Raw genomic sequence first — 56,474 nt, 5'->3', positions numbered from 1 at the left:
GCTTGACGGATCAGTCTTCCAAATGTTTGTTCCACGGTTTTTCGCCTCCTGACAAGCATTCTAGCCTGTTTTGATGAAAAGTTCAACAAAATACTTGACGGGAAAATCAACCCACGCTACCATGAGGTTAGTTGACGGTTTAATCAACCAGTTAACCCGGACTGGTAGGGTTAAGGGTGCAAATTAGCCTAGCTAACACGCTACATATAGCGTCGTCAACTTCAGAGGAGTGAGAAGCGCTGGGCGTCAAAACGCTTGTACGCAGCAAATAAGGAGGAGCAGATCGCAAATGCTGAGAACCTGGACAGACACGCATTACAAGCTCGAAGACGATGACTGGCTATACATCGCCACCCACGAAGAACAAAGCTCAGCCTCACTGGTTTGTCCCGGCTACGCGCGGGATGGCGAAGGCTTCAGCATCCACTTCACCCCAGCGCACTTAGAAACGTTAGAGCATTTGCTCGCCGCGCTGCGGATTATTAAAGCTCAACAAGAGGCGATGCTTGAGTATACCTATCCCGAACCAAAAGCAACAACACATCTGATTAGGTAATGGAAGGAAGAAGGAAGAAGGAAGAAGGAAGAGGGAAGAAAAATAATTCGATTGTTGTGAGTTCCCAATTCCCAATTACCGATTCCTAATTGTCAGAACATAAATCAATAACTAAGGAAAAACGAACAATGACTACTAAAACACAAGAAAGACCTACATTTTCAGTATTTGGTGCCAAACCGAGCAATGCTTTGCTAGTACCGGAAATCCCGATCGCAGTCCGTAACAATTGCCAAAGTGGCCAATGGGCGATCGGCGATACAGACTACGGTTCCAAGTGTTCCATGACAATCCTCAAATTCTCCAAATTCTTCGGTTCCCTCGGTCAAACTTCGCACACATTGTGGGGTCAACTGTGGTTTGTCGCAGAAAGTGGCGAATTGCCGCAAGGAGTTGTCATGGTGACATACATCAAAAACCGCAGCTTGAACGATTTTAACCGCTTAGTAGCATCAGTTCAATCTCGCGGTGTAGAACCTGCAACCGGAATTTTTGTCCCCGAATTTGTCAAGCATTCCGGCCAGAAACCAGACGAAAGCGGAGTAGTAAAACCGATTAACTACTACAGCTTGAAATGGTCTTGGAACGAGCGGAAAGATTGGGCGGTTATCGACCAAGCCGCAGCAGTTTTGTCAGATTCTAGCAATCAATCGCGGATGATTGACTTAGAAGGAACAAAAGCTATGGTGTGTTTAGATAACCTGCCGGCGCAGCAAGTAGCCTGCTTGATGGCTGCTCACGCTGGCGGTGAAAGCGATGCTATGGCTTTGAATTCCAACGGCAGTATGTCGCTACCGCCAGCCGAAGAGCAATTAACTGCTGACTTGTTCTAATTTTGTTGTAAAGGCGCGATTTAATCGCGCCTTTACCATAACTGTTACAACAAAGTGAAATGAAGAAATTAACTAAGCTGAAAACCAAACCAAACCTGCAAGAAAGTCGTTTGAAAGAGAATCTTGAGCTGCTCGACCAAATTCGGACAAATGCAGTTAACGACATCGAAAGTCTCACAGAAGATTTCCAGCACATGACTTTAGTTGCCGAATCAGTGCAGCGGAATTACCGAGCTTTGTTAGCCGAAAATCAATTGCTAAAAGGCGCACTTTTGAGTATAATTGATGAGTGCGGCTGCTGGGAAGGAAATCGGTGCGATCGCTGCTGGAAACTTCTCAACACTCTAGCCAGCGCCAATCCCGAAGAAAAACCCGACGCAGCCAGAAAATACCAAGCCATTCTCAGCCAACTCCGCAACTTAGAATAACTGAAAACCTTTCAGTCACAAGTGTCTAAAAATTATAATCAGGAGAAGCAAACATTATGACAATAGCAACTGCCAAGGATAGCAAAGCCAAAATTTTGCAAAACTTTCAGCAGATTTTAGCCGCTCACAACAAGATCGAATCCAAAGTAGAAACAAAAGAACAGTCAGCCGAAAAAGCTAAAAACAAACAAGTCCTCGAACTCGCCTCCACCTACACAATTGACAGCATCGTCAAAGGCTTGGCAGACTTGCAATTAGATTTCGGCAGCATCACCAGCGGACTTTCCGAAAAACTGAAGGCGGAATCTTCAAAATTAGACGAATTAAAACGCGCGATCGAAATTGAAGCCCAACAATTGCAAGAGTTGCAGCAAATCAGAGTTGTAGCAGACGCCCTCCACATTTTAACTCAAGAGCACCGAGAAAAATTGACTCTGCTCGAACAAAACAGCGCCAACCAGCGCGAAATTATCGAAAAAGACACGACCCAAAAACGCAAAGTTTGGGAAAAAGAACAGCAAGCTTTTGACATAGCAATTCAAGAACAGATTGCACTAACAACAAAAGAACGCCAGCGGGAAACAGCAGATTATCACTACGAATTAGAACGCACCCGCAAAGTCGAAACTGACGAATACGAAGAAACAAAACGCAAACTAGAACGGGAATTGCAACAATCTACTCGCGAAAAAGAGAAAAACTGGGTGGAACGGGAAAAAGTCCTCAGCGACAATCAAGCGGAGTTTGAAGAGAATCACAGAAAAGCCGCCGGATTTGAAGAAGAACTCAAACAGGCTTATGTCAAAGCCAAAGAAGAAGCAATTCAAGAAGTTTCCCGCGAAGCTAAAGTCAAGGCAGATTTAGTGGATAAAGAATGGGAAGGAAGCAAGCAAGGATATGAATTGAAAGCGCAATCTTTGCAGCAGACTATTGAGCGACAAACCGAACAAATTGCCGAAATTTCCGCGCAACTGCAAGCCACCATGAAGCAAGCGCAAGATTTGGCCATGAAAGCTTTTGCCAGCAAAGCTTAAAACCCAGTAAGGTGTGCAGTGCCCACCTTACGAAAAAATGACAGAAATTTTCCCAACTATTAAGAAATGAAAAGTCATGAACAAAAAAGTTAGCGACAAAAGCACCAAGGCTGAAATCTTAGAAGCGTACAAGGAAGCAGCGCAAGAAAAAGCGCAGTTGGAATCGCAAATCCAACAGCTAAACGCTTCCCAAAAGCAAAAAACAGCCCCAGAAAAACCTATTGTGGATGCACAAAAACCAATGGCTTTAACTCAAAATCCACAAAAAATGCAGTCCACAATTGATAATTTGATTTTGCTGCAATTTGGCTTTGGCGGTGCTGTCAGTGAGTTGTCGGAGAAATTAACTTCGGAAGCTGCTAAACTCGAAGAATTGCGGCGCACTGTGGGTGAGGAAATTCAACAACTGCAAGAGTTGCACAGTTTAGAAGATGTTGCAGAAGATACGCTGGACAATTTAATTCAACAGTACGAAGAAAGCGCGAAAACTTTTGCTGGCGAACTCAGCGAACAGCGCGAAGCTGTTGAACAGGAATTGTTGGAACGCCGGCAAGCTTGGGAAAAAGAGCAGGAACTGCAAAAGTTGGCAGTTAGAGAACGCAATGAGCATCATCAAAAAGCTCGCGATCGGGATGAAGAGTTGTATGATTATGATTTGAATCTTCAGCGAAATCTGGACATAGAAGAATACCAACAGCGCCAGAAAAGGCTGTATCAAGAAATCGAAGAGTTTCAGCAAGAACAGGAGAAACAGTGGGCGGAACGCGAAAAATCTATTTCGGAACGGGAAAAACTTTATGCTGAGGTTAAAGCTAAGGTAGAAGCTTTCCCGAAAGAACTGGAAGCTAATATCAAGAACGGGAAAGATAACGGCCGCAATATTGGCAATTATCAAGCTAAAGTTAAGGCGGATTTGTCTGCTAAAGATATCGAAGGGCAAAAGCAAAATTATGAACTGCAAATTCAAGGGATGTTGCAGACAATTCAAAATCAAGATGCGCGCATTGCTAGTTTGTCGAAACAACTGGATTCTGCTTTGAAACAGGTTCAAGATTTGGCGGTGAAGGCGATTGAGGGAGCATCGAATTTGAGTTCTTTGCAAGCAGTCAGGGAAATTGCGATCGAACAAGCGAAGACTCAGCAGAAAAATAAGTAATCCGTAGCAGTTTTACGTTTAATTAGGTTGACCTAATTAAACGTAAAACGCGATCGCTGTTAGAGCCGCGACTTCTTTAATAAGTCGCGGCTCTGCGTATTCTGTTTTTTAGGTGGGTTTGCTTAATTAGCTGCGATTAAGGATTAAGACTTTTCGCTTGCAGTAGATTTAGGAAACTTGCACTTTACCTCAACTTCTAAGTTGCTTTCTGCTGAACCTTCAGTAATGTAGGGGATGCCGGCTTTTCCACCCATTTTGATAGCAAATTTAAGTGTTACCTCTTCAACCTCAGCCGCACCGAAATCTTTAAAAGCCGTCACAGCATACATAGCATAATTGCGAATTAGCAGGCGAGCTTGCTGCATCCGATTAAGTGCATCGCTTCGCACGTCTCTCTCCTCATCATAAGGACTATCCTCCTGTGAGGTTGCAGCTTGGTCAATTACGACTTCGTACACTTCACCCTTTTCTTCAAAAGCGAAACGCTCTAATTCGGACATAATGTTACCTTTTGTTAAGTTTATGTAGATTTTGCTTAAAGATGGAGCTTGCTTCCGGAAAGTTTAGTTATTATAGCGTCTAAAGGAAAACAGCGGTTCAGGGTGCGTGTCAACTAAGCCAGTATTTTTAAATCCAGGTTGAACTAAATGGCTCGTTACGCGCTTGTTATCGGCATTACTCAATATCAAAGCTCCCACCTCAAACCCCTCCCGAAAGCGGCTACAGATGCTGAAAATGTCGCGCGGGTATTAGAGCAATATGGCAACTATACTGTTACTAGACTGCCAGATCGCTGGAACGCTGAGACCCAGCGTTTTGAAGTAGCACAGCAAAAAAGTGTTTCTGCTGATGACGTATGTAAAGCTCTGAAAACTTTGCTCTTGGAACGAGGTACGAAAAGTGATGTACTCATTTATTTTGCCGGTCACGGTCTGACTTTGTGTGATGCCTTGGGAGACCTAAAAGGAGCATTGGCTACTTCCGACTGTCAGGTGGAAATAGTGGGAAAAGAGGTGGTCGATTATAAACGTGGAATTGCTTTGTCAAGCCTCAATCAGCTAATTAAGAAGTCGGATCTGAGCAGTTTGGTAATGTTGTTGGACTGCTGTCATAGTGGGTATTTTCTGGAAAGTCAGCTAGTACAGCAAACTTTAACGGCTTTTAGTACGCAAAGGGATTATTATTTAATTGCAGCTTGCCGGAGTTTTGAGACTGTAAAAGCTTTGGCTGGGGAAGCGCACGCCATTTTTACAGGAGCTTTGCTGAAGGGTTTGGCATCGGAAAATGCTAGTAGAAATGGGCAGGTCAGTGGCGATCGCCTATTTGATTATATCAGCAATGAACTTAAGGGCACTCAGTGGGGTCAAGAACCGATTCGCATGGGCTGGGGTCGCTGCATTACTCTGGTAACGTATCCGCAACTAGAGACTTCGGCTACTGAAATTACTTTCGATCGCCAAAATCCGTATCTGGGACTTTCAGCTTTTGGAGCTGAACAAGAGAAGTATTTTTGTGGGCGGGATGAAGCAGTTCGGACGCTGATTACTCACCTGACAAATAGCCGTTTTCTATCTGTTATCGGCTACTCTGGTTCGGGCAAATCTTCTTTAATAAAAGCGGGATTGCTGCCAGACTTAAGTCGGGATAGAATTCCTGGTAGCAGTCAGTGGCCGGTTGAATCTTTTACTCCTGGTAAGCACCCCCTCGGAAAACTGGTGGATATTCTAGCTCGACATCGAGAGCAGAATCAGCTTTTTGTAATTTTTATAGATCAGTTTGAGGAGGTATTTACTCTCTGTGAAGATGAAGCCGAGCGACAGGGTTTTATCCGCCTGATCGCACAGGAGATGAAGGATACTGAGCGAAAGAGTCGGATGATTATTGCACTTCGTGGAGATTTTTTAATTCGCTGCGCTAATTATCCAGACGTTTTAAATTTGATTAATCACATTCCGACTACAACTTATATTGTCAAGTCGCTAGGGATTGAAGAGTTGCCAGAGGCGATCGAGACACCGGCAGAACTGCACGGGGTCAAATTTGAGCGAGGGTTAGTATCCCAAATTGCCCAAGATGTGGCCGGTCAACCGGGAGCATTACCGTTATTACAATACGCTTTGAAAGAGTTGTGGCGAGTCTGCATAGAAAAACCAGAATCACCAGAGCCCTTACTGACAAAAAAAGGCTATGAAGAAATTGGCGGTGTTCAAGGGGCTTTGGAAAATCGAGCTAATGTGATCTACCAAAGTCTTAGTGATGGCGATCGCATTTTTGTACGCAAGCTGTTTATGGAATTGGTGCAGTTGGGTGAGGATACGGAGGTAACGCGCCGACGGGTTGATTGGGATAGGCTGAGGGCGATCGCGGATTCTCCTGAGCAGTTAGAGCGGGTAATTGGGCTGTTGGCTGGGTCGCAGCAGCGTTTAATTATTGTGGATGAAAACACGGTGGAAGTGGCTCACGAAGCTCTGTTGTGTCGCTGGAAGTTACTGAGTGATTGGATTGAAGAGAATCAGGAGAATATTCGGATTAGTCGGCGCTTAGAGGTAAATTGTCGGGAGTGGGAAGAAACTTATCGCAAGTCAGATGATGCGCTGTTGACGGGTGCGCGATTGGCGGAGGTTGAGGAGTGGGAGAAGAGGGTACAGCGGAATTTGACTGAGGATGAGAGGGAGTTTTTGCGGAAGAGTGTGGGTAGGCGCGATCGGGCAATTCAAGCTGAATTAGAGCAACAGCGGCAACTGCGAGAACTTGCTGAAGCAAAAGCTTTAGCTGAAGCAGAAAAAGCTGAAGAGGAAAGAGCTAAAACTATAGCTCAGATGGAGAGGGCTATAGCAGCAGAAGATCAAGCTAAGGCAGAAGCGGCAAGGGTTGGAGAGGCGGAAGCTAGAGTTAAAGCTGAAAAACGAGGAAAGTGGATGGCGATCGCATCTGGTATCCTTCTAACTTTTACGCTTGGTTTGGGATTACTAACCAATGTACTTGCAAGTCAGAAGAGAGAACAGGAAGTAAGCAAGGTGAGCATTTTAATTGGCAAAGCTCAAGAGCTTTTAGAAAGAAATCTTCAGCTTGACGCATTGAAAGCAAGTGTGGAAGCGCTAAAGGAAATGAAAAAGCAAGGGAGAGAAAACCCAGAGCAATTACAAAAAATTCAGTCAGTTATATTCAATGTACAGGAGCGCAATCAATTAAAAGCGCATCCGCGAGGAGTATATGGCGTTAGTTTTAGTCCTGACGGGACAATGATTGCTTCTGGTGGAGTAGATAAAAGAATCATTATATGGAACCAAGCCGGAAAAAGGCTTTTTTCTCCAACTGAAGAACACAATAAACCAATTTGGAGTGTAAGATTTAGTCCTGATAGTCAATTTATCGCATCAGCAAGTGTAGACCATACAATAAAAATTTGGAGTAAGAAAGGAAAACTTATACAGACCCTAAAAGGTCATAAAGGTAATGTTTATGATGTAAGCTTTAGTAAAAACAGTGAGAAAATTTACTCTTCCAGTCAAGATGGAAGTATAATAATATGGGATGTCAAGACTGGTAGGTCTATGGAAAATTTCACTACTCCAAATTCTTTAAATAAGAGTGAATACAAGATTATGGGTTTGGATTTAGAACCATTAAAAAATTCTGTGCTTGTCTATACAGGCAATAAAGATTATGAACTCAGCCTATGGAATATGAAAACCAAAAGCAAGGAAGGCATCAAAAATATAGGAAATACTCAATCACTGGTGAGGTCAGTCAGATTTAATGAAAAGGGAAACATGATTGTATCTTGTGAAAACAATAACGACAACGGAACAATAAAAATATGGGATCTAACAGGAAAGTTAATAGGTCTTATCAATAGCCCTAAAGATACAATCCTGTATGCAGAATTTAGTTATGATAGTAAATACATTGCTTCGGCTAGTAGTGTTGATAACACTATCAAAATTTGGAAGGTAGACGAGGTATTAAATAAATGGAAAAATAGTAAAATAGGACTCGCGCGACCATCAACTATTTTGGCGGGACATACTGAAACAGTCAACCGAGTAAGCTTTAATCCCCGAAATTCTCAATCAATTGCTTCTGCCAGTGATGACGGAACAGTTATAATCTGGGAAATATTCGGAAATAAAATAGAACTTAACAAGAAGTATAAGCTAGATGAATTGCTAACAAAAAGTTGCAACTTTTTGTCTGAATACTCAAATATTTGTTACAATTTAAAGTAATCGAAAACGATAATTAAGTATGACAAGCCCCAGTTGTGAAGAAAACCCCGATCAACCAAAGTGCGTTAGAGAAAGGATGCTAAAAAAATTAACAAAAATTAATGGCTCGCTCAGTCAATCAATTATTGAAATAGAGACGGACACTCGACTTTGGGAAAACCCTCAACCTCTTAGAGGCAATCGTTTTTCAAGGGTAGAAGCATCAGGAAATATGCGATTGCCAGAAAATGGTGATACAGGAAATGAAAGTTTTTCTGACTTCGATACAGTAATCAAAGAGAAGAGTGCAAATCTTAGCGAGGTTATTGTGGATTTAATCATAACTAATCAGGTTGGCGATAACCCAGAGAGAATTCGCGGGATTAGATTGAAAATTGCAAGATTCGTGAAAGATTTAAAAGCTATGGAGATAGCCGATATCAAGCCAGAAATTAAAAAAGAGATAAGTGATCGGATGAAAGCTAGCATGAGTGCAATTTTAGAGGAAATATTAACACATTAGCAAACTTCATTTTTTCTTTTAAAGGCGATCGCCTTTCTCATTTCCATCCCAAAAAAGCGAGCGCCCCCTCACCTCTCTCACCCCAGCCGCTACACTAAAATCAGTACCCCCAACCCTCAAACAGCATGGTACAACAACTCACCCCTGAAACCAAACCAGAAATCATCTACCCAGACAGCGACGGAGAACCAATGGCAGACAATACCCAACTATTCCGCTGGATTGTCACTATTAAAGAAAATCTAGAAATCTTGTTTGCCAGCATCCTACTCAAGCTCAACAGGAACGGCAGCGTGCAGAAGAAGCGATCGCCCAACTTGAACAAGAACGACATCGTTATCAAACTTTGCTACAACAAATACAGCAGCAAACCATCGACCCCGACCCTAGTAATTAACAATACGAATCCAACTAAATCAATCTCCTTTAGTCCAGTTTTCAAACTGTCCACTCCCACAAAGTCTTCCTTGAGCCTTAAACCCTATCTACAGCGTTCTAATTTTTAGTAAAAAGCCCGATCGCACTGTTCACTTATCGAAACTGTCCCCTGCTCTCCTGACCGCTTCAGTCGCACTCTCTATGCTTTAAGTTAATCAACCAAAAGATATATTTGACTTAGAGGCACTATGCAGAAACAAATCATACGCCAAAAAGATACTAATGCTTGGATACTTCAGTGCTGGGTTTCTTTTATTGTTGCCCTGTCCGCAACTACTGTAGGTATCATTTATTTACAAGTAGACCCCTGGCAAAAAGCTTTTATGGGTATGGGTTTAACTTTTTCTGTTGGCTCGTCTTTTACTTTAGCAAAAACCATTCGCGATAACAACGAGGCAACAACATTAACTGCCAGAATAGACGAAGCTAGAGTTGAGAAAATTCTCGCTGAGCACCATCCTCTCAAATAAATTTGACTATACAATGTATACAAGAAACAGCCCGCGCGGGCTGTTATTGTTGTTTGAGCCACAGGTTTCAAGCTGTGGATGTGAATTGGGGATTTCAATGGCTACCTTTGAACTTACGATCGCCCAACTTATTCTTTTGTCGCTGGCGAATACCGGCCTTAACTGTCGCCATATCCACCGGAAAACCAACGACAGGAATCACCTGATCCTTGCGTTCTTCTTCCAGATTCTTGAGTTCGGTGTAATCAACCCAGTGAATGCAATTCACCGGACAAGTGTCGATCGCCTCAGCAATCAACTCTTCAGAATCCCCGTCTTGTCGAACTACGCGCGATCGACCGTAATCCGGTTCAATATAAAAAGTATTGCGAGCAACGTGAGCACAGTGCTTACAGCCAATGCAGGTAATCTCATCAACATAGACACCTTTTTGGCGTAACACGCCGCCCAACTCCGGTTCCAAACCAGAGCGATCGGGCGCATCCCGCAAAAATCCCCCCAACTCCGGCTCTAAACCAGAGCGATCGATTGCTGTATCTATTCCGAGTCCAGAAAGCTCAGACATTTAGACCCCCACAATAGTAAATAAGTCCGCGGAGGCGGACTTTGATGAGACAAGATTGCAAAAATCTCTAAAAATTATTAAGCGCACCAGCGTTGCACCACCAAGCGGAGCGAACCGTCTTGATTTTGCTTTTGCTCAGAAATTTGGAAACCCTGCTTAGCGCTTTCATTCACCACAGTATGGTAAGCGTAGCGCTGAGTCACCTTATTCAGAAAACGGTCTACAGACCAAGCTTGCTGCCAAAATTGCAAGTCAGCCACCAATTCATACTCAGTCCCGTTCCAGCTAAAACCTACGTCGTAGCCGTTTTTTTGCTCAATCACGACCTCAGCGGTGCTGGTTAAGCCGCGATAGCCACGCACCTCAGTTGGGCCCGATTTCCAGTCAATACCCAAGTCAGTTAAAGCAGCTTCCAAAGAATTCAAATTGCGGATCTGGGTCTTAATTTGGCTAAAGTGTGACATGGTGATTCCAAAAAAATTTAAGTGAACTCAACAAAAAAAATTACCAATCGCTAAAAGCCACTTGGGCCGTCGCTTCGGCTGACTGATGCAGCGCTTGCGTGAAATATTCCGATGTTGACTCTTGGTGAAGCACCACGCCGAGCTGAGCTTCAATTGCAGCCGTTACCTCAGCACAGGAAGCACCGACAATGCCGGTGACGGTTTCCTGTACGCGGCCATCTGGATAGATCACAAACTCTAGTGTTTCCATAATGCGGGCTGACTGAATAGGAATATTGAGAACAGACACCGACACCAGCAAGCCAGGGACGATGCCTCCTGAAGTAGCTTCTTGAGAGTTGGCTGACTGACAAAGCGCTATATCAATTTTGACTAATTGATAGGTTTTGAGTCACAACTTAACATAAGTTATTAATAGGTAGAAGCAATACATCAGTTGTATGTAAAGTTTCGCGTAGATCGTGACAGCAGTCAAGTCACTATATATTTAGATTTTAGATTTTAGAGTGAGGAAGAAGGAAGAGGGGATGAACCGCAGAGGGCGCAGAGGGCGCAGAGGGAAGAAAGCAGAAGGTAAAAGGCCAAAGTATAAATTCCCCACTCCCCCTCTAGTTCCCTCTGGGGTCTAAAACGTCTCGCAGGCCATCCCCCAAAAGGTTGAAACCCAGAACAGTCAAGGTAATCAGTAAACCGGGAAACAAAATAGTCCAAGGAGAAGAAAGAGCGTATCCGCCCTTAAAAGCATCAGAAAGCATCGTCCCCAACTCAGGAACCGGCGGCTGTGCGCCCAAACCCAAAAAACCCAAACCTGCAGCTTCTAGTGTCGCCGTACCAGTCGAAAGAGTTGCTTGTACAACTAGAGGCGCGAGACTTCCCGGCAAAATGTGGCGAAAAATAATCCGTAAGTCGCTGGCGCCCAAGGCCTTGACAGCCAAAACAAATTCTTGTTCCCGCAGAGACAGCACCATACTGCGAGTTAAGCGGATGTAAATCGGAATTTGCACGAGGCTGACAGCGATAATTACGCTTTGCAGGCTCGGCCCGGTGACGGTAACAACGCCGATCGCCAGTAAAATCGAAGGAAAAGCTAACAAAATATCCGCCAAAGTGCCGATCGCAATTTCCAGCAACCCCCGAAAATACCCCGCCACCAGCCCCAAAAGCGCTCCCACAATTAAACCCGCACCTACAGAAACCAGGCTAACAAGTAAAGATATCCCCAATCCGTGCCACACCCGCACCAACAAATCTCGCCCCAAACCGTCGGTACCAAACCAATGTTGAGCGCTAGGAGCCACTAAGCGCGACAAATAATCTCGATCGATCGCCGGATCGTAAGGAGCAAGTAGGGGGGCCAACAGTGCCGAGATCATCAGCGCTACAGTCAAAATTAAGCCGATTTTCCCCGAAGTCGATCGCCAAAATCGTTGAAAAGCTGCTTGTGGAAATACTAAGTCGTTATTCAATCTTCGATTTTCCATCTTTTGCTGTCACCAAAAAAACTGAGGATTTGGGCAACTATTAGGATAAATTAACAATCGCGATCGCAGAAATACGTTAATAAGACTTCTTCCGGGAGACCAAAAACTCGGTGCGTGCATTACCGTCCATATCAATGGCATTTTCGCGCCAAATGCCGAATGACTGAGCCCTTCGTTAAAGACCATTTAAGATATAGAGAACAAGATAAATTTAAAAGCCAAATGACATCAACCTTACTCAAAACCTCAGCCCGATCGCCCCTCAACGCCCCAACAATCCGCCATTTCCCCAATGGCCTCACCGTTATAGCCGAACACTTGCCAGTCGATGCTGTTAACCTCAGCGTGTGGCTCAATTTAGGCTCAGCCGTCGAACCAGACGACATTAACGGCATGGCTCACTTTTTAGAACACATGATTTTTAAGGGAACTCCCAGCATTCCCAGTGGCGAATTTGAGCGCGCGATCGAGCAGCGCGGCGCTGTCACCAATGCTGCCACTAGCCAAGATTACACTAACTATTACATCACCACAGCTCCTAAAGATTTTGCCGAACTAGCTCCTCTGCAAGTCGATGTGTTGCTCAACGCCAGCATTCCCGACGACGCCTTCGATCGCGAAAGGCTGGTAGTGTTAGAAGAAATTAGACGATCGGAAGACAATCCCCGCCGCCGCACCTATCAGCGATCGATGGAATTAGCCTTTGAAGTCCTGCCCTACAAGCGACCGGTACTCGGCCCGACTGCGGTAATCGAACAGTTGACAGCGCAACAAATGCGGGATTTCCACAGCAGCAGATATCACCCAGGAGCCATGACAGCCGTAGCTGTCGGCAATTTGCCAGTCGAGCAACTAATAGAAATTGTCGCAGACAGTTTTGCAGCAAAAAGTACAGCACAAACCAACAACATAAATGTGCCTGCTGTCGGCAACTTTCATCCAGAGCCCCAAATCCTGAACTACGGCCAAGAATCACCGTTTACAGAAACAGTCCGTCGCGAATTTGTAGACTCTTCCCTTCAGCAAGCCCGACTGATCGTGATGTGGCGAGTGCCCGGTTTCATGGAAATGTCCGAAACTTATGCCCTGGACGTTTTGGCGACAATTTTGGGACACGGCCGCACAACTCGCTTGGTTCAGGATTTGCGCGAAGAAAAAGGGCTAGTCTCGTCAATTTCGGTCAGCAACATGACTCAGCGACTCGGCGGCGTATTCTCGATTTCTGCTCAACTAGCAACAGAAAACTTGGCAGCAGTGGAAGCTGCGATCGTCCAACACATCCGCACTCTCCAAACCGAATTTGTGACAGATGCCGAAATTTCCCGCATTCGCACTCAAGTAGCAAATCGGTTTATCTTTGGTAACGAAACTCCGAGCGATCGAGCAAGTTTGTACGGTTACTATCAGTCGATGGTAGGAGATATCGCTCCGGCCCTCAACTATGCCGCCTGCATCCAAGCTCAGACTGCCGAGGATCTCCGAGAAGCCGCCGTCAAATATCTGTCTCCCGACGCGATGGGTGTTGTGGTAATTCGCCCCGACGAAGCATAAATCTGACTTCGCCTCAACAGGGGAATTCTGCCATCCTTCTGCTTTTGAGGCATCCAACAGCATTCGGGATTCGGCAGAAACAATGTCAACGCGCACGAGGGATTTTTAGTCAATAGTGCGTGAAATTCGATCGGCTCTCGCCTTGAAGGTTTTGTATCCAATAATTAGTATGAAGCCTTTAAGGTACGGGCGATCGGCAAAATTACGGTAATTTTATGAGACGATAAACTGGGAATTATTGATGAGCCAGCAATTTATTCTAGGAAAACCGGGTTGATCGGCATCGTAATTCTAAAATCTAAAATCTAAAATCTAAAATCGATTGCTCGGCAAAATTACCGTAATTTTATGAGACGATAAACGGGGAATTATTGACGACTCAGCAATGTAGTCTCGGAAAACCGGATTGATCGGCATCGTAATTCTAAAATCTAAAATCTAAAATCTAAAATCGATTGACAGGGGCACGCAAGCATGAAATTACAAAACTTTCTTGACTCAAAAATTAGGTACGATGCCAAAGCAATTGCTGCAGACGACGAACTCAGTGGCCAAATTCAAAGCCGCCTCATTGACCTGGGTTTACTGAAGCCTCCCGTAGACGGAATTTTTGGCCCTCTCTCTACCGCCACCCTCCACCGATTTCAAACTCTGATGAAGTGTGGCGAAGCGGGTTTTTTGGGAGCAGTCACAGCCAAAAAGCTGATTGAAACCAAACCAGAGGAGATTCCCACAAATCCCCTGATCCTGAAAACGCTCAGAGACACCATTTTTAAATCGAAACCGCTGGCGTCTTCTCAACTTCAGGACTCGGAAAAACAAGTAATACCAGCCGGAAAAGAGTTTGAGATTCTGGCTTTTGCTCCGGCTCGCGGTCACATCAGAGTTGCTCTCCGCAACGAGTCTTTCAAAGGTTCAGGAATTTGGTATGTTTTTGGAGCCCACGCTCAAATTACTCAAGAGACCGTTCTGTTTTTTCCCAAACCGAATCCCCCAACTGTCAGGCTCGGCATTCCTTATAAATCGCAACTGGATAACTTGAATAATCCTACAGGTTCTTGCAATGTAACTTCATTAGCGATGTGTATGGACTTTTTGAAGGTGCCACGGCGCAAACAAACCGGGCAATATGAAGACGAACTCTACGAATATGCGATCGCCAAAGGTTACAGTCGTTGGGACCCCTACGATTTAGCAAAGATTGTTAGAGATTACGGCGCTCAAGATTTCTTTACCGAGAATGCAACTATTGATGACGTTCAAGATTGGCTAGCCAGCGGAAATCCCGCTGTCATCCACGGATACTTCACCTCTTTCGGTCACATTATAGTTGCATCAGGCTACGACAGCGAGGGATTCTTCGTTCACGATCCCTATGGTGAGTGGTTCCGAAGTGGCTACGATACAAGTGTCAGCGGTGCTTACTTGCACTATACGTACCGCTTAATCCGCAGCCTCTGTATGCCTGACGGGAATTTTTGGGTTCATTTTATCTCGAAGTAATTGGGAATTGGGAATTGGGAATTGGAAATTAACCTTGTTACTACTGACTAATGATACGAAGTCCGGGTTCATTAACTTCTTTATCACTAACGGGTTGAAACCGCTACCAACACGATCGCACCAACGAAGTCCCTCTCTAAGAAACTAAGAGATAAAGAAAGTATTTAACCCGGATTTGATATAACAACAGTCAACAGTCAACAGTCAACAGTCAACTAACTATTAATTTTCATACTCAAATCCAGCCAAGTCGAGCGCGTAATCGGAGCACTCGTAGAAATATAGTCAACTCCGGTTTCGGCTACACTTCTAATTGTTTCTAAAGTAACATTGCCGGAAGCTTCAATTTTTACCCGATCGCTCTTTTGGCGAATTAGTGCCACAGCCTGCCGCATCAAATCAAAGGACATATTATCTAACATGATAATATCGGCTTTGTGCTGCAAAGCTGTTTCTACTTCAGCCAGAGTTTCGGTTTCGACTTCGATCGTCAGCGGATAGGGGATAGAATTGCGAATTAGGGCGATCGCCTCTGCAATCCCCCCAGCCGCCGCAATGTGATTGTCTTTAATCATCACCGCGTCATCTAATCCCATCCGGTGATTACAAGCACCGCCGATTTGAGTTGCGTATTTTTCCAACAATCTCAATCCGGGCGTTGTCTTGCGGGTATCTACCAATTGCACGGGCAAATCGGCAATTTTGTCAACATATTTTTGAGTTAAAGTAGCGATGCCGCTTAAACGCATTGCCAAGTTTAATGCTACTCTTTCTCCGGTTAGCAGCGCGTCGAAATTGCCGGAAATTTCGGCGATTACTTCTCCTTTTTCGCACAGTTTCCCTTCTGGTACTTGGGGGATGAAACTGAGGCGGCTGTCTAAAAGTTTAAATGTGCGATCGGCAATTGGCAATCCGGCAATGACTCCAGCTTCTTTGACAATCCATTTAGCTGTACCCTGGATGCTGTTTGCGGGAAATAAGGCCGATGTTGTGCGATCGCCCCTACCGATATCTTCTACTAGCCAGTTGTGCAATAGGGAGTCTAAAACTATCCAAGGCGGTAATATTGCTGTCATGTTTTTGTCAGTTGTTATATCAAGATCATATCTACTAGGAAGAATAGTCGATCGGGTGATTTTAGGCAAGTTCCAAGATAGTGATGGTGTTAGTGCGATCGCAATTTGGTAGGCGGGGGAGATGGGGGGGAGGCGGGGGGGATCGCACTACATTAGGACTTACGCATGGGGGTTCAGAAACCGGGTTTTTTAGCGAATCTGTGGGCGGGAACGATCTTTTCGTAAAAAAACCCGGTTTCTTTGGTCGGAGTGCGTCCAGGAATCTAAATAATGGGGTATTCTGTTGCTGACTTTGGGTGTTAGTGCTTTAATGGAGTAGATGGGTATCGATCGCGAGAAGAAATCATGATACAGCCAGTCATTTTAGAAAAATTAGCAGAACTCCCTGAGTCTCTTCAGACAGAAGTGCTTCATTACATTGAGTTTTTGATTGAAAAGCAGGCTAAAAACTCAACCCAAGAAAAGCCGACCAAGCGAGGCGGACTTGGAATTTGGAAAGGTAAAATCTGGATGTCTGATGATTTTGATGAACCTCTTGAAGATTTAAAGGATTATATGTAAACATGAATATTCTACTGGATACCCATACTTTTCTCTGGTACTTGGAAGACAGTAAACAATTAAGTTCTCAAGCAGCAGAAATTATTGAAGATCGAAGTAATACTCTCTGCTTGAGTATCGCCAGCTTATGGGAAATTTCCATTAAGCTTGGTTTAGGAAAACTAAGCTTGCAAAACTCATTCTCTGAATTAGAGGAAGTGTTGCAACAACTAAAAATAGAGGTTTTGCCCATCACATTCTCTGATACAGAGTGCTATCTTAACTTGCCGCTGCATCATCGAGATCCTTTCGATCGCATTCTGGTGGCACAGGCGATTAATCATTCCCTTGTTTTGGTTAGTCGCGATGTGGCTTTTGATGCCTATGACCTTCAGCGGTTATGGTCATAGCTGCGGCGGGTATCATGTTGACAAAGTTGGGTGTCGCTGATTTAATAAAGTGAGTTTGCTTTGTCGCAAGGAAAATTTGCGCCAAAGAAACAAGCTCATCTTATTTATGAGCAAGCACAGGCTTTGGGGTGGGCCACTAGGGCTAAGGGTAAGTTTGCTAGTAAATTTGGAAGTAACGAACTTGATAAATTAGAGTTCGGATTTGATTATTTCGCCTAAAAACTACATTCAAGCTACAAATACTCAGTTATGACTCACCTAAATATTTCTCCTCTCAACCGTCGCTCTTTTCTTAGTTATGTTGCTTTAGGTACTTTGGGTTTATTGACAAAAGACTTGCTTGATCCAGCTAGCGCTATGGCTTATAGCGAGGGATTAGGCAAAAATTTCTCTACCTTGGAGAACTATCATATTTTTGTTCCTTATACCACAGCCCGCAACGGAGGAAAAGAAACATTTACTTTGCGATCTGGAGAACCTTGTCAGGTAGCAATTCCCTCCAAAACCCAAGATAGCCAAGAGATTACCATCAAAGGGCGGGGTCAAGACGGTAAAGATATTACTGTAGTTTTGCATACCTTATACGATAGACAACTTAGAATAGCGGATCAAGTTTATCAAGAAATTGACAAAAATACGCAATTTATAGAAGAAGCAAGCAAAGCTAAATGCAAATTTGTTTATGAGCAAATCGAGGATGGTGAGTATATTGACGATGTGATTGCCTTGGATTTTCTTGATTATGTGATATCCTCCTCAAAGCTAGACAACAAAATTAAAGAGCGTTACCAAATCGCCAGTAACAATTCGCGCTTACTCGGAACTGAACAAGCCATTGAAATGGCATTAAGTCAATCTAAACTAACTGAGGCAGAAAAGAAACTAATTAGAGGGACTTTTGCCTCCGTCCGTGCCAGCGAACCGGTTCCTGACTTTAAGGCGCTCACAGATATTGACTCAATTGTTGCCGCGTCGGCACTTCCTTTAGAAATCAAGCAGAAACACTTTTTAGCCAGTACCAATTCAACAGCCTTAACAGTGGACATCATTCTTGTCAAACTGATCGAGGAAAACGAAAAATTAACTCCCGATCAATCGAAAAAGTACCGGTCAACTTATGAGCAGGTACGTGCTGGAAAAAGAGTAGAAGATGCAGCAGCTTTAACATCCCTAGACTCATTCATCAGTAATGCTGAAATTCCAGAAAATGCTAAAGTTATTTACTCAATAGCAAGGAAACAAAATTTTGATAATCAAGTGGCTTTTGGTAAAATGATTTATGATTTTGTCCAAAATTTTGTAGCATTCAAACAACTAAAGGATGATGCTAAAGAGGTTAAAGAAGCAGGAGCAGCAATTGTTCCAATAGCTACGAAAATACTAAGTCTACTTGGAGTACAAACAGCAACAGGTGTCACTATTAGTAGTTTATCAGGAGGGGCTGCAACCAACGCGACTTTAGCTGCTTTAGGTTTGGGTTCCGTCGCATCTGGTGGTTTAGGAATGCTGGGTGGTTTAGCCTTCGTAACAGGAGGAGCTGCGCTAATAGGAGCAGCAGGAATAGTGTCTATTGCGTTAGTCTCAGAAATGGATAGCAAAGACCAAAAAAATCTGGGAATTGCAATTGGTACAGGAACAATCGCCGGTGCTGCAACTGTTTTAGGTGCTTGGACTGCTGCGACTGCTTTGGGAGTAGCCGGTACATTGTCCGGTGCTGCTGCTATTACTACCACTATTTCGGCTCTTGGTGGACTCGGTTTAATCACGGGCGGTTCTGCTCTTGTTGCATGGGGTACTGCATATATGATTTGGTTATTGCTCAAATCTGAAAAGACTCGCGATTCATCTGAAAAGACTCGCGATTCATCCGTGCTGCACCAGTTAGAAACTCGAACCTACACCTATACTGAAGATATAATTCCCGGTTATTGGGGAGAAATTTTTCAAAAGAATGTAATTCCAAAATATGGCATTAAAGAGGGATTTTCTGCTCCTAATATCCCCTTAGATAAACTGTCAAACGCGCTGTCTTCATGGCTATCTATTGACTCTGAAGAAAAAGTAATCGCGTTGATAAACAATAGTGTTTTTAATGATGCCAAAGAGGGGGTTGTATTTACAAACGAAAAAATGGCTTGGAAAGTATTTCTAGTTTCAGAACCTGATTCAATTAACTATGAAAACTTAGCAACATTTGTAAATAAGGGAAGCAAATTAACTTCACTGCTCTCTGACGCGAAGCAGAAACAGGAATTGTCTAAGTTGAAAAAAGTAGTAGATATTTTGTCAGACGAGAAATACTCTACCAATTTATCTAAGTTGCAAGAGTTAGTAGCTCTAGTGGGGAGTGACAAAAACTTATCGGATCTGGTTTCTAATGAGAAGTATAAAAACAAGTTGCCACAATTAAAAAATGCTGTAGCTATTTTATCTGACGAGAAGTACAGTCAGAACCTGTCTAAGTTGAAAGATGTTGTAGATGTCTTATCTAATGAACCTGATTTAGTAAAATTTTTATCGTCGCAATTAGTGTCACAGCTATCTGACAAGAACTATACCAATGACTTGTCTAGGTTAAAAAAGGTAGTAGATACGTTTCTAAACGAATCTGACAAGGACAATTTCACTAAGTTGCTTCGACAAATTGCTCAAAAATATAGCACAGTTTAAGCCGCAACTTTTGCCCGCGATTCTGGCTATGAGGAAGGCGGAAGGCGATCGCCCACTATTGACTTCTAAAATTAAGGGCGATCGCTTCTTATGATTGTATTAAATAAAAACGACTGGAATGGGCAATTATTATGACTATTCCTGATATTACGATCGCCCTTATTGCAGCAACTTCCAGAATCATTCTTGACAGAAGTCAGCGACTTCCTCGACTTTGTGATGCACAAGCACAAAAATAGAATAGCTGAACCCGAACTCCCAGACGATATTGCCAAAGCTTGGGCAAAATGGTGCGAGAAGGTCGATCGCTTGCAAGTAATGACTAATGAGCCGGATAGCGAATTTAAGCTACAGTAAAAGCTATACCAGTTCATCTAACTCAAGACTAGCCGGAGACTTTACGGTCGGCAAGTAGCGCTGAGGGGAATTTTGCACGAAATTCGATCGGGTGGAATTCTGATAGTTGTGCTAATTTAGAATGCAAAAAAGATATTCGGCGTTTGGGGGTAACTTTGGAAGTGGCGCGGTGGCCAGCTACTTCGGGGTTCTGTACGATTTAGGTAGAGCCTTTAGAAAAGTGTGAATTCAAGACGTAAATCATGTAAGGGAAAACCTATCCTAAACATAGGAGTTTTCCGTTTTCAAGCTTAAAGGCTTAAAATGAGCAAATAGGGGCACTCGGTCAAGCAAATCTCCTGTAGGGCTAGAGAAGGTTATATGGTGCGCCAGAGTTTAGGAAAACGGTTATCCAGTCTCAGAGTTGGGCAAAAGATCGGTTTAGGATACACCCTTGCTCTCAGCATTGCTGTGTGTGGAACAATTGCTGGTTTTGGAGTTGGCGATCGTTATCAACAACAGACTCAAGAGCGAGAAAAACACGCGCGTAACGAAGTGGAAGTTCTGCATCGTCTGCAATCTCGTGTTCTCCAAGCCCGAACCCACCAACAACAACTCATTCCTTTAGCGCAATACCCAGAAAAATTTCAGCATGAATATGCTCACCTGCTGAAGCATGAAACTGAAATTCAAGCAATTTGGGCTGAAATTAAGGCATTTGTGGCAAAGTCTCCGACCCTACAAGCGGATGTGCATCACGCAAGGATTCCAGCCTTCTTGCAAACCTATGACCGCGTGCCACAACTCTACTCACAGGAATTAGAACTCCGAGTTGAACGAATTCGCAACCTGAATCTCGCATTACCCGCTGATGTTGAGCAAGCTCAAAAGCTCATGTTGGAATTTACCAATAGCGATTTGGCGCTTGCATTCGATGGCATCTCGGATGATTTGGTGGGTTTAATTGACCAAGCTTACCAAGAACTTGAAGTAGCGACAAGGTTAGATCGACAGGCTAGTGAAGTTGCTGAGAAAGTGGTGGTTGCAAGTATCGGATTGTCTGTTGCGATCGCCATTCTTTTGGCACTTTTGACCAGCCGAGCAATTGCCCAACCCATTCAATCTCTGACCAGCGTTGCCAGAAGATCCACTGAAGAATCTAATTTTGAGTTACAAGCGACTGTTGAGCAAGATGATGAAATTGGAACGCTTGCCAATGCCTTTAACCAATTAATTCGCGCTGTTCAACAACTGTTACAGCAACAGAAAACAGCCAACGAACAACTGGAAAACTACAGCCAAACCCTTGAATCTCAAGTCGAGGTAAGAACCCAAGAACTCAGCGACAAAAATACGCAGTTGCAACAACTCTTAGAGGAACTGCAACACACTCAGGTTCAAATGGTGCAAAGCGAAAAAATGTCTGCTTTGGGGCAAATGGTGGCAGGGGTGGCACACGAAATCAACAATCCAGTCAACTTCATTCACGGCAACTTGACTCATGTGCAGGAATACGCCCACAATTTATTAGGTTTGGTGCAACTCTACCAGAATTACTATCCCGACCCAGCAGCCGAAATCAAAGCTGAGGCGGAAGATATTGATATGGAGTTTATCCAAGCCGATCTACCTAAAATCCTCGACTCCATGAAACTTGGCACCGATCGCATTCGTCAGATTGTGTTGTCACTCCGCAACTTTTCACGAATGGATGAAGCTGACTTCAAAGCCGTTGATATTCATGAGGGCATTGATAGTACATTGTTGATTTTGCAGCATCGCTTGAAAGATAAATCAGAGCGTCCAGCGATTCAAGTAATTCGTGATTATAGTAATCTACCGCTAATAGAATGCTATCCTGGTCAAATCAATCAGGCGTTTATGAACCTCCTGGCAAATGCCATTGATGCGCTGGAAGAAGCCAACGTCAAACGAACCTATCAGGAACTCAAGGAAAATCCCAACCAGATTATCATTCGGACTGCCATGATTGATTCAAAGTGGGTAAAAATTGCAATTTCTGATAACGGAATGGGAATGCCTGAATCTGTTCAGAAACGACTCTTCGATCCATTCTTCACTACAAAGTCTGTCGGTAAGGGAACGGGCATGGGGCTGCCGATTAGCTATCAGATTGTCACTGAGAAACATCGCGGCAAGTTAGATTGCTTCTCAATACCTGGTAAGGGAACGGAGTTTGTCATTCAAATCCTTGCCCACCAGCAAATCCGCGATGCGGCATAACAAAATGCGCCCCATCGCCGCAAGGTTTTCTGTTAGGCTTTTGAGGTTATCTGCGATGAGGTTTTTGATGAATTTCTTTCCCCTTCGTATTGCTCAAACGAATTTTACCCCTGATTACCTATTTTCCTATGCTTAGAGTGACATAAGAGCGCTAATCGGGCTATCTTGTATATTCCTAAAAATTGCGGTTTTGAAAGGTTTAGACTCAGTTTCTCCCTCGAAAGCGTACTGGCATTCGATCTGACGGATAAATTAACAGGTTTTGCTGTAATTGTTCCAAAGAAGAACGACCGTTGACTAACTCCCAATCGAAGTGGCGCACCAATAATGCTAACATCATCGTTCCTTCCAGCATTGATAGATGCTCTCCTAAACAACGATGCGAGCCTGAGCCAAAGTCTATCATTGGCAGTGAACTTGTTTCCTTATTCTTGTCTAACCAACGTTCCGGCAGGAATTCCTCTGGATGAGCATAAACTTCTGGATCTCTTCCGGCTGCAAGCATTGACCAGGATACTCTCGTCCCACGCGGAATCACTGTACCGTCAATTAGAGTATCCCGTTGAGTTTCCAATGTAGTTGAGCCGGAGGCAACTGAATAAAGGCGCAGTGTTTCTTTGATAATGGCACGAATATAAGCTAATTCTTTGAGGTTTTCTAGGTTAATCCCACCTGGTTTTTGACAAGCTTGGTCAACGATATCCCGTGCTTGTTGAAACACTCTTTGATTTAAGCTCAACTCTCCAAGTGCAAAGGATAAAGTATGGGCTGTGGTGTCAGTCCCAGCTATTAATAATTCAATGGATTCTGATATTAAGGTTTCGCGGTCATATTTTGGCTCTTTAGCCGCGATTTTGACTAACATAGATTCCCTAAACAAACTACTGACTTGTGGGAAATCAGTTTGATTTTGTTCTCTCATCTGTAAAGCTAAGTCTACGCGGGGAGTAAGAAATTCCGTTAAATATCGCCTTGCTGCCCAATAATCCCGTGAATTCTGAGTTGGCAAATATTTCATCCATATTTTCTCCCCTGTAGCTTGTCGCAGGAATCGATAACCTACAACAGACATCGCTTCGTACACATTGCTAACTTCCAGGGGGGGTCCTTCCTGACTGGTACTATTTCTATCTACAGGAATACCTAGTACAAGAGAGGATATCACCCTCATTGTTAGTTCCACAAACAGAGGATCTACCTCCATTTCTTTTGGGGGTGCAACTTGTTTGAGCGTCTCAATGACTTGTTCGCAAGCTTGGCTAATTATTTCCACATATTTGGAAAGATTGCTCGAACTAAATTCCGGATTCCAAGCTTTGCGTCGCCACTGCCACTCGGTTCCAGTTTCTCCGAGCATAATAGAACCGCTGATATCGTTCCATGCTTCGCGTAATTGCTTGGGTCTAATTAAGCTACCATCTCTCATTCCATTGATAATGGTATCTTCAATTACTTTTGGTTTACTTAAAATCACAACTGGAGTCCTGCCATTCCAGATGACGTACATCGGGCCTAGCTGCTGACTCCAATCAAAGGATTGCTGAAATAGTTTCTTCTGTTTTACTGCAGCTAATATTTGTGGCAGATTTCCTAATACCCAGTATTGGGGAGGCGAAGGAAGTGATTTTAGCGATTTATAAGCCTCCTTTTCTTTCCACCATCGCCAACTCAGTATAGATGCTATGCTAGTAACGCATAATACTATTACTAAATATGAAAAGAAGGAAGAAGAACCATTTATTTGAGAATTAATGCTTTGAAACATAAATCTACCCAAGTCCATAGTTTTTTATTACCCATATACTACCTTGGAAATGGAGATTAAGTAAGTCAACCTAATTAAATATAAAACGTTCGACTTGGTAATTGCCTGATGTGGCTCTAGCATTCACTCGTTTAATGATGGCCTGGGATAATTCATACTCGTCTTCAAATACGCAACAAGCTCTGGACTTACGCACTTGTCATATTATAAACACCTGTAAATCCCCAAAAAACTAAAGCCCTTTTCCGTTGTTGCGGGAAAAGAGCTTTAATTTATTATTAACCTGGCACTGAGCTATTTTACCGGGCAGTGACCCGCCGAGTATCTTCGCCATAGCAACGTTTAACAACCGAGTTCGGGATGGATCGGAGTGGTTCCATTACATCATAAGCACCAGGAAAGCTTTGAAAACTTTTAATCCTGTGTCTGCGTTTAGTTTGATGCGCTGCATCTCTTTCGCTCGACTTAATTACTTTATCAAGTTTTCCCCTGTCTGTCAACCCCAAAGTCAAAACTTTTTTTCGATCGCCCGAAACTGCTGGAATTATCGGGGTTTGAGGCGTGGTTTGGGGGGGCGACCGATCGACCTTTAACTCACAAGTCCAAAAACGCCGCCTCAATTCCCTGTTCTCTGCGAATCTTCCCGTCCTTCACAAACCACGCCACGACCTGCTTAACTGTTAATTGTTCGATCGGGCTTTCAGATTCTGTCGCAATTTGCCTCAAAGGCCGCAAAGACGCAACCACCAAATTTGTAAAAAAGTTTTCAAAACTAGCATCAAGTTCGATCGACCCTTTAATACTCTCATCATTTTTAATCCAATCCATCACCTGCCCATTAGTCACCTCAGCCACCGGCTTCCCAGTCTCTCCAGCAATTTGCTTGAGCACCCTCAAAGCATAAATTGCCACCCGCGCCGAAAACTTTTCCTTCGACGACAGCAGCGCCATATCAACTTCGGCGCACTCTTCCGGCTTTAAAAAATCTGCTAGCGGTTCCATATATTAAAAATTGGTAATTGGTAATTAGTAATTGGTAATTAGTAATTGGAATTTAGGATTGGTAATTGGGAATTTGAAATTCTCATCCTTCATCCTTCTTCCTTGCTATCAAATAACCGCAGCGGTGTTCCCCATTAATCATCGAGTGAGTCCGCTCCACAATACAATCCGGCAAAACCGCTGCAAACATTTCCAACTCATTGCCACACACACTCGGAAAAGTTTCAGCAACATTAGAAATCGCGCAGTTGTGTTCCATCAACACAAATCGATCGCCCAAACCAGGGCGATCGCACATCCCAACCTCTACAGATTCTACAGGATAACACTCAGCCATATAACCTTCAGCCCTGCGGAGTTCCATTAACTTAGTCACCCTCTCCTGCAGCGAACCCGCACCCATCAGCCGCCGATACTCCGTCGCCTTGCGCTGCCACTGTTTTCGCAAGATAGTAATCACTTGCTCGCGGCCGACGGTTTCCGCCAACGTATCCAGGAAAGAGACTGCAAAATCGCCGTAACGATTCGGGAAGCGATCGCGCCCCTGACTGGTAAGCTCATAAATGTGCTGCGGCCGCCCCATCCCAGCCTGAACCGACTGATACTGAATCAGCCCCTCCGCTTCCAAATCCTTCAAGTGACGGCGAATCGCCTGCGGACTGATATCCAAAGACTCCGCCAACTCAAGAGCCGTCCCCTGCCCCCCCTTGAGCAAATATTGCAGGATGTCTTGTTTCGTGGAAGTCTGCTGAGTAGTCTCCATCATCTTCACAAAAAATTATTAATTTGACTTTGACAATATCACTGTTGTTAATGTAGCTTAAAATATACTAAAGCAACAAATCTGTTGTTTAACTTCCCAGAGCAGCCCCCAGAACTCGCCGGGCCCCCGACAGTTCTACGTCTGCCATCTTTGAGAGACATATCCAGAACACTCGAAAGCGCAAAATTAATGAGCTCTACAGTCACAACCCTAGTCAACCAGCCCTATAAATACGGTTTCGTCACCGACATCGAGTCAGACACCATCCCCCGCGGCTTAAGCGAAGATGTAGTCCGCCTGATTTCCGCCAAGAAAAACGAACCGGAATTCATGCTGCAATTCCGCCTCAAAGCATACCGGAAGTGGTTGACAATGACCGAGCCCACCTGGCCCCACGTCAACTATCCCGCGATCGACTACCAACAAATTATCTACTATTCCGCGCCCAAACAAAAGCCCAAAAAGCTCAACAGTTTGGACGAAGTAGACCCGACACTGCTCGAAACCTTCGAGAAACTCGGCATTCCCCTATCCGAACAAAAGCGGCTGGGAAATGTCGCCGTCGATGCCGTTTTCGACAGCGTTTCAATTGCCACAACATTTAGAGAAAAGTTAGCCAAAGATGGTGTTATTTTCTGTTCCATCTCAGAAGCCGTCAAAGATTATCCCGAATTAATAGAAAAATATCTCGGCAGCGTCGTACCAGTCGGCGATAACTTTTTCGCAGCCCTCAACTCCGCCGTATTCAGCGACGGTTCCTTTGTTTACATCCCCAAAGGCGTCAAATGCCCCATGGAACTGTCAACCTATTTCCGCATCAACAACGGAGATTCCGGCCAGTTCGAGCGCACACTAATTGTTGCAGAAGAAAACAGTTCTGTGTCTTACCTAGAAGGCTGCACCGCGCCGATGTTTGACACCAATCAACTGCACGCCGCAGTTGTGGAATTGGTAACAATGGACAATGCGGATATCAAATACTCCACAGTGCAAAACTGGTACGCTGGCGACGCCAACGGCAAAGGCGGCATTTACAACTTCGTGACGAAACGGGGTTTGTGTCAAGGAGTTAATTCTAAGATTTCTTGGACACAAGTAGAAACCGGTTCCGCGATTACTTGGAAATATCCCAGTTGCGTGTTAGTCGGCGACAACTCGGTAGGCGAATTCTACTCGGTAGCGCTGACAAATAACAAGCAGCAAGCTGACACCGGCACCAAAATGATCCACGTTGGCAAAAACACTCGCAGCACGATTATTTCTAAGGGAATTTCGGCTGGAAATTCATCCAACAGCTATCGCGGTTTGGTGAAAATGGGGCCGAATGCTAAAGGCTCTCGCAATTACTCTCAGTGCGATTCCATGCTGATTGGGGATAACGCTCAAGCGAATACTTTCCCTTATATTCAAGTGCAGAACCACACTGCTAAAGTCGAACACGAAGCTTCTACTTCTAAGATTGGGGAAGAGCAATTGTTCTTCTTCGCACAGCGGGGAATTTCCGCAGAAAATGCTATTTCGATGATGATTAGCGGTTTCTGTAAAGATGTTTTCAATCAGTTACCGATGGAATTTGCGGCGGAAGCTGATAAGCTGTTGAGTCTGAAGCTGGAAGGAAGTGTCGGGTAGAAGGAAGAAGGAAGAAGGAAGAAGGAAGAAGGAAGAAAATATTTTGGCGGGCGAGAAACCCTCGTTACCAGGCTCTGCCTGGTAACGCATATCTAGAGGCTCTGCCTCACATTTCTCTCTCCCGTTTCCAACGAGGCAGAGCCTCGCGACACGCATTCCTAGGCAGAGCCTAGGAACGAGAAGAACGAGAAGAAAAAACTGTAAAGTGCATTGAGGAAAAGGACAAAAATAGATGATTGTAGAAAATAGTCAAGTGGTGCTATCCGTCCGCGATTTAACTGCGAATGTGGAAGATACCCAAATCCTGAAGGGTTTGAATCTGGAAATTAAATCGGGTGAAATTCACGCGATTATGGGCCCGAACGGTTCGGGGAAAAGCACTTTATCCAAGATATTAGCCGGCCATCCTGCTTATACAGTAACGGGCGGAGAAGTTACTTTTCTGGGTCAAAATTTGCTGGAATTAGCGCCGGAAGAACGCTCTTTAGCTGGCGTGTTCTTAGCTTTCCAATATCCTTTAGAAATTCCCGGCGTTAGCAATCTGGATTTCTTGCGCGTGGCTTACAATTCTCACCGCAAACATCGCGGGTTGGAAGAATTGGATGCTTTTGATTTCCAAGATTTAATTGAGGACAAGCTGGATATTGTCAAGATGAATGATTCTTTTTTAGGCCGCAGCGTTAATGAGGGTTTTTCCGGTGGCGAGAAAAAGCGGAATGAAATTTTGCAAATGGCGTTGTTGGAACCGAGATTAGCTATTTTGGACGAGACTGATTCGGGTTTGGATATCGATGCTCTCAAGATTGTCGCCGGCGGTGTGAATCAGTTGTCAACTGCAGAAAATTCGATGTTGGTGATTACTCACTATCAGCGGTTGCTGAATTACATTATTCCTGATTTTATTCACGTCATGGAAGCGGGTAGAATTATCTTGACTGGCCCGAAAGAGTTGGCGCTGGAATTGGAAGAGCGCGGTTATGACTGGGTTGTGGAAGAGGAAGCAGCAGGAGTAGGCGCGCGATGATGAATACGCAAGTTGCTAGTAGGGAAATGTTTTTGACTGATTTGGTGAATCAGTGCGGCAAGTTGGAGGCTGCTAATAGCAAAAGTGCGGCTTACGGGTTGCAGGATTTGCGGGATGCGGCGACTGAATACGTGCTTTCTTCAAGTTTTCCGACGGTGAAGGATGAAGAATGGCGCTTTACTGATTTGTCGTCGGTGTTGCAAATTCCTTTTCATATACCGCAGAGCAATCAGTCAAAAGTTAAGCTGGCTGATATCATTATGCCAGTGAAAAATCGGGATGATTTACCATTAAGATTGGTATTTGTCAACGGTTTTTATGCGCCGGATTTGTCAACGGTGGAGTCGTCGGTTTTGCCGAATTTGCCGATCGACTTTTACGCAGGTAATCTATCCAATGTACCCGAAAAATATCAAGGGCGCATCAGCGATGTTTTGAGCAAGCACAGACAGCAAACCGAGGTGTTTACGGCGCTGAATACTGCGGGTTTGGCGGATTCTGCGGTGGTGTTCGTGCCTGCCAATATGTCGATCGACCTTCCGATTCACTTGCTGTTCCTGACAGCGCCCGGTGCATCTCCCACGATGTCCCAGCCGCACTGCTTGGTCATAGCTGAGCCTGGAAGCAATGTGACGCTGGTTGAGGATTACGCAACTATCGGTAATGTACCAGCCTTTACTAATGCTGTAACGGATGTTATTGTCGGCGAAAACGCCACTGTGAATCACGTTCGGCTGCAGCGGGAAGGTGGGGAGGTTGTTCATATCGGCAAAAGTGCGATCGAGCAATCTCGTAATAGCCGTTACACTTGTCATGCTATCAGCTTGGGAGGCAAAATATCGCGGCACAATTTAGAAGTTTTTCAGCGCGGCGAAGCCACTGAAACAACTTTAAACGGCTTAAGTGTAGCCTTTGGGGAACAGTTATCTGACACTCACAGTTTAATCGATTTTAATCACCCCCACGGTACAAGCCGCCAATTGCACAAGTGCATTATCGGTAACAAAGCTCGCGCTGTATTTAACGGCAAAGTTTTCGTTCGCAAAGCCGCACAATTGACAGATGCCGGACAATTGAGCCGGAATTTGTTGCTGTCGCCGAGAGCTCGCGTAGACACTAAGCCGCAGTTGGAAATTGTCGCCGACAACGTTAAATGTTCCCACGGTGCAACTGTCAGCCAGTTAGAAGATGATGAACTTTTCTACTTGCAAAGTCGCGGTTTGGATTTAGAAAGAAGCCGCTATTTGCTAATCGATGCTTTTGCGGCAGAAATGCTCAATCAGTTGCCAATTATTGGCGTGGCTAAAATGCTTTCTACCTGCGTGGCTATCCAAGGATAACTCATACAGATGAGGATATAGAGGACACAGCATTGCTGTGTCTATACCACATCTAGCACCATTTTAACAGCCTGTAGGGGCGGGTTTTACGAATAATAATTGCCTAAAACCCACAATTTCGTAAACCCGCCCCCACCCAACGACAAATCATTAACTTCAAAAATTATGACACTTATTCAAGAAAAAACACTTGCATCAAAAGTTCGCGGTGACTTCCCAATTTTGAATGAAAAAGTTAACGGTAAACCGCTAGTTTATTTAGACAATGCAGCTACTTCTCAAAAACCCCTAGCTGTGCTCAACGCTTGGCGTGATTACTACGGACAATACAATGCAAACGTGCACCGAGGCGCTCACACTCTCAGCGCCAAAGCGACTGATGCTTACGAAGGTGCGAGAGACAAAGTTGCGGCGTTTGTAAATGCGGCGTCGCGGCAAGAAATTGTTTACACTCGCAACGCTACCGAAGCGATTAATTTGGTGGCTTATTCTTGGGGTTTGAGCAATCTGCAAGCCGGAGACGAAATTATCCTGTCGGTGATGGAACACCACAGCAATCTCGTTCCCTGGCAAATGATGGCTCAAAGAACCGGTGCGGTGCTGAAGTTTGTGGAGTTAACGGAAACTAACGAGTTTGATTTGGAACAGTTTAAAACGCTGATTTCCCATAAAACTAAGTTGGTGTCAACCGTTCACGTTTCTAATACTTTGGGCTGCATCAGTCCAGTCAAAGAAATCTGCAAAATTGCCCACAGTTTCGGCGCAAGAGTTTTAATTGATGCTTGCCAAAGCGTGCCGCACATGATAGTAGACGTGCAAGCAATAGATTGCGATTGGCTGGTTGCTTCCGGTCACAAAATGTGCGCTCCGACTGGCATCGGTTTTCTGTACGGTAAACTGGACTTGCTGAGAGAAATGCCTCCGTTTTTCGGCGGCGGCGAGATGATTGCTGACGTGTTTCTCGATTATTCCACCTATGCCGATTTGCCGCACAAATTTGAAGCCGGCACGCCTGCAATCGGAGAGGCGATCGCCCTTGGTGCAGCAATCGATTATCTTAGTAACATTGGCATGGATAAGATTCACGCTTGCGAAGCAGAATTGACTGCTTATATGTTCCAACAATTGCGGCAAATTCCAGAGATCAAAATTTACGGCCCGCAGCCAGACAGCAACGGCGAAGGTAGGGCAGCTTTGGCGGCATTTACTGCGGGAGAAATTCACCCTCAAGACTTGTCTACCTTGTTAGATCAGGAGGGAGTCGCGATTCGTTCCGGGCATCACTGCACGCAAGCTTTGCACCGCTATTTGAACATTTCATCTACGGCGCGGGCGAGTTTGTATTTTTACAATACTCGCGAGGAGATTGATGTGTTTGTGAAAGCGTTGAAAGAGACGATCGACTTTTTTGCTGAGATTATGGGATAAGTTAATTAGTGATTGAAATGGCTTTTTTTTGAACCGCAGATGTCGGCAGATGAACACGGATGAACGCAGATGAAGAAAAAATCTAAATCTGTCAATATCGCTCTTTCTTCATCCGCGTTCATCAGCGTCTATCCGCCTGCATCTGCGGTTCAAAAAAAAGACCGTGAAGCCCCGATATCCCGTAGGAAATAGCCCTTCGAAATAGTATCTTAGCCTGTGGTATCATAAAACTAGAGTTTTCTCAGCTCAAGGAGATTTTGAGATGATTGCTACTACTTCAAGTTTAGCCGAACAGAGAACACTGCTAGAAAATATTAGCTGGTCAACCTTTGAAACGTTGCTCAAAGAAATAGGCGATAAGCGAGGTTATCGCATAGCTTACGATGAAGGGAGACTGGAAATTATGGCGCCACTATTTGAACATGAGAACTACAAGAGCAATTTCGGTAATTTCATCATTGCTTTAGCAGAAGAACTCGACATTGAAATTAAAAGTGCTGGCTCAACTACTCTCAAACTCAAAAATGCCAAAAAAGGCATAGAACCAGATAATTGTTATTATATCCAAAATGAAGCAGCAGTTAGAGGCAGGCAAGAATTAGATTTAGAAACTGCCCCACCGCCCGACTTAGCAATTGAAATAGATATTACCAGCAGTTCAGTTGATAAGTTCGCCATTTACTCCGCACTTGGCGTCCCGGAACTCTGGCTATATAACGGGCGAGTTTTGAAATTTTATCAGTTGGTAGAAACTGAATATATTGAGCGCGACTTTAGTATTGCTTTTCCCTTTGTATCAGCAGGGGAAATGGCTGGGTTTTTCACTCGCACTCAAACGATGGGGGAAATGGCTTTGCTAAAATCCTTTAGAACTTGGGTTAAGGAGAAAATATAGAAATGGTCTTACATAATGAAAAAATTACTAACTACTACAATTGTTTTTCTCTCCACTGCAATTCCTTGTTTTGCTATGACTCCCTCTGAGCTAGCAATATTTGCAACTAACTATAAATACAATGAGAAGGCTCCGGTAGCTTATTCTTATTATGACAAATCTTGTCAAACGAATGTCTCTGTTTTTTTGGTAAAAACCATGGATTTAGGCAATGGAAGAATCGGAGGAATTACCAATCAATTTCTGTGCTGGGGAGCCACCTACACTTATTTTGAAATGGCTCGCGGTAACTTGGGATCTATTCGAGCCTTTGTGGCAATAGGTGCAGGCAGATCCACTCGCTATACAAACTGGGGCCCAGTTGCCAACCCAGGGGATGATTTAACTCCGAATCAGTTGACATCTGTGGCAAAAACGATGACAGCAAATACAAAATGATTTGTAGTTAAAACTCCGTAATTTCAGGATGAACAAACTGATAACCAGCCGCCTTAATCTTTTGATTCGACACCCTAGCATTATAAGGCCGCACGCTAGGACTTCCATCCCAGGAAACTTTAGGCAAATTGTGAGTTTCAAAAATGCGATCGAGCAATTCACCACTGGATAGCGACACATCCCCGACTAAATTGTAAATTCCCTGCAATCGATTTTCTAAAGCAAAGGTTAACCCCCCAACAACATCATCTCGATGCACCCAATTAGTAGCATCTTCACCCCTACCGGGACGAGTGTTCCCAGCCCAGCCTCCAAAGATTTTAACTAATTCTCGCCCTAGCCCATAAATTCCTCCCAAACGGAGAATGCAGACTTGAAGATTGGGACTCGATGCTGCTAATAAAACCCGTTCTGTTTCTGCGAGAATTTCACCGTTTGGATTAGCCGGCGCAACGGGAGAATCTTCATTTACCAATTCACCTTGGCGATCGCCATACACAGAGTAAGTACCCGTATAAATAACCTGCTTTACTCTCGGTATCTGCTGTAAAACCGATACTAAAGTTGTCGCAGTTTCTAAATAACTCTCCCGATAAGCCTGAGAATTTGGAGCACCTACGCACAGCATAACAGTATCTTGTTCTTGCAATAAAGCCGTCATTGCATCTTTCTCATTTCCTTTGAGCACGGCTACCCGCTGCGCGACACTCTCTAACTCAACTACTCGCGTCGCCGTGGTAGTTGTCGCCGTCACGGTACAATCTGATTTGCCGCGTAAATGTTTGGCTGTCGCAGTACCCACATAGCCACAGCCGACGATCGCAACTTTCATAAAAAATTCTCCATTGTGTCATACTCTCTAAAATTATTGCCGGTTTCTGAAATCATGGCGCGCTGAGTTTTGTGGTAAAATGCAAAGCGTCGCGATCGAAGTACCATCATGTCCGAGAGAGATATTTTTGCCACCTCCTCAGAAAGCGAACTTTTAGCTTTTTATGGTTCTTTGTTTGCGATCGCAGCCGCCGATGGTTCCATTGATATTGACGAACTAGATTTGTTGTTTAAAACCATAAATTTAGACAAATTTTCTGACTCTGCAAAGACTCACATCCAATCCTACACAGCCAATCCCCCATCACTCAGCGACTGTTTGCAAACACTCAGCAAGTCAGAAGAACCGCTGCGTTTGGGAGTCATGTATTTTTTAATTAACATTGCTGAGGCAAATAAGACGCTGCATCCCGCAGAAAGCGAGGCGATCCAATCCGCAAAAAAACTGCTGGCGGTTTCCGACTTGCAAATCCAAGCCATGCAGGAATTCATCGCAGACATGAAACAAATACGGGAGGCTGCCCCTAATAAAAATCAGGCATCAGCATCCTTCAATTCTGCTGTTTCCCAGCTTAAAATGAATGGCATTCCTCTCGATTTAATCGACCGAAAAGGAACCACAACAAACCTCAGCAACCTCCAAATCAACTATTCAGATGAAAGTTTTTGGACTAAACTTAAAAATTTTGCTTTAACCGCAGGAAGAGAAGTAGTTGAAAAAGCTTTGATTCTCTACTATACGGCCCAGAACCCAAACGTGCCTGCTTGGGCAAAAGGAGTTGTAGTTGGAGCTTTGACCTATTTTATATCTCCTGTTGATGCCATTCCAGATATAATAGTCGGCATCGGATTTACTGATGATTTAGGAGTATTACTTGCGGCAATAGCTACTGTGTCAGTATACATTAATACTGATACTAAAGCACAAGCAAAACAAAAAATGAAAGATTGGTTTGGCTCATAATATTATGTCCGATTGAGCATTTTGTTTCCGTCTGAATCGGAATAATATAATCTGAATAATATAGTAGTTTTTAATCGGATGAAATACAGGACACGGCAGTGCCGTGTCCCTACCCCATATCTGTAATTTACTAAACTGAAAACTTAATTATTTGGGATTTTCAGTCTTTAATCGCCTTACCATCTCGATTGACAATACGGCTTTCACCATCCTTAGCCGTGACATTTTCATAAACCCCTTCATCCCGCTTCACGTACTTGCTGAAACCCGAATTTTTATAATCGGTGTCGGATGTCGGCTTCATCAATCTCGGAGCGCTCAGCAGTCGGCGTACCGGAGCATCTGCGGGAGTCTCCCCGAGTTCGCACTTAGCCAACTCGCACAGTTGACCCCAAGTCGAAACTTCCAGGTTCATGCTGTGCGAAACTTCTAATTGCTGGTTGTTTTCGGGACACAAATAATCGTATACAGGCATACTAAGAATCTCGTTTGCAACTACTAAAATTACTAATTGCACGGTTATTGATAATATTATAGCTCAACCTTACTAATAATTCAACCCCAAAAATCAAACTTTACTATTTTTAACGATTGTTAAAACACTAAATCAGCTATATTATTAACCCAGTGTGCTTGCTCCCGGATGCGATCGAGACAAAGCCCAAAATTACCCTACCCTGAAATCCTCTGACTCGATCGCACGATCGCACGATCGACGGCTAGCAAATGCCCGCAAGACTTCCCTCAATGCCGTCAAAGGATTGATCATCATTTTCAGACTGTACGCAAATCACAGATTCTAAGTTTCAATTTTATTTATTTACTCACCACCGAGGATTTACCGATGAGCGATTTCAAAGTTACGCCAGAAGTAGAGCTGAACACAGCTCAAATGTTGGAGCGATACCAACTGCAAGATGAGACAACTCTGCGGCGTTGGGCAAAATTGCATGGCATCAACAGCACTCGTGGTTTCTTCTATCCCAGTGAAGTAGATTTGATGGATCATGCTCACCACCATCTTTACAATTTGGGAATGAGCATTGCTGACTACCAAAGTCTTTTAGACCGGCGCCGCAGCCATTCCCAGACATCAGGCGACCAAAATAAAACAGTAGCAAGTCAAGTTGCTGACGAAGCATACGATGCCATAGAAACGCTGACAGATCAGTATGCTGAAGCTATAGATTTAATGGGAGAACGCATAGCAGACCATTTCATAGATGAACTGGATCTATCTGTGATGCGGCACCTTTCTCAAAAAGTGAAAGACCGTCGCACTCTCAACGGTCAAAGTAAAAAGCCTAACCGTTTTCTCCAAGTGATTAAAGCCGTGTTGCAACCGAGCAGCGAAAATACGCTTTTGGTTCCAAAAAAAGAAGATGATTCTAGTTTAGAATTAGAACAGCATCATCGGCTCGGCTAGTCGCCGATTTTTTTGAAAGACTAAGAGACTTTTTGTCAAATTTACTGGTCAAATTTACTGAAAAGCCCACCCGAACCCTCCCCTTGTCAAGGGGAGGGAGCAAGAGTCAATCGATTTTAGATTTTAGATTTTAGATTTTAGATTTTAGATTTTAGATTTTAGAATTGAAGCATTGACCCCACAGATAAACTGGGGGGCAAGTTTCATCGGATACAGGTTTTTTATTTCTGGACGGATGAATCCGGGGGATTGTATCCTGGATGCTTTCGGTCACATTTTTTATATTATGAAGGGGAACTGAAGAGAATAAATTAACGTTTCCCAGAAGCCTAAATTACTTTTCAACTGATGTTGGGCTTCGCGAATCAGCCCAACCTAATATAACTGGGGACAGATGGCGCGATCGCCCAAATTAGAGATAATATCTGCAGAATTGAACCTGTCAACCTCGCCCAAGGTAAAAAAATGATTAAATCCTGGATGGTAATTGGAGGCGTCGCCTTGATAGTAGCACTAGCAGCTAACTTAATCCCGCCCAGCGACATCCAATGGTTCAACCGCTTGCAGCGTCCAAGATGGCTAGTATTTGAAAAAGCCATTCCCCTAATTTGGACAGTAATTTTTATTTGTGCAGCTTGGTCAGCAGTGATTGTTTGGGAAAAAGAACCTGGAACTCAGGAGACTTGGCTGAGAATGGCTTTGTACCTGCTTTTAGAAATAGTAACCATGTCTTACACCTCGGTTATGTGCAAAGTTAGGAGTCTAAAAGTCGGCACAATAATCGGCGGGACGGGCGCTATTTTAAGCGTAATCCTAGCTTTAACTGTGTTGCCAGTTTCGGAGCCGGCCGCCCTTTTATTGCTGCCTTACATACTTTGGAGTCCGATCGGCACTTACACCACTTGGGTAATGATGCACCTGAATCCGGCGGATGTTTAGCCTCTCATGGAATTAGTCATTTTAATGGGATTGCAAGCATAGAAAAAAAGCACCTTTTAAACCTAAAATGTGCTCGCTGTTAGATCCCCGGCTTCTTTAATAAGTCCGGGAGCTGGGTCTTCTGTTTTTAGAAAATTGGCAATTAATTAACGATCAACTATCTCAAACCAGATCGACTGCCATAAACTTTAACCCTTTCTTTCTACCTTGAATTTATCACAATAGTTTTATGTATCAGACTGCAAATTTTCTATCGCGGAAATGAGTTGTTGCAGTAGTTCACCAAAGCCAGCCATCTGTTCATCAAAAGCATCGCCATTCCTTACATAAAGATCATTCTTTCGTTCACTTTCAAGCACTTCCTTTGCAGCTATAACTTCTGCGACACTAATGCCATGCTTCTTGGATAATTTTACTATCACTGCAATAAAAGCATCCAGATGTGAATCTTCTACTGTGCAGTAATTTCGCTCTTTCTGGCTAAATAAAGTACCCATCTGGTTTCTCAAAATAGTTATTTCTTAAACATACCACAATTATGATATTCATTTTTAATAAAGACTAAAACCGAAAAAAAATCTGTACAAATTAACGCTTTCTTGTACAGATAAGTAAAGATATTACGTAGCAGCTTCTCACCCTCAAACCTAGCGACTGCCAGAGCTGGTCGGAGGCTCAATTTCCGGCGGTTCAGGAGGGGGAGATTCAGCATCGGGAGATTCAGCATCGGGAGGATTCAGCGACTCCTCCCAAACTTTGATTTGCGATCGAGCTTGCTCAAAAGCCCGAGTACCCGAAGGAATTTTTTTCAAAGTCGCGATCGCCCCAGCCAGATCCGACGACGACTCTTCCACACCAAGCGCCAAAATCCGCTGGCTCCACTCATCAATCGCCTCACTCGCCTGCCACCGGAGCGAACTCGACTCGGGAACCTGACTTGCCAGCGCAATAGCCGTTTGCAGAGCATCCGCTGTCCCGGCTCGGGCGGTCTGACGGGCGTTCTGCAAACCTTGCTCGCCCTGAAATTGAGCCTCCCAAGTCCGAATGTTCGATCGAGCTTCATCATAAAGCACCCGTCCCGATCGAATCCGGCGGGCCATCTCAATTGCCCCCGCCAAATTGCCGCCCGCCGCTAGCTGCTGAGCTCTATCCAAAAACGGCTGGTCAACAAGCCGCTGTCTCCTCTCGATCCAAGCTTGAATTTTGGCTTGAGCTTCCACGTAAAGCGCCCTACCTCTACCGATCCGAGAAGCTTGAGCAACTGCGGCTTCCAGAGCATTCGGATCGCCCATATTCGCCAAATCGTTCGCTCTTTGCAAATACGGACTGTCTTCCAGCAGCTCGATTTGACGGCTCAAGGTGCTAATTTGACGGCGAACTTCCGAAGCGCGGGGATTTGATTCCGGGACTGTTTGCAATTGCGCGATCGCAGCCCTCAAATCATTTACCCCACCAGGCGCCGCCAGCCTGCTTGCCATATCCAAAACTTTGACATCAGCCATTTCTTGCTGCCAGCGACCGACTAAATCTTGAGCTTGTTTGTATAAAGGGCGGCCGGACTTCAACTTTTGAGCAACCTCTATCGCCTTGGAGAAACCCTCAACAGAGCCAGTAGAAGCCTGAGAAGTAGCATTCGCCAACTCATTAAAATCCTGTACTTGTTCCATTAAATTTGCCGACTCTGGAATCTTGTTAGCGATCGCCATCGCCTCCTGCCAATCCCCTGCCTGCAATCGTTTTTGGGCGATCTCCATAATTTTCTTGCTAAATTCCGCGATCGCCTTATTGGCAGCTTGATACAAATAACTGTTTTGACCTATTCCCTGAGCCAGCTTAATCCCCGCCATCAGATTTTCGAGACCTCCCTCCGAGGCTGTATTCCGGGCTTTTACCAACTTATTGCCCTCAGCCCGAGTCGTCTGAATTAGCTTAGTCAATTCCTCGTACTTAGCCGATTCCCAGAAAGTATTTCCCAAATCCAAAAGCAGAGTAGCTTGGCGGAAAGCCTGCGGCCAATCTTCCTGACGCAAGTGGTCTTCAGCAGTGCGGTAAATTTTCTCTGCATCGCTCCATATCGACTGCCACTTTTCAATCTGCTTTTCCACCGTCGGGTAAGCAGGAACGTTTTTAGGAACCTTGCGAGCGATTGCAATCGCCTCCTCCAGCTTTCCTTCTTGGAAACTAACATTTCCCAGCCTGACAATATCCTGTGACCACCGATCGATTTGAGTGTTAATTCTCGGCCGCAGCGGATGGTCTTGTGGCAAAGCATTCACTAATTCGATCGCCCTGAGCAAATCCTCTGCCGTCCGCTTGCTTGCTGCTTCTTGAGCACAAAAAAAGCGATCGTTAGCAGAAGCCGTCGGCCAAAAAATCTTTGAGCAATTGGACTGCGAGGTCAGGTTGAGTAAAGACGCAATTGCCACAAACCCCATACCCACCGATAGCATCAAACTCAGCGCCAGCCAAAACTGCCACTTATTCGACCAGTTCCGCCAAAACGGATTGTGTCCCTCCGGCGGCTGCAAGTTTTCCCCAGACAAATTCGGCGGTAGTTCCAGATGCCCTCCCGGCAGTTTTCCCGAAGTAACCAACTCTCGGAGCTCTTTAAGTCGTTCAGCCCGGTTTTTCCTTGCTGGTAAGCGCACCAGCGACGAAGTATCCTTTGTTGACTCCAAGGATTCTGATGCAGACCAACGGCCTGGTGTTTTGCGATCTTGACTCATATCCTCACCACAAACAGCAACCAGCCTGTCTTAATTATTTCAAAACAGCGATCGCTGCTATTGACTGCTCTATAAAATGTATTCATCACTTTTACATACTCCCGTCGGCCCTAGACTGCAAGAGCCGATCGCCAAACCGCCAAAATCAAAATTTTGTGATTAGGTAATTGATAATGCGTAATTGGCAATTGGTCAAGGCCGTCATCCCTAACTCGCACTCAATAGAGCCAATTACACATTATCGTCTCAAGAACCGGAGTTTGATCGCAAATCGCCGATCAGTTCCGCAAGCTGGTCGCTATTAGCTTTGTAAACCTCGTTGCAGAAATGGCACGTAGCCTCAGCCCCCCCATCTTTTTCAATCATGTCTTGGAGTTCGGCTTCGCCCAACATTTTCAAAGCTCCCAAAACTCGATCGAACGAACAGCCACAGTCAAAGCGCACCATCTGAGTTTCCGGGAAAATTTCCAGCCCCATATCTCCCAGTAACTCTTCGAGAATCTGGTGCAGGGTTTTGCCCGATCGCAGCAGCGGCGTAAAGCCCGACAATTGAGCAACTCTAGATTCTAAAGTTTGCACCAATTTTTCGTCGGTTGCCGCCTTCGGCAGAACCTGCAACAGCACACCCCCAGACGCTTCTACCCCGCCCGCCCCCACAAACACCCCCAAAACCAGAGCCGAAGGCGTTTGCTCCGAGGTTGCCAAATAGTGAGTCAGATCGTCGCCAATTTCGCCGGAAACCAATTCTACCGTACTTGAATAAGGGAAGCCGTATCCAACGTCCCGCACCACGTACAAATAACCGTCACCTATTGCCCCGCCGACATCGAGTTTGCCTTTAGCATTCGGCGGCAATTCCACTTCGGGATTGTCCACATAACCTCGAACTGTTCCATCGAGTCCCGCATCAATCAGAAGCCCGCCCAGAGGCCCATCTCCTTTGATGCGAATGTTGACTCTCGATTCGGGCCGCTTCATGCTGGAGGCGAGTAACAGCCCCGCAGACATCGTGCGCCCAAGGGCCGCTGTAGCCACATAGGAGAGCTTGTGCCGCTGTCTTGCTTCTTCGGTGAGGCGGGTGGAAATAACCGCTACAGCGCGAATTCCGCCCTCTGCGGCTGTAGCGCGAATTAATTGATCGGCCATGAAAAACCTTACTTTGTCTTTTGATACCTTCTTGAACTATTTTATAAGTTCTTGAAGGTTGTGGCAGCAGAGAGCAGCACTTGACTCAGCGGGCCTGGAAGTGCGATCGAACTTCAGAACTCGCCTCTGTTTTCTGTAAAACCTTGATTTACCGACTCTTTATTAACAAATATTCTGATTAATTCTTCCACTTAAATATTTATTTAAGATGCCCGGAATAACGAGTACATTTATTTTTCACAATCCACCGTGTTCTCAGTCATTTTATAACAACTAACAAATAAGCTGTCACGCATTTAAATTGCATATTCAGGGCGGGCTAGACGGCCCAACCCCTACTCCCCACAAGACTTAGATTGTTGGTTGAAATCCTATTTAAATGCTCAACAGCTTAACCACTAATAACTAACTAATAACTATAGTCCTGAACGCACTCCGAAGAAATAAACCGGGTTTTTCAACCGATCTAGAGGCTTTTAATCCCTTGTATTTAATCTAAAAAAAACCGTTTATGGCTACCGATGCCTAAGTCCTAAACTAATGACTAATGACTAATGACTAATGACTAATAACTAATGACGAATGACTAATGACCAATGACCAATGACTAAAGCTTATCTTAGCGCTAACCATACGATTACCAAACCTTTACCTTGGCCGGCTAGAGTGAGAGGCGTAAGTCTCAGACCAATGTTTTTTAGCTGGAAATAACGGATATGCCACCAACATCCAAAGCACTTTTAGCGGAAATCCAGCATAACACAGGAGCGACTCGAAACTTGCATTTTTATGCCAAGGGCGAAACCATTCCTATGATGCCGCAAGGCCTTTGGCGAGTCTGTCAAGGTTTAGCACAACTGAGTACGCTTTATCCAACCGGGGAAGAAGGACTTTTGGGTTGGGTTGGGCCTTCGATGTGCTTCGGTTTGTGGTTGACAAGCTTGCAGACTTACCGAGCTACGGCGACATCAGATATTTATTTGATGTGGTATTCTATGGTGGAAATCGAAGCTTCTCCTCAATTGGCTCACGAGTTGCTGCCTCAAATGGTACGGCGGCTGCGGCAAATGGAAGCAATTTTAGCGATCGCCGGGCAGCGGCGAGTAGATGACCGTTTGTATCAGCTACTGCTATTATTGCAACAGGAATTCGGTCAGCCTGTGGTTGAGGGAACTCGTTTGAATATCCGCTTGACACATCAAGATATTGCTAATGCGATTTGCACGACGCGGGTAACAGTAACTCGAATGCTGGGAAAATTGCAGCAGCAAGGGTTAATCAGTCGAGATGGCGATCGGCATTTAATACTTAACAAAGATGTTTTTGCCTCCACCTCCGATTTGTTTGGCTGCAACCCTCAAGCAATGTAGCAAGCGCAGAAAAAAATCTTATTCTGCTTCGCCAATCAGCGTAAACGCCGCCCAATCTTGCGGAATTGGGTGCATCTTCATTGTCATCAGCATCGCTTGCCGCAAAGCTTGAGCTTTATTCGGCTTTTTCTGTAATTGGCGATAGAATTCTGCCATTAATTCCGCTGTCGGCTCATCGGGAACTAACCACAGAGAAACGATAATACTGGAAACACCAGCACTAATTAAAGCACGAGATAATCCAAGCACACCATCACCTGTGAGTTTTCCTCTGCCAGTATTGCAAGCACTTAATACCACTAATTCAGCATTTAATTTTAAATCCAAGATTTCGCTCGAAGTCAGCAATCCATCATCATTTCCTGATGGCGCAAGGGCGATCGCTCCCGGTAAATCTCGCCTCTTCATTTCATTGAGTAATCCGTGAGTTGCCAGATGAATAATCCGGGCTTTTAGCATCTGTTGAACAATTGATGCTTTAGTGGCTTGAGAGCCTGTAATTGCTTTAGTATTCAGAAGTTTGGCAATTATAATTGCTTCTTGTTCGCTTCCTGGTAAGGCAGCCAATTGCTGCGGCGGGTTGCCAATTTTGGGCATGGTTGGATTGCCGACAACTAAGTTATTCTGGAGAGAAAGTTGTCGGACTTTTTGCCGCGATCGGTGGGTGAACTGTAAAAATTGAATGGCGGGAGCGGTGAGGATGGTATGTTTTTCAATCAGATATTGACCTGTCGGATCTTGTAAGGCGACAAAGGGAACTAAAAACAGGGATTGATGGGGAATGAAGATGATAGGAGCATTCGGGTCAGTAGGTAAAAGATCGGCAATTGGTTGAATCAGTAGTTGATAACTTTGCTGTAATTTGGGGTAGATTATCCGAGAATTAGCAGTGGTAGAAGCAGGGGGATTAGCTGTTTGTTTATTGGCAGTGTCCCCCGCCGATACACCCAGAGCATCGCGAGTGCCGCGAATCATCTCAGCTAAGGCGGTATGTTGCTCATTTAATCCTCTCGTCCCCAGAGCAGCAGATACTCTTGTCTGTTCGGTGGCTTCGCGTAGATTGATGTTAAGAGATTTGAGGTCAACGGAGCGAAAGGTAATTTCACCAGTCGGCTTGATGACCCAAATATAAAGGGCTTCATTCCAAATAGTTGAATACTCGACAAGGGTAGCGTTTTGCTCTTTAGCAATTTGTTGAATTTGCTGGATATTGGGGGGGTTGATAGTAGTTTGGGCAGATGCAGATGGGGCTTGGCGAGATGCCAATAACTCCACAAAAGCTCTGGCTCTACCCCGTTCGGCAATTTCTAAAGCCTCATTAGTTTTTTTCTGAGCAATGAAGACTTTTTGTAAAATGACGTAGGGGTTAGTTTGGGTTTCAAAGATTGACACTTTATTGGCATCGTCTAATCCAGCACGGAGAGATTCTGAGACTTTTAATACTATCAAGTAGCGTTGTCTCGGCTGCTGGGAGATTGCCCGATTTGTAAAGAGCAAGTCCCAGATTTCCCAAAGCTATCTCCTCGCTTGGGCGGTCTTTAATTTCGCGGGCGATCGCCAACGACTGCTGTTCGTACTCAATCGCTTTGGCGTAGTCGCCGAGTTCAGAGTAAGCAATTCCCAGACTTCTCAAAGCTCTCCCCTCGCTTTGGCGGTCTTTAATTTCGCGGGCGATCGCCAACCACTGCTGTTCGTACTCAATCGCTTTGGCGTAGTCGCCGAGGGAATAGTAAGCATTTCCCAGACTTCCCAAAGCGGCCCCCTCGCTTTGGCTGTCTTTAATTTCTCGGGCGATCGCCAAATACTGCTGAGCGTACTCAATCGCTTTGGCGTAGTCGCCGAGGGAATAGTAAGCAATTCCCAGATTTCCCAAAGCTTTCCCCTCGCTTTGGCTGTCTTTAATTTCTCGGGCGATCGCCAACCACTGCTGAGTGTACTCTATCGCTTTGGCGTAGTCGCCGAGGGAATAGTAAGCAAGTCCCAGATTTCCCAAAGCTTTCCCCTCGCTTTGGCGGTCTTTAATTTCTCGGGCGATCGCCAACCACTGCTGTTCGTACTCAATCGCTTTGGCGTAGTCGCCGAGGGAAAGGTAAGCATTTCCCAGACTTCCCAAAGCGGCCCCCTCGCTTTGGCGGTCTTTTAGTTCCCTATAAATTATTAGTGCCTGTTGCCAAGACTGTAAAGCGGCTTGAAATTGACTAATCTGATACTGCTGAAACCCTTGATTGAACAGTTGGTCTGCTTCGGCTTTCCGCTGAGCTTGGGTTTGAGCCAAGGCCTGAGAATTGATGATTTTAAATTGAGAATTAGGGATAAATCGAAACTCACCTACAGTCAGCGCCGCTAAGATTGAGATCAGTGCCGACAATCCAATTTTTTGCAGTTTCATAACTTTTGACAGGCCTCTGGTTTGAATATCCGCTTGACACATCAAGATATTGCTAATGCGATTTGCACGATGCGGTTCAGTTGGCTGCTGACTGTTGACTGTTGACTGTTGACCGCAAGATAGCGACATCTACCTGGAAGGAAGAGGATTGGAGTAATGAATAGTCTTTTTTAAATTTCTCGCGATCGCAGTTCCGGCTTTAAACCAATTCTTTCTGGTAACAGTAACGCGAATGCTGGGAAAATTGCAGCAGCAAGGGTTAATCGTTCGAGATAGCGATCTCGGCATTTAATTCTTAACAAAGGTGTTTTTGCATCCACCTCCGATTTGTTTGGTTGCAACCCTCCAGCAGTATAGCAAGCGACAGCCATTTGCATCTACATAATGCTATCTAATATTAAAGCCCAAATCGAATTGCATCAGAATTGTCTGTCTTGATTTTCCTCCCCCTCTCTACAGCAACACATTTGTAGCCGGAAAAGATATCATTAAGCGGTGCATCTATTTAGGAAAAAACTCAATGGCTAACTCAACTCCAGAAACACCGCAACCAGACAAAAAAGAATTAGCTAACATCACAGCTCAACCTCAAGAACAACAAGAAGAACCGCCAAATAAGGGTGACGGGCGGAAATAGTCGATCGACATTCATCTGTGACGATATAAATCTCGAATTGCCTTAATATCGCCGACTTCTTTTTTTCTCAAAATCAGTGTTCTTCCCTACAATACCGGTTCCTATAAATTGGTATTCTGCCAGTAGTTTTTAGGTAATAAACTAACCCGATTTTTTCCAAAAACCGGGTTTGTTTGCTATTGACAAATTATTCCGTTTGTGTAGTGCCGTTGTTCGATCGTAACTTCGGCTTTCCCGGCTTTCCACGGAGGCCGTTTAAAGAAACCACATCAGCCTCAGAACTCTCCCTCGCCACCCGAATCAGCAACCCCGACAACAACAAACTCGCCAACATCGAAGAGCCCCCGTAACTAAAAAACGGCAGTGGCAAACCCGTAGTCGGCAAAACCCCCGTCGCCACCCCAATATTCAGCAGCGACTGTCCCACCATCACCACCATCACCCCAATCGCCACCAACTGACTCTCAATATTTCGAGCCTTCATCGCTACCCTCAAAGCCACAGTAGAGTAGGCCGCTAACATCAGCAATAGCGAGAAACCTCCCACCAAACCAAACTCCTCAGCAAACACAGCAAAAATAAAATCACTGTACTGAATCGGCAAATAAAATAACTTTTGCTGCGACATCCCCAAACCCACACCCCAAATGCCCCCTGAACCGACAGCCAGCAGACTTTGAATCAACTGATAGCCGTCTTGCATCGGATCAGCCCAAGGATTGAGAAAAGACATAATCCGGCGGCGCTGATATTCCCTCAAACTAATACTTAAAACCGCCAAAAGCATTCCCCCCATAGCCGTGGCGCCCAACTGCAAGTAAGGTAATCCCGCCGCCAAAGCCACCAACCACAAAGTCATCCCGCACAAAGCTGTGGTACTTAAATTGGGCTGCAACAAAATTCCCAAAAGCATCGCACCGAAAATTAACAGCCAAGTTAAGCGAACTTTATTCGTCAACCGAGACCAGTTGCCGAAAATGCGGGCGCTTTGGAGAACAAAAAACGGCTTGATCAATTCAGAAGGTTGAATAATCGGAACCGGGCCCAGAGATATCCAGCGAGTCGCCCCGTTGATTGTGGTTCCCACTCCCGGAACTAAGGTCAACCAGAGCAATCCCAGCAGCAATAAAACGCCTAACTGAGATGTTTTCATGATGTAGCGCAGTGGGGAGTATACCATCAAGTTAAAGCCGGCCAGCCCGATCGCCACTGCGATGAGCTGTCGTTTAAAATAATAAAGGCCGTCTCCAAATTCATAATTTGCAATGGGATAGGAAGCCGAAAACAATGCTGTCAGCCCGACAAACAGCCAGAGAAAAGTCAGCCACCTCAGCCACCGAGCCTCAGCGGCCCATTGAGACGCGCTGGGGTCAAAAAAAGGAATCAAGCGTCGAATGTCATTAGCCATAGGATTTTAGAATGATCTCAATAAACTCTAACAAAGATGGCTAAAATACCAGATTGGTTAATTTACGCATTAATCTGCTCGCTGTTATATGGTTTGTGGGGATTTTTTGGCAATTTAGCGACTAAATATATTGACTACAAAACTGCTTTTGTTTATGAAGCAGTTGGCGCTATTTTAACTACTTTATTTATTATTTTCCACACTAATAATTTTAGTTTTGAGGGAGATGTTAGGGGGATTTTGTTTGCGATGTTAGTGGGCGTTTGTGGCACGGTGGCATCATTAGTATTTTTTATAGCCCTTGCCAAAGGTGAAGTTGCCAATGTAGTGAGTGTTACGTCTATCTACCCGCTGATTACTATATTATTATCGTCTTTATTCTTGAAAGAGGCTACTACATTACCACAAATGCTTGCTGTTTTGTTAGCGATAATCGCAGTTATACTTTCTGCTTATTGAAATATTGATCAATGATTAAATTAACAACGCTGGAGGTTCTTTCTTCTGCTATAACAACAAAAAAGAGGTCATCGCGACCTCTTACCCCTCTACTAATCCAGCTTCGGCTCTTAAAGTAGACCTGTATTAGCTCCGGGCTTACCGGTAGCCAGTTGCACTTTAATAATTCTGCCGCCCATTTTCATAATTCTTTGCTGTTCCCGGAACCAGTTGTCGTAAGGAACGAGCTTAGTAAAATAGGTATTTTGCAATTCGCGCTGAGTGCGGATGCGGGTTTGACTTGGGACGCAAGCAGTCACCTTAAACATTCTCATGGGAAATGAACTCCTGAGTAGGTTTACAGATTATTAGATGGATTTTTTAAAGATTGAAGGCAGGGAGTTAGGAGTCAAAACTAGCTCGTTAAAACTCGTCGGGCTTTCTCGACAAGCCTTTGACGGTCTAGCAATCACTCTCAACTTCCCTGACCTCTTTTCAAAGGCAAAGGTAACAAGTCCAAAGTTAAAAGTTAAAAGAGGCAAGAAATAAATGTTATTTCTTCTTCTTTCTTCCTTCTTCCTTCTTCCTTCTTCCTGAGTCTTAGCTCAAGCCAGAGCAGATGTAGTCGAAATAGACGCCCATTTCTTTACCAGCGTCAGAACCGACCAAACCAGCGGTGACTTCTTTCATTGCTTGGATTGCTTGTACGGTAGAACCGATGGGCACGCCCAAGGAGTTGTAGGTTTCTTTCAAACCGTTGAGCACGCGCTCATCGAGGATGGAAGGGTCGCCAGCCAACATAGCGTAGGTGGCGTAGCGGAGGTAGTAGTCCAAGTCGCGGATGCAAGCTGCATAACGACGAGTGGTGTACATATTGCCGCCGGGACGAGTTACGTCAGAGTACAACAGAGACTTAGCAACTGCTTCTTTGACGATTGTGGCTGCATTGGCGCTGATGGCTGTAGCGGCGCGGACGCGCAGTTCGCCAGAAGCGAAGTAGTTCTTGAGCTTGTCTAGAGCGCTGATGTCGAGGTACTTACCTTGAACGTCAGAGGAATTGATAACGGCGGTAATTGCGTCTTGCATGGTTGTCTTGTTTCCTAGAAAGTGGCTGAGTCAGTCCAATTTTGGAGCTAGAATTTGGAATTTGGGATTTGGGATTGAAGATTTTTAACTGGCTGGTTATTTGCAAAAACTTTTAGCTTGTTGCCGGCAACCCCCAATTTTTCAATCTAAAATCGAAAACCTAAAATCGAAATTCCTTACTGCATCGCACCGATAACGTAGTCGAAGTAAGAGGAAGCTTCGGAAGCATCTTCTCCAGACAGCAGCGAACTTGCTGCATTTTTCATAGCGCGAATGCCTTCGGCCACGGCTTCAATCGGGGTGCCGAGAGATTTGTACATTTCGCGGACGCCGACAATACCGATTTCTTCGATCGGAGTAATGTCGCCAGCTACGATTCCGTAGGTAATCAAACGCAGGTAGTAGTCCATGTCGCGCAAGCAAGTTGCGGTCATTTCTTCGCCGTAAGCGTTGCCGCCGGGAGAAACAACATCAGGGCGCTTTTGGAAAAGTTGGTCGCCTGCTTGCTTGACGATGCGTTCGCGGGATTCGCTCAAAATTTGGGCGATGCGGACGCGGCGTTCACCAGAGGTGACGAAGCTTTTGATCCGATCTAATTCACCTGGGCTCAAGTAGCGAGCTTCGGCGTCTGCGTTGACGATTGATTTGGTGACGATACTCATCTTGTGTGTACCCGCTGGATATTTTGCTATATGAACTGCTCTGCGCTGAGCTAGCGAAGGCGGGCGCTTGCGTCCCGTATCTTTCCTGCTCAGGCAGGAGCTTTGACGGGGAAGGCTGGACTTTCCACAGTCAGCAACTGTTGAAGTTGTTGGCGGGTGACTGCCTTCGGTGCTTAACGGCGCTGGTTCTTCACGCCGGTGCGGTTGTGAGTGCTCGCACTAAGCCTGTCGCTTACAATACCATAAATGACTGATGCGATCTTTAATTTATGATCAAGATTGCAGCAGGCCACTTAGTGGCGATCGAGTGACTGTCCGGCAGTTAGTAAGGATATTGCTTCTCTGACACAACTACCTCTCGCAAGTATTTTGAGGCATTATGTTCACATTCTGAGTGTTACTGTAATAGTTTGTAACATTCCTTTTCATATTTGGGCCCTCGCTTGGGTCTGAGAAGTTAAAATATCACCGGAAAGAACTATCTGAAATTATTTAGCAGCAAGGGTTGCAGGCGATCTAGACCTCGCTGCATGAGTTGTGACGGGCGAGGGCGCGAGGTTCAAAGGCTTGGCCCTGAGAGGGAGGGAAGCGGGAGATGGGGGGAGACAGCAGGGAGACAGGGGGAGATGTGCGATCGTCTCACATCTTGCAGCATTCTCAATAAGTTTTGGATGGGCGGGCTCTGGGGCCAACCCCTACTCCCCACAAGAAAACTCACTCTTTGTGTTTGTGGAACAGGCCGGAAAGCCTGTTCTTGATAATGGTGCCAGATATCAGATCATCGGAAATCGTGACTTTCGAGCTTGTAGCTAGATTTGACTCTCACTTTTAATCTGGTGCGCCGTGAAAAGAAATCTATCAGCCCTTAAAAAAGCTTTACAGTTTGGCATTAGCGGTGCTGTCGGCGGTTTCGCCGGCAATCTAATCACCGAACCTTTCATGCAGCGACTCCCTGGTTCGGAATCTTTTTTTGACAGTGCTTTTTTTGACAGTGTATTGTCCACAGCTCGCTGGTTTGGATTGGTAGGCGGTGGCATTGCTACTGCTATCATGTTCGGCTATTATTACTATATCAAAGGCAAGCCTCAAATTAAACAAGCTTTAAAAAATGGCGGATTGTTTGGTTTAATAGCAGGAGCAATTTCTGGGGCAATCGCCGAAGGTATTTACAGCGGAATTGGCGACGGAAACAATGAATTATTGCGAGTAATTTGCTGGGGAATAGCTGGCAGTTTGTTAGGACTTGGACTTGCACAGCGGATTCCTAATTTGGGGGCGCTTCGCGGCATGGGAGGCGGCGGTGTTGGGGGTGTGTTGGGCGGCTGTTTGTTTATTCTGTTTGCTTACAATCTATCCGGTACAGCAGGCCGTTTAGCTGGCTGTGCTGCGATCGGTTTTTGGATTGGAATTATGTTGGTTGTAGCTGAAACTTTGTTCAACAAAGCTTGGCTGGTCATTAGTTACGATACGGGAGCAAATCGCACTCTCACTCTGGGTTCGGAACCAGTGACTTTTGGCAGTGATGAAAATTTGTCTATTATCTGCATTCCTAATGTTTCGCCCTTGGCCATGCGATTTCAATTAGAAGCAGGTCAAATTGTTTGCGAGAATGTTGATAGCGGGGCCGTGAGTTATTTGCGATCGGGCGACCAAAAGAAAATCGGCAACTGTACAATTACAGTAGGAAATTCTGACTTGCCAGCCCCAACACCAACAAATATGGCGCCTACCTTTATATCAGATCAGCCCGCAGTAAATTCTTTTACCAGCGGTCAATTTTATCTAAAAATAGGCAGTCGAGTTATCCCTCTGAGTGCGGGAACTCAATTATTCACCTCTGACATACCGAGTTTAACAGCCGCAGCATCTAACGGCCTTGTAGCTATAGTCACTTCTCGATCGAGAGACGAACTTTCGTTAGGATTGACCAATGTGTCCGATCGCGCTTGGTGGGCTAACGACATTCAAGGTGATATAAAAATGGTAGAACCTGAAAGTACCCTGACTTTGGCGTTGGGAACTCAAATCGAATTCGGTGAATTAGAGGGCGTAATTGTGTAAGTAACAGAGTAAGCTGTTGCACATTTGTATCCGCTCAATAATTCGGGGCGGACTACCCACTTAGGAACGATTGTGCGTCATTTGAGGTGCATCTTTGAGCAATTCACCCCGAATTATTGAGCGGATCAAAAAAACCTGGTGTAGTAGCCAAGCTGGAACAGACAGAGTACAAAAGTTGAGAGTTGAGTATTGGGAAAAAATGAAAAATATCGAGACCGAGAACCTTTTATCTCTCTCTGGGAACGGGGATGATGGACTTGTTTGGCTAGAACTCATGCCCGCTCACAGATAGGGACAAGAGTCGGTGGAATCAAGCCATTTTATGCAGAGGCTAAAGTCACGGTTATTGGCGCAATTAGTCTGAAGAAAGTTCGGGCAGTAATAACAATGGATGATTCAATAGATGGTTCAGCATTTAGTTTATTTATTGACCAGTTTTTATGCCTTCAATTGCCGCCGGTAGCGGTAGTAGTAATGGATAATTTATCTTCCCCTAAACTCACCTCAATTGTACTAATGATTGAAGCTGTCGGTGCGCGTGTTATTTGTTTATCACCCTACTCTCCCGATTTTAATCCTATTGAAATGTGGTAATCACAGCTTAAATCGTTTTTGCGAAGTTTTGCTCCCAAGACCCCAGCAATGATTGATAGGATAATAGAAGTTGCCCTCGATTTGATGAATTATAGCCATTGAAAAAAATTGTTCACTGATTGTTGTTACTGTACCACATAGCATAGGGAAGTGCTGTAATTTTTACCGATTTTTAGGCTGGCTTTTCATCATTAATAATCGGGCAGAGGTGACTAAACTATGAATTATAAAATCTGATATTTTTCCTCAGTTAAAATTGTATATTATCTCAATCATCTGCTCACAATTAAAAAGATAAATTTTTCAATTATTTAAAAAGTAAGAAAAACGGTTCATTCAACTATCAATAAAATTGATATAGCAATCCTAAATCATTTGTGAATTTCTTACTCCCTCCCCTTGATAAGGGGAGGGTTGGGGTAGGGTAAAAAGTTTACGACTCCTGCAAGGATTGCTATAGTTGATTTTTTAGGGTTCGAGCCTGACATTAATATTTTCATTCAGAATTTTAGCTGTGCTAAAATTCTAGAATGAAACAGCCCTGCCCCAAAGCGGGGAAGTTTCGATTAAACCGCAAAGAACAGAGGACACAGAGGATACAGAGTCAGAGATTGAGAGAGATGATTAATTTCAATGTCATTGGATTTGAGATCGGAACATTTGTCATAGCAATCCGCGATAGCGAATAAACACCAACAGCACCGCCCACGATCCTAATGCGACTTTGACTGCAACCAGGATATTGAGCAAGGGGAGAATGCCACCGCTAAAAAGCGTGCCTAACTCTCCGTGCGGTAACTCATATCCTGACAGAGTGATAACCGACAATACAATGAAAACAAGTACCGAAACCTTCTCCCAAGTCGCGGCGTGCCAGCGCTGGTAGATTTCTTGCATCCACTGCGGTGATGAGGTAATCGCCACCAAGCCGATCGCAGTTCCCCCCGCTACACCCGCCGCAAAACCACCGCCTGGACTTAAATGCCCGCGAATTGCTAGTTCGATACCCACCAACGCGGCAATCGTCGCTCCCAATCGCGCCAAAATAATCGATGGTTGATCGGTAAACTGATATATGGCGCAGGACGGCTGTTCATTGGCTAGCATGAAACTTGCACCCAAGATGGCGATCGTAAATACCACGACTTCAAAGATCGTGTCGTACAGCCGATTTCGAAAAATGATACCGGAAACCGCATTGGATACTCCACTATCTTGAACAACCAATTCGACGATCGAACTTTGCTGCGATAACTCCATTGTGGGATTGGCGATTAGCAGCATTTTGATAAACAGCGCTATCCCTGATAAAAAGTAAACCCACTTCATCAATGCTTGTCCTCTGCGTCTGGTGTATTTACATAGGTTAGGGTTGTCCCCGGTGATGAAAGTTCGGTTTGCATGATGTCGTAGACACGCCGAACTCTGGTTGCGGTGTTATAAAGTTGCGCTTCGCCGCTGTGTTCCAATTGGCTTTGTGGCGCACAAGCTGCATGAACTTCTTTTTCCCTCAGCCCCCGCTGCAATGCCTGTGTAGTCGCATAGGGAACCAGTTCCAGGCGCATATGGCGTTTCTGAAAAACTGTGCGGATGTCATCTATCAGTTGCTTAAAATCACCTGCGGTTTTGTCGTTTGGTATAGCATCGCCCCCTGTCCCCTCTTCGATTACACCCAGACGCAGCACGAAGGATGAACGCACCGTCACTGCATAAAGTGTAATCGCGAGTAGAGTACCCATCAAGGCTTCGGTCAAGCCCACATCCCCCGCGCCTAAAATTGTATACACCAAGGCGGCGATCGCTCCCAATACCCCCCGCAGTAGCAATGCGTGGTATGGATTGACCTGAAATACCACCATACCAGCAGCTAAGGGTAGCAGAGCGACGAGGACATAAATGTAGCTATTATCGTTCATAGTTACTCCCTGTTTTGGAACAATGGGCCAACACATATCCCAGCATTGTGTTCCAGGTTGCTAAGCAAATGATCGCCAGAATCAGCAGGGGCCATTTACTGGGTATTTGCAGCAGCAATCCGACGACGATCAACATTGACCCAAGCGTATCTGCTACCGAAAGACTGTGCAGTTTATACAAAACCGATCGCTTCCCAAGTAGGAAAGAAGTACCCCAAAACCAGAAAAAAATCCCTATACCGATGCAGGTATAGCTCAATACATCTATTACGATCATGGTTCACTGATACGTTTGATTATATGTGCCAACAACATCAATCCAGCTTCACCCACACTGAGGATAATCGCCGCCACCACACCGATCATCCAATCATCGCGCCAGACGGATATGACGAGAGCGATGATTGCCGTTTTCGTCGAGATACTGGCAAACGCCAACATTGTTTGCCAGATATCATGATCTTTCCATACCTCGTACATGGGTATGAGCAGAGCCAGAATCATCGCAATTAAAATCAAGTTGTTCAAGTTGTTCAATTGTGTGGACTCCTGATTTTTCTTACTTAGCTAAATCGGAATTATTCATTTCTCTCTTCTCTTCTCTGACTCGGCGTCAAGAGCGGTTAAATCATTCAGAAAGAAACTTGAGCTAGGTGTTTGATGTCCGTTGCACTCGGTGTACTTCGTAAAAACCCTCTTCGTGATATTTCACAACAATCGTCTTAGGAGTAAAAGTGATCACGAAGACATCTAGGAAGATCAGCAAGGGCGATCGATGGTTTGGCACTTTTTCCATGATCACATCTTCGTGTCTATGGGGGCGGAAGATGAGTTCAAAAGCTTCTATATAAGCTATCGGAATCGCCCTCAATATTTTACCGAACACCCCCAACCATTCCCTCAAAGGTTCCGGGGGTGCGTAGCTGCGCGGCAACAGGAAAGCAATGATGATGCCGATCGCAATATTTTCCAAACTAAAATCGGCAGTAAGTAGAAACCAGATCGTCAGTCTTAATATTAGCTGTCCAATCATTTTGGTAATGCCATCCAGAATAGTAGGAGCGAAATCAAGCTCATAAAACCGACCAAGTGATCGAATTGTTCAAGCATACGTGGCAGTTTGATTGCCGTGCGTTGAAAAATTAGAAAATAGGCTAACCAACCAACACCGATGACGGCGATCGCCTTAAGCATATTTTCCAGCGTATAAGCCTCAACATAAAAGGCATTGGCTGCAATCAGCCCACCTAGCAACAGCAACACCGCAGGCAAAAAACCAGATTTTGATTTTTTTGCTTCTCCACCACGGGGCAGAAAGATGAATTTAGCAAATAGGATAGCAGTTCCTACTGCTGCCACATTCATGGCTGTCGCATAAGCGGGTGTCAAATTCTTCAAAGTCAACATCTTTGCCCCAAAGCCAACCAAAAAAGGAAAGCCTGAGATCGAAAGGCTAGCCACGACTAAGGCAATCCAGAGCTTAGTATTGATCTGCTTTTGTCGCAATTCCTTAAAGTCGCGGCTGGGTAAAGAACCCGCAATCAGGAATAGCGCCGATTTGACCAAGCCGTGGGCGAGGGCATAAAAGCCTGCCACTTGCGGGGCTGCGAGAATCCAACCTAACTGCGAAACCGTGCTGAACGCCAGCATCCGCTTGGTATCCTTTTCAAAGATGCCATAGAACACGCCCATAAACGCCGCCCCGACTCCGAAAATCTGGACGATAGGTGCCACCTCCTCCACCATCAGCGCGCACCGCACGAGGGGATATACCCCGGCTTTAACTACAATTCCTGACAGCAAAGCCGACACTGGCGTTTCTGATTCCGAGTGAGTTAACGGTAGCCATAACCCCGATACAAACACACCTCCCTTAACCAAGAGCCCCATAAATATCAGGGCGATCGCCTCTGGGGGCGCTGCACCCAAGCCAGCAAAACTAAACGAATTACTTGCCTTATAAACAAGCACGGCACCGACTAGATAAAACAGCATTGCCGTGTTGCTAATAAATAGATAGCGCAAAGCTACCCAAATCGAGCGATCGGTGCGAGGATAGGCAATCAAGAGAAACGCCGCAATGCCACTGACTTCTAACGCCACATATAAACTGATAAAGTCCGTAGAGGCAAAGGCTGCATTCAGGCTGCCATGCACCATCAGAATCTGTGCATAAAAAAATGCCGTCTTCTCTGTGGGCCAACAGTAGATAATCACCGCTGCCGTGACTAAGGCATTGGTTAAGATAAAGTAGCCACTCAAGCTATCGACTAGCAAAGTCACGCTGAAATTATCCAGTAACTTCAGCGTCACCGCTGACGGAATCGTAAAAAGTTCGCATGCAAAAGCAGCAGATGCGATCGCTCCGAATATTGCGAGATACTTGTCAAGCTTCGGAATCAAATAAATACTAAACCCGACAAAAAACGGGAGTCCTATCCAGGTTAGCGTCAGGGTATTCATGGGGTATTATTCATCTCGATTTCGTTACTTTCTAATGTCGGATTATCTCGTGCCAGTTTCATCACACTGACCAGCATTAAAGCCTGAACTGAAAAGCCGATCACGATCGCCGTTAAGATCACCGCTTGGGGAACCGGATCGGCGTAAGCGACAACATTTTTCCCCTTTGAAATAATTGGTGTCAGCAAGCCTTCTCGCGATGCCACCACCACGTAATAGGCGATAACCCCTGTACTCATGACATCCATACAGACGATTTTCATGAGCAGGTTCTTTTTAAAGATGATACCAAAAAATCCGCAAAATACTGTTGCCAATACCAATGCTTCTAACATGGAAATTGCCTGTTGGATAAGGGGTTTTTGTTATTATATTTGAATTAGCGTATATTATTTCTAATTGCACTTAGACATTTTCTAGCCCCTAAACTACTTGAAACGCAGTCTAGGTAAGGGAAAGAGTTTGTTGACTGTTGGCTGTTGACTGTTGGCTGTTGACTGTTGACTGTTGGCTGTTGGTTGTTGGCTGTCAGTCGAAAAACTGAATGATGGTTGAGTGTTAACTGTTAACTGTTATAGTCATTTCAAATAAGTATGAGACACTAGACTGCACAATAAGCACGAATAATTTCATCAAGAGATGTGCCAG

General features: G+C 44.8%; 59 protein-coding genes, 1 rRNA gene and 2 pseudogenes (1 of these 62 running past the window's edge). 33 read left to right on the top strand and 29 right to left on the bottom strand.

What is annotated here, in order from left to right:
• On the bottom strand, positions 1-35 hold the start of the coding sequence (locus QUA36_RS15215) for a helix-turn-helix domain-containing protein (RefSeq protein WP_006634885.1). It extends 289 nt beyond the left edge of the window; 35 of the gene's 324 nt are visible here — the first part of the coding sequence; its start codon is at positions 33-35; its stop codon lies beyond the left edge, outside the window.
• Between the two features lie 254 nt (positions 36-289).
• Between QUA36_RS15215 and QUA36_RS15210 the strand changes: the two genes are divergently transcribed.
• The 5 genes from QUA36_RS15210 (at position 290) to QUA36_RS15190 (ending at position 4,007) form a co-directional block, all read left to right on the top strand.
• Positions 290-556 (top strand): hypothetical protein, encoded by a 267-nt coding sequence (locus QUA36_RS15210; protein WP_006634886.1) that lies wholly within the window; start codon positions 290-292, stop codon positions 554-556.
• A 128-nt stretch (positions 557-684) separates the two neighbouring features.
• On the top strand, positions 685-1,389 hold the full coding sequence (locus QUA36_RS15205; protein ID WP_333160794.1) for a hypothetical protein: 705 nt from the start codon (positions 685-687) through the stop codon (positions 1,387-1,389).
• 59 nt (positions 1,390-1,448) lie between these two features.
• Positions 1,449-1,817 carry a hypothetical protein gene (locus QUA36_RS15200; RefSeq protein WP_333454525.1) on the top strand — a complete coding sequence of 123 codons (369 nt, stop codon included), beginning with the start codon at positions 1,449-1,451 and terminating at the stop codon, positions 1,815-1,817.
• Between the two features lie 56 nt (positions 1,818-1,873).
• Positions 1,874-2,851: a hypothetical protein gene (locus QUA36_RS15195; protein WP_333458263.1), complete on the top strand. Its 978-nt coding sequence runs from the start codon at positions 1,874-1,876 to the stop codon at positions 2,849-2,851.
• 76 nt (positions 2,852-2,927) lie between these two features.
• Positions 2,928-4,007, top strand: a complete 1,080-nt coding sequence (locus tag QUA36_RS15190; RefSeq protein WP_333458262.1) for a hypothetical protein — start codon at positions 2,928-2,930, stop codon at positions 4,005-4,007.
• A gap of 143 nt (positions 4,008-4,150) precedes the next feature.
• Here QUA36_RS15190 and QUA36_RS15185 read toward each other — a convergent pair whose 3' ends face one another.
• Positions 4,151-4,507, bottom strand: coding sequence for a CU044_2847 family protein (locus tag QUA36_RS15185; RefSeq protein ID WP_333458261.1), 357 nt, complete (start codon positions 4,505-4,507; stop codon positions 4,151-4,153).
• Positions 4,508-4,654: 147 nt separating this feature from the next.
• Between QUA36_RS15185 and QUA36_RS15180 the strand changes: the two genes are divergently transcribed.
• The 4 genes and pseudogenes from QUA36_RS15180 to QUA36_RS15165 all read left to right on the top strand — a co-directional run bounded on the left by QUA36_RS15180 (position 4,655) and on the right by QUA36_RS15165 (position 9,646).
• Positions 4,655-8,236, top strand: coding sequence for an nSTAND1 domain-containing NTPase (locus QUA36_RS15180; protein ID WP_333458260.1), 3,582 nt, complete (start codon positions 4,655-4,657; stop codon positions 8,234-8,236).
• Between the two features lie 19 nt (positions 8,237-8,255).
• The gene (locus QUA36_RS15175) at positions 8,256-8,738 is read left to right on the top strand and encodes a hypothetical protein (protein ID WP_333458259.1); all 483 of its coding nucleotides are present in this window, start codon (positions 8,256-8,258) and stop codon (positions 8,736-8,738) included.
• Between the two features lie 125 nt (positions 8,739-8,863).
• Positions 8,864-9,001 (top strand): annotated as a pseudogene (locus tag QUA36_RS15170) (Uma2 family endonuclease); the annotation flags it as partial.
• A gap of 363 nt (positions 9,002-9,364) precedes the next feature.
• Positions 9,365-9,646: a YiaA/YiaB family inner membrane protein gene (locus QUA36_RS15165; protein WP_172189332.1), complete on the top strand. Its 282-nt coding sequence runs from the start codon at positions 9,365-9,367 to the stop codon at positions 9,644-9,646.
• A 94-nt stretch (positions 9,647-9,740) separates the two neighbouring features.
• Here QUA36_RS15165 and QUA36_RS15160 read toward each other — a convergent pair whose 3' ends face one another.
• The 4 genes from QUA36_RS15160 to QUA36_RS15145 form a co-directional block, all read right to left on the bottom strand.
• The gene (locus QUA36_RS15160) at positions 9,741-10,211 is read right to left on the bottom strand and encodes a ferredoxin (RefSeq protein ID WP_333084753.1); all 471 of its coding nucleotides are present in this window, start codon (positions 10,209-10,211) and stop codon (positions 9,741-9,743) included.
• Between the two features lie 77 nt (positions 10,212-10,288).
• Positions 10,289-10,675, bottom strand: coding sequence for a DUF1257 domain-containing protein (locus QUA36_RS15155; RefSeq protein ID WP_242716193.1), 387 nt, complete (start codon positions 10,673-10,675; stop codon positions 10,289-10,291).
• Between the two features lie 40 nt (positions 10,676-10,715).
• The gene (locus QUA36_RS15150; protein ID WP_015176940.1) at positions 10,716-10,925 is read right to left on the bottom strand and encodes a DUF2997 domain-containing protein; all 210 of its coding nucleotides are present in this window, start codon (positions 10,923-10,925) and stop codon (positions 10,716-10,718) included.
• A 358-nt stretch (positions 10,926-11,283) separates the two neighbouring features.
• Complete coding sequence (locus QUA36_RS15145; protein ID WP_333458258.1) at positions 11,284-12,156, bottom strand: ABC transporter permease; 873 nt, start codon at positions 12,154-12,156, stop codon at positions 11,284-11,286.
• Positions 12,157-12,378: 222 nt separating this feature from the next.
• Between QUA36_RS15145 and QUA36_RS15140 the strand changes: the two genes are divergently transcribed.
• Complete coding sequence (locus QUA36_RS15140; RefSeq protein WP_333458257.1) at positions 12,379-13,707, top strand: pitrilysin family protein; 1,329 nt, start codon at positions 12,379-12,381, stop codon at positions 13,705-13,707.
• Positions 13,708-14,181: 474 nt separating this feature from the next.
• Entirely contained in the window at positions 14,182-15,210 is a 1,029-nt protein-coding gene (locus QUA36_RS15135) for a C39 family peptidase (protein ID WP_333453781.1), read from the top strand.
• A 215-nt stretch (positions 15,211-15,425) separates the two neighbouring features.
• On the opposite strand, the gene nadC is transcribed toward QUA36_RS15135, so the two are convergent.
• Complete coding sequence (gene nadC, locus QUA36_RS15130) at positions 15,426-16,286, bottom strand: carboxylating nicotinate-nucleotide diphosphorylase (RefSeq protein WP_333458256.1); 861 nt, start codon at positions 16,284-16,286, stop codon at positions 15,426-15,428.
• 345 nt (positions 16,287-16,631) lie between these two features.
• Between nadC and vapB the strand changes: the two genes are divergently transcribed.
• From vapB to QUA36_RS15100, 7 genes and pseudogenes are all read left to right on the top strand, one after another.
• On the top strand, positions 16,632-16,847 hold the full coding sequence (gene vapB / locus QUA36_RS15125; RefSeq protein ID WP_333215483.1) for a type II toxin-antitoxin system VapB family antitoxin: 216 nt from the start codon (positions 16,632-16,634) through the stop codon (positions 16,845-16,847).
• Positions 16,848-16,849: 2 nt separating this feature from the next.
• Complete coding sequence (locus QUA36_RS15120; protein WP_333232795.1) at positions 16,850-17,236, top strand: type II toxin-antitoxin system VapC family toxin; 387 nt, start codon at positions 16,850-16,852, stop codon at positions 17,234-17,236.
• Between the two features lie 60 nt (positions 17,237-17,296).
• Complete coding sequence (locus QUA36_RS15115) at positions 17,297-17,455, top strand: hypothetical protein (RefSeq protein ID WP_333458255.1); 159 nt, start codon at positions 17,297-17,299, stop codon at positions 17,453-17,455.
• A 30-nt stretch (positions 17,456-17,485) separates the two neighbouring features.
• Positions 17,486-19,906 (top strand): hypothetical protein, encoded by a 2,421-nt coding sequence (locus QUA36_RS15110; RefSeq protein WP_333458254.1) that lies wholly within the window; start codon positions 17,486-17,488, stop codon positions 19,904-19,906.
• A gap of 186 nt (positions 19,907-20,092) precedes the next feature.
• Positions 20,093-20,263: a hypothetical protein gene (locus QUA36_RS15105; RefSeq protein WP_333458253.1), complete on the top strand. Its 171-nt coding sequence runs from the start codon at positions 20,093-20,095 to the stop codon at positions 20,261-20,263.
• A 47-nt stretch (positions 20,264-20,310) separates the two neighbouring features.
• Positions 20,311-20,466: pseudogene (locus QUA36_RS31365) on the top strand (DUF6753 family protein); the annotation flags it as partial.
• Between the two features lie 157 nt (positions 20,467-20,623).
• On the top strand, positions 20,624-22,486 hold the full coding sequence (locus QUA36_RS15100; protein WP_333458252.1) for an ATP-binding protein: 1,863 nt from the start codon (positions 20,624-20,626) through the stop codon (positions 22,484-22,486).
• A 205-nt stretch (positions 22,487-22,691) separates the two neighbouring features.
• On the opposite strand, the gene QUA36_RS15095 is transcribed toward QUA36_RS15100, so the two are convergent.
• From QUA36_RS15095 to sufR, 4 genes are all read right to left on the bottom strand, one after another.
• Positions 22,692-24,251 (bottom strand): cytochrome P450, encoded by a 1,560-nt coding sequence (locus QUA36_RS15095; RefSeq protein ID WP_333458251.1) that lies wholly within the window; start codon positions 24,249-24,251, stop codon positions 22,692-22,694.
• 281 nt (positions 24,252-24,532) lie between these two features.
• Positions 24,533-24,649, bottom strand: a 5S ribosomal RNA gene (gene rrf, locus QUA36_RS15090).
• Positions 24,650-24,845: 196 nt separating this feature from the next.
• Complete coding sequence (locus tag QUA36_RS15085; protein ID WP_333458250.1) at positions 24,846-25,253, bottom strand: hypothetical protein; 408 nt, start codon at positions 25,251-25,253, stop codon at positions 24,846-24,848.
• Between the two features lie 82 nt (positions 25,254-25,335).
• Entirely contained in the window at positions 25,336-26,019 is a 684-nt protein-coding gene (sufR, locus tag QUA36_RS15080; protein ID WP_333458249.1) for an iron-sulfur cluster biosynthesis transcriptional regulator SufR, read from the bottom strand.
• A gap of 186 nt (positions 26,020-26,205) precedes the next feature.
• On the opposite strand from sufR, the gene sufB reads away from it, so the two are divergent.
• From sufB to QUA36_RS15050, 6 genes are all read left to right on the top strand, one after another.
• Positions 26,206-27,645, top strand: coding sequence for a Fe-S cluster assembly protein SufB (sufB, locus tag QUA36_RS15075; RefSeq protein WP_333051992.1), 1,440 nt, complete (start codon positions 26,206-26,208; stop codon positions 27,643-27,645).
• Between the two features lie 232 nt (positions 27,646-27,877).
• On the top strand, positions 27,878-28,669 hold the full coding sequence (sufC, locus tag QUA36_RS15070; RefSeq protein ID WP_333160843.1) for a Fe-S cluster assembly ATPase SufC: 792 nt from the start codon (positions 27,878-27,880) through the stop codon (positions 28,667-28,669).
• Positions 28,666-30,009, top strand: coding sequence for a Fe-S cluster assembly protein SufD (gene sufD, locus QUA36_RS15065; RefSeq protein WP_333458248.1), 1,344 nt, complete (start codon positions 28,666-28,668; stop codon positions 30,007-30,009). Before sufC ends, sufD begins: the two co-directional genes overlap by 4 nt.
• Positions 30,010-30,174: 165 nt before the next feature.
• Positions 30,175-31,437 (top strand): SufS family cysteine desulfurase, encoded by a 1,263-nt coding sequence (locus QUA36_RS15060; RefSeq protein ID WP_333458247.1) that lies wholly within the window; start codon positions 30,175-30,177, stop codon positions 31,435-31,437.
• Between the two features lie 262 nt (positions 31,438-31,699).
• Positions 31,700-32,332 carry a Uma2 family endonuclease gene (locus QUA36_RS15055; RefSeq protein ID WP_333458246.1) on the top strand — a complete coding sequence of 211 codons (633 nt, stop codon included), beginning with the start codon at positions 31,700-31,702 and terminating at the stop codon, positions 32,330-32,332.
• A 198-nt stretch (positions 32,333-32,530) separates the two neighbouring features.
• Entirely contained in the window at positions 32,531-32,770 is a 240-nt protein-coding gene (locus QUA36_RS15050) for a hypothetical protein (RefSeq protein ID WP_333458245.1), read from the top strand.
• 7 nt (positions 32,771-32,777) lie between these two features.
• Here QUA36_RS15050 and QUA36_RS15045 read toward each other — a convergent pair whose 3' ends face one another.
• On the bottom strand, positions 32,778-33,602 hold the full coding sequence (locus tag QUA36_RS15045) for an NAD-dependent epimerase/dehydratase family protein (protein WP_333458244.1): 825 nt from the start codon (positions 33,600-33,602) through the stop codon (positions 32,778-32,780).
• A 108-nt stretch (positions 33,603-33,710) separates the two neighbouring features.
• Between QUA36_RS15045 and QUA36_RS15040 the strand changes: the two genes are divergently transcribed.
• Positions 33,711-34,565, top strand: a complete 855-nt coding sequence (locus QUA36_RS15040) for a DUF1232 domain-containing protein (RefSeq protein WP_333458243.1) — start codon at positions 33,711-33,713, stop codon at positions 34,563-34,565.
• A gap of 160 nt (positions 34,566-34,725) precedes the next feature.
• On the opposite strand, the gene QUA36_RS15035 is transcribed toward QUA36_RS15040, so the two are convergent.
• A complete protein-coding gene (locus QUA36_RS15035) occupies positions 34,726-35,040 on the bottom strand; it encodes a zinc ribbon domain-containing protein (RefSeq protein WP_333160857.1) in 315 nt (104 codons plus the stop codon).
• Positions 35,041-35,194: 154 nt separating this feature from the next.
• Here QUA36_RS15035 and QUA36_RS15030 point away from each other — a divergent pair, with 154 nt between their 5' ends.
• The 3 genes from QUA36_RS15030 (at position 35,195) to QUA36_RS15020 (ending at position 36,930) form a co-directional block, all read left to right on the top strand.
• The gene (locus tag QUA36_RS15030) at positions 35,195-35,368 is read left to right on the top strand and encodes a hypothetical protein (protein WP_333458242.1); all 174 of its coding nucleotides are present in this window, start codon (positions 35,195-35,197) and stop codon (positions 35,366-35,368) included.
• Between the two features lie 41 nt (positions 35,369-35,409).
• Entirely contained in the window at positions 35,410-35,991 is a 582-nt protein-coding gene (locus QUA36_RS15025; RefSeq protein WP_333160859.1) for a hypothetical protein, read from the top strand.
• Between the two features lie 465 nt (positions 35,992-36,456).
• The gene (locus tag QUA36_RS15020; protein ID WP_333458241.1) at positions 36,457-36,930 is read left to right on the top strand and encodes a TspO/MBR family protein; all 474 of its coding nucleotides are present in this window, start codon (positions 36,457-36,459) and stop codon (positions 36,928-36,930) included.
• A gap of 227 nt (positions 36,931-37,157) precedes the next feature.
• Here the strand turns inward: QUA36_RS15020 and QUA36_RS15015 are convergent, their stop codons facing one another.
• From QUA36_RS15015 to hslO, 3 genes are all read right to left on the bottom strand, one after another.
• Entirely contained in the window at positions 37,158-37,427 is a 270-nt protein-coding gene (locus tag QUA36_RS15015) for a hypothetical protein (protein ID WP_333458240.1), read from the bottom strand.
• A 150-nt stretch (positions 37,428-37,577) separates the two neighbouring features.
• Positions 37,578-39,656 (bottom strand): hypothetical protein, encoded by a 2,079-nt coding sequence (locus tag QUA36_RS15010; protein WP_333458239.1) that lies wholly within the window; start codon positions 39,654-39,656, stop codon positions 37,578-37,580.
• 246 nt (positions 39,657-39,902) lie between these two features.
• Positions 39,903-40,802 (bottom strand): Hsp33 family molecular chaperone HslO, encoded by a 900-nt coding sequence (hslO, locus tag QUA36_RS15005; RefSeq protein WP_333139895.1) that lies wholly within the window; start codon positions 40,800-40,802, stop codon positions 39,903-39,905.
• A gap of 716 nt (positions 40,803-41,518) precedes the next feature.
• On the opposite strand from hslO, the gene QUA36_RS15000 reads away from it, so the two are divergent.
• Positions 41,519-42,172 (top strand): Crp/Fnr family transcriptional regulator, encoded by a 654-nt coding sequence (locus QUA36_RS15000; protein WP_333458238.1) that lies wholly within the window; start codon positions 41,519-41,521, stop codon positions 42,170-42,172.
• A gap of 18 nt (positions 42,173-42,190) precedes the next feature.
• On the opposite strand, the gene QUA36_RS14995 is transcribed toward QUA36_RS15000, so the two are convergent.
• Positions 42,191-43,669: a CHAT domain-containing protein gene (locus QUA36_RS14995; RefSeq protein ID WP_333458237.1), complete on the bottom strand. Its 1,479-nt coding sequence runs from the start codon at positions 43,667-43,669 to the stop codon at positions 42,191-42,193.
• Entirely contained in the window at positions 43,566-44,690 is a 1,125-nt protein-coding gene (locus tag QUA36_RS14990) for a tetratricopeptide repeat protein (RefSeq protein WP_333458236.1), read from the bottom strand. Before QUA36_RS14990 ends, QUA36_RS14995 begins: the two co-directional genes overlap by 104 nt.
• Positions 44,691-44,793: 103 nt before the next feature.
• On the opposite strand from QUA36_RS14990, the gene QUA36_RS14985 reads away from it, so the two are divergent.
• A complete protein-coding gene (locus QUA36_RS14985; protein ID WP_333458273.1) occupies positions 44,794-44,853 on the top strand; it encodes a hypothetical protein in 60 nt (19 codons plus the stop codon).
• A gap of 532 nt (positions 44,854-45,385) precedes the next feature.
• Here the strand turns inward: QUA36_RS14985 and QUA36_RS14980 are convergent.
• Positions 45,386-46,606: an FtsW/RodA/SpoVE family cell cycle protein gene (locus QUA36_RS14980; RefSeq protein WP_333458235.1), complete on the bottom strand. Its 1,221-nt coding sequence runs from the start codon at positions 46,604-46,606 to the stop codon at positions 45,386-45,388.
• A gap of 36 nt (positions 46,607-46,642) precedes the next feature.
• Between QUA36_RS14980 and QUA36_RS14975 the strand changes: the two genes are divergently transcribed.
• A complete protein-coding gene (locus tag QUA36_RS14975) occupies positions 46,643-47,065 on the top strand; it encodes an EamA family transporter (protein ID WP_333458234.1) in 423 nt (140 codons plus the stop codon).
• 110 nt (positions 47,066-47,175) lie between these two features.
• On the opposite strand, the gene QUA36_RS14970 is transcribed toward QUA36_RS14975, so the two are convergent.
• The 3 genes from QUA36_RS14970 to apcA all read right to left on the bottom strand — a co-directional run bounded on the left by QUA36_RS14970 (position 47,176) and on the right by apcA (position 48,792).
• Positions 47,176-47,379: a phycobilisome linker polypeptide gene (locus tag QUA36_RS14970; RefSeq protein WP_006634929.1), complete on the bottom strand. Its 204-nt coding sequence runs from the start codon at positions 47,377-47,379 to the stop codon at positions 47,176-47,178.
• A gap of 265 nt (positions 47,380-47,644) precedes the next feature.
• Positions 47,645-48,130 carry an allophycocyanin subunit beta gene (gene apcB, locus QUA36_RS14965; RefSeq protein ID WP_006634930.1) on the bottom strand — a complete coding sequence of 162 codons (486 nt, stop codon included), beginning with the start codon at positions 48,128-48,130 and terminating at the stop codon, positions 47,645-47,647.
• Positions 48,131-48,306: 176 nt separating this feature from the next.
• Positions 48,307-48,792 carry an allophycocyanin subunit alpha gene (gene apcA, locus QUA36_RS14960; protein WP_106147035.1) on the bottom strand — a complete coding sequence of 162 codons (486 nt, stop codon included), beginning with the start codon at positions 48,790-48,792 and terminating at the stop codon, positions 48,307-48,309.
• Between the two features lie 843 nt (positions 48,793-49,635).
• Here apcA and QUA36_RS14955 point away from each other — a divergent pair.
• Together QUA36_RS14955 and QUA36_RS14950 are read left to right on the top strand one after the other, a co-directional pair.
• Complete coding sequence (locus QUA36_RS14955; RefSeq protein ID WP_333458233.1) at positions 49,636-50,853, top strand: hypothetical protein; 1,218 nt, start codon at positions 49,636-49,638, stop codon at positions 50,851-50,853.
• Positions 50,854-51,114: 261 nt separating this feature from the next.
• Complete coding sequence (locus QUA36_RS14950) at positions 51,115-51,447, top strand: transposase (RefSeq protein WP_333458232.1); 333 nt, start codon at positions 51,115-51,117, stop codon at positions 51,445-51,447.
• Positions 51,448-52,110: 663 nt separating this feature from the next.
• On the opposite strand, the gene QUA36_RS14945 is transcribed toward QUA36_RS14950, so the two are convergent.
• From QUA36_RS14945 to QUA36_RS14915, 7 genes are all read right to left on the bottom strand, one after another.
• Entirely contained in the window at positions 52,111-52,776 is a 666-nt protein-coding gene (locus QUA36_RS14945; protein WP_333453537.1) for a Na(+)/H(+) antiporter subunit B, read from the bottom strand.
• Complete coding sequence (locus QUA36_RS14940; protein ID WP_333453535.1) at positions 52,776-53,363, bottom strand: DUF4040 domain-containing protein; 588 nt, start codon at positions 53,361-53,363, stop codon at positions 52,776-52,778. Before QUA36_RS14940 ends, QUA36_RS14945 begins: the two co-directional genes overlap by 1 nt.
• The gene (locus QUA36_RS14935) at positions 53,353-53,640 is read right to left on the bottom strand and encodes a monovalent cation/H(+) antiporter subunit G (protein ID WP_333453533.1); all 288 of its coding nucleotides are present in this window, start codon (positions 53,638-53,640) and stop codon (positions 53,353-53,355) included. The genes QUA36_RS14940 and QUA36_RS14935 overlap by 11 nt, the downstream gene beginning before the upstream one ends.
• Positions 53,637-53,867 (bottom strand): hypothetical protein, encoded by a 231-nt coding sequence (locus tag QUA36_RS14930; protein WP_333160917.1) that lies wholly within the window; start codon positions 53,865-53,867, stop codon positions 53,637-53,639. Before QUA36_RS14930 ends, QUA36_RS14935 begins: the two co-directional genes overlap by 4 nt.
• Positions 53,868-54,012: 145 nt before the next feature.
• Positions 54,013-54,396: a Na+/H+ antiporter subunit E gene (locus tag QUA36_RS14925; protein ID WP_333453532.1), complete on the bottom strand. Its 384-nt coding sequence runs from the start codon at positions 54,394-54,396 to the stop codon at positions 54,013-54,015.
• Positions 54,393-55,826 carry a cation:proton antiporter gene (locus QUA36_RS14920; RefSeq protein ID WP_333458231.1) on the bottom strand — a complete coding sequence of 478 codons (1,434 nt, stop codon included), beginning with the start codon at positions 55,824-55,826 and terminating at the stop codon, positions 54,393-54,395. Before QUA36_RS14920 ends, QUA36_RS14925 begins: the two co-directional genes overlap by 4 nt.
• Complete coding sequence (locus QUA36_RS14915; protein WP_333160895.1) at positions 55,823-56,161, bottom strand: NADH-quinone oxidoreductase subunit K; 339 nt, start codon at positions 56,159-56,161, stop codon at positions 55,823-55,825. The genes QUA36_RS14920 and QUA36_RS14915 overlap by 4 nt, the downstream gene beginning before the upstream one ends.
• Between the last annotated feature and the right edge of the window lie 313 nt (positions 56,162-56,474).

The sequence above is a fragment of the Microcoleus sp. Pol10D4 genome (assembly GCF_036701555.1).
In the GTDB taxonomy this organism is placed as follows: Bacteria; Cyanobacteriota; Cyanobacteriia; order Cyanobacteriales; family Microcoleaceae; genus Microcoleus.
Note: the sequence above shows the minus strand (reverse complement) of the source record. Positions and strands in the feature narration are given on the sequence as shown.

Excerpts from the sequence above, each read along its gene's own strand:
- QUA36_RS15135 (WP_333453781.1), top strand. The coding sequence starts at position 14,182 with ATGAAATTACAAAACTTTCTTGACTCAAAAATTAGGTACGATGCCAAA.
- QUA36_RS15195 (WP_333458263.1), top strand. The coding sequence starts at position 1,874 with ATGACAATAGCAACTGCCAAGGATAGCAAAGCCAAAATTTTGCAAAAC.
- sufD (WP_333458248.1), top strand. The coding sequence starts at position 28,666 with ATGATGAATACGCAAGTTGCTAGTAGGGAAATGTTTTTGACTGATTTG.
- QUA36_RS14975 (WP_333458234.1), top strand. The coding sequence starts at position 46,643 with ATGGCTAAAATACCAGATTGGTTAATTTACGCATTAATCTGCTCGCTG.
- QUA36_RS15185 (WP_333458261.1), bottom strand. The coding sequence starts at position 4,507 with ATGTCCGAATTAGAGCGTTTCGCTTTTGAAGAAAAGGGTGAAGTGTAC.
- QUA36_RS15020 (WP_333458241.1), top strand. The coding sequence starts at position 36,457 with ATGATTAAATCCTGGATGGTAATTGGAGGCGTCGCCTTGATAGTAGCA.
- QUA36_RS15200 (WP_333454525.1), top strand. The coding sequence starts at position 1,449 with ATGAAGAAATTAACTAAGCTGAAAACCAAACCAAACCTGCAAGAAAGT.
- QUA36_RS15120 (WP_333232795.1), top strand. The coding sequence starts at position 16,850 with ATGAATATTCTACTGGATACCCATACTTTTCTCTGGTACTTGGAAGAC.
- QUA36_RS15110 (WP_333458254.1), top strand. The coding sequence starts at position 17,486 with ATGACTCACCTAAATATTTCTCCTCTCAACCGTCGCTCTTTTCTTAGT.
- QUA36_RS14915 (WP_333160895.1), bottom strand. The coding sequence starts at position 56,161 with ATGTTAGAAGCATTGGTATTGGCAACAGTATTTTGCGGATTTTTTGGT.
- QUA36_RS14930 (WP_333160917.1), bottom strand. The coding sequence starts at position 53,867 with ATGATTCTGGCTCTGCTCATACCCATGTACGAGGTATGGAAAGATCAT.
- QUA36_RS15140 (WP_333458257.1), top strand. The coding sequence starts at position 12,379 with ATGACATCAACCTTACTCAAAACCTCAGCCCGATCGCCCCTCAACGCC.
- QUA36_RS15145 (WP_333458258.1), bottom strand. The coding sequence starts at position 12,156 with ATGGAAAATCGAAGATTGAATAACGACTTAGTATTTCCACAAGCAGCT.
- QUA36_RS15045 (WP_333458244.1), bottom strand. The coding sequence starts at position 33,602 with ATGAAAGTTGCGATCGTCGGCTGTGGCTATGTGGGTACTGCGACAGCC.
- QUA36_RS14980 (WP_333458235.1), bottom strand. The coding sequence starts at position 46,606 with ATGGCTAATGACATTCGACGCTTGATTCCTTTTTTTGACCCCAGCGCG.
- QUA36_RS14990 (WP_333458236.1), bottom strand. The coding sequence starts at position 44,690 with ATGTCGCTATCTTGCGGTCAACAGTCAACAGTCAACAGTCAGCAGCCA.
- QUA36_RS15015 (WP_333458240.1), bottom strand. The coding sequence starts at position 37,427 with ATGGGTACTTTATTTAGCCAGAAAGAGCGAAATTACTGCACAGTAGAA.
- apcA (WP_106147035.1), bottom strand. The coding sequence starts at position 48,792 with ATGAGTATCGTCACCAAATCAATCGTCAACGCAGACGCCGAAGCTCGC.
- sufB (WP_333051992.1), top strand. The coding sequence starts at position 26,206 with ATGAGCTCTACAGTCACAACCCTAGTCAACCAGCCCTATAAATACGGT.
- apcB (WP_006634930.1), bottom strand. The coding sequence starts at position 48,130 with ATGCAAGACGCAATTACCGCCGTTATCAATTCCTCTGACGTTCAAGGT.
- QUA36_RS15095 (WP_333458251.1), bottom strand. The coding sequence starts at position 24,251 with ATGTTTCAAAGCATTAATTCTCAAATAAATGGTTCTTCTTCCTTCTTT.
- QUA36_RS15040 (WP_333458243.1), top strand. The coding sequence starts at position 33,711 with ATGTCCGAGAGAGATATTTTTGCCACCTCCTCAGAAAGCGAACTTTTA.
- QUA36_RS14970 (WP_006634929.1), bottom strand. The coding sequence starts at position 47,379 with ATGAGAATGTTTAAGGTGACTGCTTGCGTCCCAAGTCAAACCCGCATC.
- QUA36_RS15155 (WP_242716193.1), bottom strand. The coding sequence starts at position 10,675 with ATGTCACACTTTAGCCAAATTAAGACCCAGATCCGCAATTTGAATTCT.
- QUA36_RS15085 (WP_333458250.1), bottom strand. The coding sequence starts at position 25,253 with ATGGAACCGCTAGCAGATTTTTTAAAGCCGGAAGAGTGCGCCGAAGTT.
- QUA36_RS15180 (WP_333458260.1), top strand. The coding sequence starts at position 4,655 with ATGGCTCGTTACGCGCTTGTTATCGGCATTACTCAATATCAAAGCTCC.
- QUA36_RS15050 (WP_333458245.1), top strand. The coding sequence starts at position 32,531 with ATGGATTTAGGCAATGGAAGAATCGGAGGAATTACCAATCAATTTCTG.
- QUA36_RS15055 (WP_333458246.1), top strand. The coding sequence starts at position 31,700 with ATGATTGCTACTACTTCAAGTTTAGCCGAACAGAGAACACTGCTAGAA.
- QUA36_RS15205 (WP_333160794.1), top strand. The coding sequence starts at position 685 with ATGACTACTAAAACACAAGAAAGACCTACATTTTCAGTATTTGGTGCC.
- QUA36_RS15025 (WP_333160859.1), top strand. The coding sequence starts at position 35,410 with ATGAGCGATTTCAAAGTTACGCCAGAAGTAGAGCTGAACACAGCTCAA.
- nadC (WP_333458256.1), bottom strand. The coding sequence starts at position 16,286 with ATGACAGCAATATTACCGCCTTGGATAGTTTTAGACTCCCTATTGCAC.
- vapB (WP_333215483.1), top strand. The coding sequence starts at position 16,632 with ATGATACAGCCAGTCATTTTAGAAAAATTAGCAGAACTCCCTGAGTCT.
- sufC (WP_333160843.1), top strand. The coding sequence starts at position 27,878 with ATGATTGTAGAAAATAGTCAAGTGGTGCTATCCGTCCGCGATTTAACT.
- QUA36_RS15000 (WP_333458238.1), top strand. The coding sequence starts at position 41,519 with ATGCCACCAACATCCAAAGCACTTTTAGCGGAAATCCAGCATAACACA.
- QUA36_RS15165 (WP_172189332.1), top strand. The coding sequence starts at position 9,365 with ATGCAGAAACAAATCATACGCCAAAAAGATACTAATGCTTGGATACTT.
- QUA36_RS14925 (WP_333453532.1), bottom strand. The coding sequence starts at position 54,396 with ATGATTGGACAGCTAATATTAAGACTGACGATCTGGTTTCTACTTACT.
- QUA36_RS15160 (WP_333084753.1), bottom strand. The coding sequence starts at position 10,211 with ATGTCTGAGCTTTCTGGACTCGGAATAGATACAGCAATCGATCGCTCT.
- sufR (WP_333458249.1), bottom strand. The coding sequence starts at position 26,019 with ATGATGGAGACTACTCAGCAGACTTCCACGAAACAAGACATCCTGCAA.
- hslO (WP_333139895.1), bottom strand. The coding sequence starts at position 40,802 with ATGGCCGATCAATTAATTCGCGCTACAGCCGCAGAGGGCGGAATTCGC.
- QUA36_RS15175 (WP_333458259.1), top strand. The coding sequence starts at position 8,256 with ATGACAAGCCCCAGTTGTGAAGAAAACCCCGATCAACCAAAGTGCGTT.
- QUA36_RS15035 (WP_333160857.1), bottom strand. The coding sequence starts at position 35,040 with ATGCCTGTATACGATTATTTGTGTCCCGAAAACAACCAGCAATTAGAA.
- QUA36_RS15150 (WP_015176940.1), bottom strand. The coding sequence starts at position 10,925 with ATGGAAACACTAGAGTTTGTGATCTATCCAGATGGCCGCGTACAGGAA.
- QUA36_RS14940 (WP_333453535.1), bottom strand. The coding sequence starts at position 53,363 with ATGAACGATAATAGCTACATTTATGTCCTCGTCGCTCTGCTACCCTTA.
- QUA36_RS14945 (WP_333453537.1), bottom strand. The coding sequence starts at position 52,776 with ATGAAGTGGGTTTACTTTTTATCAGGGATAGCGCTGTTTATCAAAATG.
- QUA36_RS15190 (WP_333458262.1), top strand. The coding sequence starts at position 2,928 with ATGAACAAAAAAGTTAGCGACAAAAGCACCAAGGCTGAAATCTTAGAA.
- QUA36_RS15210 (WP_006634886.1), top strand. The coding sequence starts at position 290 with ATGCTGAGAACCTGGACAGACACGCATTACAAGCTCGAAGACGATGAC.
- QUA36_RS15010 (WP_333458239.1), bottom strand. The coding sequence starts at position 39,656 with ATGAGTCAAGATCGCAAAACACCAGGCCGTTGGTCTGCATCAGAATCC.
- QUA36_RS15060 (WP_333458247.1), top strand. The coding sequence starts at position 30,175 with ATGACACTTATTCAAGAAAAAACACTTGCATCAAAAGTTCGCGGTGAC.
- QUA36_RS15100 (WP_333458252.1), top strand. The coding sequence starts at position 20,624 with ATGGTGCGCCAGAGTTTAGGAAAACGGTTATCCAGTCTCAGAGTTGGG.
- QUA36_RS14935 (WP_333453533.1), bottom strand. The coding sequence starts at position 53,640 with ATGATCGTAATAGATGTATTGAGCTATACCTGCATCGGTATAGGGATT.
- QUA36_RS14920 (WP_333458231.1), bottom strand. The coding sequence starts at position 55,826 with ATGAATACCCTGACGCTAACCTGGATAGGACTCCCGTTTTTTGTCGGG.